At 60.8% G+C, this 57,266-nt stretch carries 49 protein-coding genes (1 of these 49 running past the window's edge); 27 read left to right on the top strand and 22 right to left on the bottom strand.

Annotated features, from left to right (window positions below):
* On the top strand, nucleotides 1-261 hold the 3' portion of the coding sequence (locus tag ACIQY3_RS25975; RefSeq protein ID WP_403025521.1) for a glutamine synthetase. 117 nt of this gene lie to the left of the window's left edge; 261 of the gene's 378 nt are visible here — the last part of the coding sequence; its start codon lies off the left edge, out of view; it ends in the stop codon at nucleotides 259-261.
* Here the strand turns inward: ACIQY3_RS25975 and ACIQY3_RS25970 are convergent.
* On the bottom strand, nucleotides 258-1,460 hold the full coding sequence (locus ACIQY3_RS25970) for an N-acetylmuramoyl-L-alanine amidase (protein WP_403025519.1): 1,203 nt from the start codon (nucleotides 1,458-1,460) through the stop codon (nucleotides 258-260). The genes ACIQY3_RS25975 and ACIQY3_RS25970 overlap by 4 nt on opposite strands.
* An 86-nt stretch (nucleotides 1,461-1,546) precedes the next feature.
* Here ACIQY3_RS25970 and folE2 point away from each other — a divergent pair, with 86 nt between their 5' ends.
* From folE2 to ACIQY3_RS25935, 7 genes are read left to right on the top strand one after another with little or no spacing between them, the layout of a single operon-like run.
* Nucleotides 1,547-2,443, top strand: coding sequence for a GTP cyclohydrolase FolE2 (gene folE2 / locus ACIQY3_RS25965; RefSeq protein WP_403025516.1), 897 nt, complete (start codon nucleotides 1,547-1,549; stop codon nucleotides 2,441-2,443).
* A complete protein-coding gene (locus ACIQY3_RS25960; RefSeq protein ID WP_403025506.1) occupies nucleotides 2,440-3,108 on the top strand; it encodes a metal ABC transporter ATP-binding protein in 669 nt (222 codons plus the stop codon). The genes folE2 and ACIQY3_RS25960 overlap by 4 nt, the downstream gene beginning before the upstream one ends.
* The gene (locus ACIQY3_RS25955; RefSeq protein ID WP_403025503.1) at nucleotides 3,108-3,974 is read left to right on the top strand and encodes a metal ABC transporter permease; all 867 of its coding nucleotides are present in this window, start codon (nucleotides 3,108-3,110) and stop codon (nucleotides 3,972-3,974) included. The genes ACIQY3_RS25960 and ACIQY3_RS25955 overlap by 1 nt, the downstream gene beginning before the upstream one ends.
* Nucleotides 3,975-3,985: 11 nt before the next feature.
* Nucleotides 3,986-4,861: a metal ABC transporter substrate-binding protein gene (locus ACIQY3_RS25950; protein ID WP_403025500.1), complete on the top strand. Its 876-nt coding sequence runs from the start codon at nucleotides 3,986-3,988 to the stop codon at nucleotides 4,859-4,861.
* Entirely contained in the window at nucleotides 4,858-5,418 is a 561-nt protein-coding gene (locus tag ACIQY3_RS25945) for a carbonate dehydratase (RefSeq protein ID WP_403025497.1), read from the top strand. The genes ACIQY3_RS25950 and ACIQY3_RS25945 overlap by 4 nt, the downstream gene beginning before the upstream one ends.
* Nucleotides 5,419-5,420: 2 nt before the next feature.
* The gene (locus ACIQY3_RS25940; RefSeq protein WP_403025494.1) at nucleotides 5,421-6,758 is read left to right on the top strand and encodes a dihydroorotase; all 1,338 of its coding nucleotides are present in this window, start codon (nucleotides 5,421-5,423) and stop codon (nucleotides 6,756-6,758) included.
* Nucleotides 6,759-6,784: 26 nt separating this feature from the next.
* The gene (locus tag ACIQY3_RS25935) at nucleotides 6,785-7,678 is read left to right on the top strand and encodes a His/Gly/Thr/Pro-type tRNA ligase C-terminal domain-containing protein (RefSeq protein ID WP_403025491.1); all 894 of its coding nucleotides are present in this window, start codon (nucleotides 6,785-6,787) and stop codon (nucleotides 7,676-7,678) included.
* Nucleotides 7,679-7,766: 88 nt separating this feature from the next.
* On the opposite strand, the gene ACIQY3_RS25930 is transcribed toward ACIQY3_RS25935, so the two are convergent.
* Complete coding sequence (locus ACIQY3_RS25930) at nucleotides 7,767-8,288, bottom strand: DUF3617 domain-containing protein (protein WP_403025488.1); 522 nt, start codon at nucleotides 8,286-8,288, stop codon at nucleotides 7,767-7,769.
* 131 nt (nucleotides 8,289-8,419) lie between these two features.
* Here ACIQY3_RS25930 and cls point away from each other — a divergent pair, with 131 nt between their 5' ends.
* Nucleotides 8,420-9,859, top strand: coding sequence for a cardiolipin synthase (gene cls / locus ACIQY3_RS25925; RefSeq protein ID WP_403025486.1), 1,440 nt, complete (start codon nucleotides 8,420-8,422; stop codon nucleotides 9,857-9,859).
* Here cls and cfaB read toward each other — a convergent pair.
* The 5 genes from cfaB to hflK (ACIQY3_RS25900) form a co-directional block, all read right to left on the bottom strand.
* A complete protein-coding gene (gene cfaB, locus ACIQY3_RS25920) occupies nucleotides 9,856-11,040 on the bottom strand; it encodes a C17 cyclopropane fatty acid synthase CfaB (RefSeq protein WP_403025483.1) in 1,185 nt (394 codons plus the stop codon). The two genes, cls and cfaB, sit on opposite strands and share 4 nt — an antisense overlap.
* A 216-nt stretch (nucleotides 11,041-11,256) precedes the next feature.
* The gene (locus ACIQY3_RS25915) at nucleotides 11,257-13,167 is read right to left on the bottom strand and encodes a heavy metal translocating P-type ATPase (protein ID WP_403025480.1); all 1,911 of its coding nucleotides are present in this window, start codon (nucleotides 13,165-13,167) and stop codon (nucleotides 11,257-11,259) included.
* Nucleotides 13,164-14,222 carry a protease modulator HflK gene (gene hflK, locus ACIQY3_RS25910; RefSeq protein ID WP_403025477.1) on the bottom strand — a complete coding sequence of 353 codons (1,059 nt, stop codon included), beginning with the start codon at nucleotides 14,220-14,222 and terminating at the stop codon, nucleotides 13,164-13,166. The genes ACIQY3_RS25915 and hflK (ACIQY3_RS25910) overlap by 4 nt, the downstream gene beginning before the upstream one ends.
* The gene (gene hflC, locus ACIQY3_RS25905) at nucleotides 14,219-15,259 is read right to left on the bottom strand and encodes a protease modulator HflC (protein ID WP_054048226.1); all 1,041 of its coding nucleotides are present in this window, start codon (nucleotides 15,257-15,259) and stop codon (nucleotides 14,219-14,221) included. The genes hflK (ACIQY3_RS25910) and hflC overlap by 4 nt, the downstream gene beginning before the upstream one ends.
* Nucleotides 15,256-17,220, bottom strand: coding sequence for a protease modulator HflK (hflK, locus tag ACIQY3_RS25900; protein ID WP_403025670.1), 1,965 nt, complete (start codon nucleotides 17,218-17,220; stop codon nucleotides 15,256-15,258). Before hflK (ACIQY3_RS25900) ends, hflC begins: the two co-directional genes overlap by 4 nt.
* Before the next feature lie 225 nt (nucleotides 17,221-17,445).
* Between hflK (ACIQY3_RS25900) and lpdA the strand changes: the two genes are divergently transcribed.
* Nucleotides 17,446-18,846 (top strand): dihydrolipoyl dehydrogenase, encoded by a 1,401-nt coding sequence (gene lpdA / locus ACIQY3_RS25895; RefSeq protein WP_403025466.1) that lies wholly within the window; start codon nucleotides 17,446-17,448, stop codon nucleotides 18,844-18,846.
* A gap of 128 nt (nucleotides 18,847-18,974) precedes the next feature.
* Here the strand turns inward: lpdA and ACIQY3_RS25890 are convergent, their stop codons facing one another.
* Nucleotides 18,975-19,448: an Lrp/AsnC family transcriptional regulator gene (locus ACIQY3_RS25890; RefSeq protein ID WP_038980472.1), complete on the bottom strand. Its 474-nt coding sequence runs from the start codon at nucleotides 19,446-19,448 to the stop codon at nucleotides 18,975-18,977.
* A gap of 144 nt (nucleotides 19,449-19,592) precedes the next feature.
* On the opposite strand from ACIQY3_RS25890, the gene ACIQY3_RS25885 reads away from it, so the two are divergent.
* The gene (locus ACIQY3_RS25885) at nucleotides 19,593-20,222 is read left to right on the top strand and encodes a LysE family translocator (RefSeq protein WP_403025462.1); all 630 of its coding nucleotides are present in this window, start codon (nucleotides 19,593-19,595) and stop codon (nucleotides 20,220-20,222) included.
* Nucleotides 20,223-20,225: 3 nt separating this feature from the next.
* Here ACIQY3_RS25885 and ACIQY3_RS25880 read toward each other — a convergent pair whose 3' ends face one another.
* The 7 genes from ACIQY3_RS25880 to ACIQY3_RS25850 form a co-directional block, all read right to left on the bottom strand.
* Nucleotides 20,226-22,367: a hypothetical protein gene (locus ACIQY3_RS25880; protein WP_403025460.1), complete on the bottom strand. Its 2,142-nt coding sequence runs from the start codon at nucleotides 22,365-22,367 to the stop codon at nucleotides 20,226-20,228.
* Complete coding sequence (locus ACIQY3_RS25875) at nucleotides 22,354-23,550, bottom strand: DUF3142 domain-containing protein (RefSeq protein ID WP_403025457.1); 1,197 nt, start codon at nucleotides 23,548-23,550, stop codon at nucleotides 22,354-22,356. Before ACIQY3_RS25875 ends, ACIQY3_RS25880 begins: the two co-directional genes overlap by 14 nt.
* A gap of 147 nt (nucleotides 23,551-23,697) precedes the next feature.
* A complete protein-coding gene (locus ACIQY3_RS25870; protein ID WP_403025454.1) occupies nucleotides 23,698-24,525 on the bottom strand; it encodes a class I SAM-dependent methyltransferase in 828 nt (275 codons plus the stop codon).
* Nucleotides 24,519-25,673 (bottom strand): acyltransferase family protein, encoded by a 1,155-nt coding sequence (locus ACIQY3_RS25865; protein ID WP_403025451.1) that lies wholly within the window; start codon nucleotides 25,671-25,673, stop codon nucleotides 24,519-24,521. The genes ACIQY3_RS25870 and ACIQY3_RS25865 overlap by 7 nt, the downstream gene beginning before the upstream one ends.
* Nucleotides 25,670-26,551 carry a class I SAM-dependent methyltransferase gene (locus tag ACIQY3_RS25860; protein WP_403025448.1) on the bottom strand — a complete coding sequence of 294 codons (882 nt, stop codon included), beginning with the start codon at nucleotides 26,549-26,551 and terminating at the stop codon, nucleotides 25,670-25,672. Before ACIQY3_RS25860 ends, ACIQY3_RS25865 begins: the two co-directional genes overlap by 4 nt.
* Complete coding sequence (locus ACIQY3_RS25855; protein WP_403025445.1) at nucleotides 26,548-27,852, bottom strand: glycosyltransferase; 1,305 nt, start codon at nucleotides 27,850-27,852, stop codon at nucleotides 26,548-26,550. Before ACIQY3_RS25855 ends, ACIQY3_RS25860 begins: the two co-directional genes overlap by 4 nt.
* Nucleotides 27,846-29,516, bottom strand: coding sequence for a glycosyltransferase (locus ACIQY3_RS25850; RefSeq protein ID WP_403025442.1), 1,671 nt, complete (start codon nucleotides 29,514-29,516; stop codon nucleotides 27,846-27,848). Before ACIQY3_RS25850 ends, ACIQY3_RS25855 begins: the two co-directional genes overlap by 7 nt.
* A gap of 428 nt (nucleotides 29,517-29,944) precedes the next feature.
* On the opposite strand from ACIQY3_RS25850, the gene ACIQY3_RS25845 reads away from it, so the two are divergent.
* From ACIQY3_RS25845 to ACIQY3_RS25810, 8 genes are read left to right on the top strand one after another with little or no spacing between them, the layout of a single operon-like run.
* Nucleotides 29,945-30,859 (top strand): GDP-mannose 4,6-dehydratase, encoded by a 915-nt coding sequence (locus tag ACIQY3_RS25845; RefSeq protein WP_403025439.1) that lies wholly within the window; start codon nucleotides 29,945-29,947, stop codon nucleotides 30,857-30,859.
* Nucleotides 30,856-31,827, top strand: a complete 972-nt coding sequence (gene gmd, locus ACIQY3_RS25840) for a GDP-mannose 4,6-dehydratase (protein ID WP_403025436.1) — start codon at nucleotides 30,856-30,858, stop codon at nucleotides 31,825-31,827. The genes ACIQY3_RS25845 and gmd overlap by 4 nt, the downstream gene beginning before the upstream one ends.
* Nucleotides 31,828-31,830: 3 nt before the next feature.
* Entirely contained in the window at nucleotides 31,831-33,273 is a 1,443-nt protein-coding gene (locus ACIQY3_RS25835) for a mannose-1-phosphate guanylyltransferase/mannose-6-phosphate isomerase (protein ID WP_403025433.1), read from the top strand.
* The gene (locus ACIQY3_RS25830; protein WP_403025430.1) at nucleotides 33,274-34,071 is read left to right on the top strand and encodes an ABC transporter permease; all 798 of its coding nucleotides are present in this window, start codon (nucleotides 33,274-33,276) and stop codon (nucleotides 34,069-34,071) included.
* On the top strand, nucleotides 34,071-35,336 hold the full coding sequence (locus ACIQY3_RS25825) for an ABC transporter ATP-binding protein (protein ID WP_403025427.1): 1,266 nt from the start codon (nucleotides 34,071-34,073) through the stop codon (nucleotides 35,334-35,336). Before ACIQY3_RS25830 ends, ACIQY3_RS25825 begins: the two co-directional genes overlap by 1 nt.
* Nucleotides 35,333-36,724 carry a glycosyltransferase family 4 protein gene (locus ACIQY3_RS25820; protein ID WP_403025425.1) on the top strand — a complete coding sequence of 464 codons (1,392 nt, stop codon included), beginning with the start codon at nucleotides 35,333-35,335 and terminating at the stop codon, nucleotides 36,722-36,724. The genes ACIQY3_RS25825 and ACIQY3_RS25820 overlap by 4 nt, the downstream gene beginning before the upstream one ends.
* A complete protein-coding gene (locus ACIQY3_RS25815) occupies nucleotides 36,708-37,838 on the top strand; it encodes a glycosyltransferase family 4 protein (RefSeq protein WP_403025422.1) in 1,131 nt (376 codons plus the stop codon). Before ACIQY3_RS25820 ends, ACIQY3_RS25815 begins: the two co-directional genes overlap by 17 nt.
* Complete coding sequence (locus ACIQY3_RS25810) at nucleotides 37,839-38,969, top strand: glycosyltransferase family 4 protein (RefSeq protein WP_403025420.1); 1,131 nt, start codon at nucleotides 37,839-37,841, stop codon at nucleotides 38,967-38,969.
* A gap of 149 nt (nucleotides 38,970-39,118) precedes the next feature.
* On the opposite strand, the gene ACIQY3_RS25805 is transcribed toward ACIQY3_RS25810, so the two are convergent.
* The 3 genes from ACIQY3_RS25805 to ACIQY3_RS25795 form a co-directional block, all read right to left on the bottom strand.
* Nucleotides 39,119-41,149, bottom strand: a complete 2,031-nt coding sequence (locus ACIQY3_RS25805) for a pyridoxamine 5'-phosphate oxidase family protein (RefSeq protein WP_403025418.1) — start codon at nucleotides 41,147-41,149, stop codon at nucleotides 39,119-39,121.
* 48 nt (nucleotides 41,150-41,197) lie between these two features.
* Nucleotides 41,198-41,824 carry a glutathione S-transferase family protein gene (locus tag ACIQY3_RS25800; RefSeq protein WP_403025415.1) on the bottom strand — a complete coding sequence of 209 codons (627 nt, stop codon included), beginning with the start codon at nucleotides 41,822-41,824 and terminating at the stop codon, nucleotides 41,198-41,200.
* 236 nt (nucleotides 41,825-42,060) lie between these two features.
* Nucleotides 42,061-42,960 carry a LysR family transcriptional regulator gene (locus ACIQY3_RS25795; RefSeq protein WP_403025412.1) on the bottom strand — a complete coding sequence of 300 codons (900 nt, stop codon included), beginning with the start codon at nucleotides 42,958-42,960 and terminating at the stop codon, nucleotides 42,061-42,063.
* A 147-nt stretch (nucleotides 42,961-43,107) separates the two neighbouring features.
* Here ACIQY3_RS25795 and ACIQY3_RS25790 point away from each other — a divergent pair, with 147 nt between their 5' ends.
* Genes ACIQY3_RS25790 through ACIQY3_RS25765 form a run of 6 tightly spaced genes read left to right on the top strand, consistent with a single transcriptional unit; the run spans nucleotide 43,108 to nucleotide 48,833 of the window.
* The gene (locus tag ACIQY3_RS25790) at nucleotides 43,108-43,731 is read left to right on the top strand and encodes a CDP-alcohol phosphatidyltransferase family protein (protein ID WP_403025409.1); all 624 of its coding nucleotides are present in this window, start codon (nucleotides 43,108-43,110) and stop codon (nucleotides 43,729-43,731) included.
* Nucleotides 43,732-43,757: 26 nt separating this feature from the next.
* Nucleotides 43,758-45,515, top strand: coding sequence for a bifunctional alpha/beta hydrolase/class I SAM-dependent methyltransferase (locus tag ACIQY3_RS25785; RefSeq protein WP_403025406.1), 1,758 nt, complete (start codon nucleotides 43,758-43,760; stop codon nucleotides 45,513-45,515).
* A complete protein-coding gene (locus ACIQY3_RS25780; RefSeq protein WP_403025404.1) occupies nucleotides 45,512-46,822 on the top strand; it encodes a phosphatase PAP2/dual specificity phosphatase family protein in 1,311 nt (436 codons plus the stop codon). Before ACIQY3_RS25785 ends, ACIQY3_RS25780 begins: the two co-directional genes overlap by 4 nt.
* Nucleotides 46,812-47,267, top strand: a complete 456-nt coding sequence (locus ACIQY3_RS25775) for a hypothetical protein (RefSeq protein WP_403025401.1) — start codon at nucleotides 46,812-46,814, stop codon at nucleotides 47,265-47,267. The genes ACIQY3_RS25780 and ACIQY3_RS25775 overlap by 11 nt, the downstream gene beginning before the upstream one ends.
* A gap of 11 nt (nucleotides 47,268-47,278) precedes the next feature.
* Complete coding sequence (locus ACIQY3_RS25770) at nucleotides 47,279-47,899, top strand: lysophospholipid acyltransferase family protein (RefSeq protein WP_403025398.1); 621 nt, start codon at nucleotides 47,279-47,281, stop codon at nucleotides 47,897-47,899.
* A gap of 1 nt (nucleotide 47,900) precedes the next feature.
* On the top strand, nucleotides 47,901-48,833 hold the full coding sequence (locus ACIQY3_RS25765) for a phosphatidate cytidylyltransferase (protein ID WP_403025397.1): 933 nt from the start codon (nucleotides 47,901-47,903) through the stop codon (nucleotides 48,831-48,833).
* Between the two features lie 77 nt (nucleotides 48,834-48,910).
* Here ACIQY3_RS25765 and glmS read toward each other — a convergent pair whose 3' ends face one another.
* Nucleotides 48,911-50,746, bottom strand: a complete 1,836-nt coding sequence (gene glmS, locus ACIQY3_RS25760) for a glutamine--fructose-6-phosphate transaminase (isomerizing) (protein ID WP_403025394.1) — start codon at nucleotides 50,744-50,746, stop codon at nucleotides 48,911-48,913.
* A 1-nt stretch (nucleotide 50,747) separates the two neighbouring features.
* Nucleotides 50,748-51,524, bottom strand: coding sequence for a DeoR/GlpR family DNA-binding transcription regulator (locus ACIQY3_RS25755; protein WP_403025390.1), 777 nt, complete (start codon nucleotides 51,522-51,524; stop codon nucleotides 50,748-50,750).
* A gap of 144 nt (nucleotides 51,525-51,668) precedes the next feature.
* Here ACIQY3_RS25755 and shc point away from each other — a divergent pair, with 144 nt between their 5' ends.
* Both shc and idi read left to right on the top strand, forming a co-directional pair.
* Nucleotides 51,669-53,663, top strand: a complete 1,995-nt coding sequence (gene shc, locus ACIQY3_RS25750; protein ID WP_403025385.1) for a squalene--hopene cyclase — start codon at nucleotides 51,669-51,671, stop codon at nucleotides 53,661-53,663.
* On the top strand, nucleotides 53,656-55,227 hold the full coding sequence (gene idi, locus ACIQY3_RS25745; protein WP_403025382.1) for an isopentenyl-diphosphate Delta-isomerase: 1,572 nt from the start codon (nucleotides 53,656-53,658) through the stop codon (nucleotides 55,225-55,227). Before shc ends, idi begins: the two co-directional genes overlap by 8 nt.
* A 125-nt stretch (nucleotides 55,228-55,352) precedes the next feature.
* On the opposite strand, the gene glmU is transcribed toward idi, so the two are convergent.
* Complete coding sequence (gene glmU, locus ACIQY3_RS25740) at nucleotides 55,353-56,720, bottom strand: bifunctional UDP-N-acetylglucosamine diphosphorylase/glucosamine-1-phosphate N-acetyltransferase GlmU (protein WP_403025379.1); 1,368 nt, start codon at nucleotides 56,718-56,720, stop codon at nucleotides 55,353-55,355.
* Nucleotides 56,721-56,837: 117 nt separating this feature from the next.
* A complete protein-coding gene (locus tag ACIQY3_RS25735) occupies nucleotides 56,838-57,257 on the bottom strand; it encodes a F0F1 ATP synthase subunit epsilon (RefSeq protein ID WP_403025667.1) in 420 nt (139 codons plus the stop codon).
* Nucleotides 57,258-57,266: the final 9 nt, after the last annotated feature.

The following is a 57,266-nucleotide window of genomic DNA, read 5'->3' as shown; positions in this document are numbered from 1 at the left end:
GTCGACCCCGACGGCAACGCCTACAGCGTCAACACCGTCGGCAGCACGATCTATCTGCGAGGCTTTGAAGTGACGGGCAAACGCTATTGGGCGCAGACCAGCAGCCGCTATGGGCAACTGACATTTTTCACCGGGCTCGCCTCCGACGGCGAAGCCTGGGTCGGCTACAACCGCCGCGTTGGCTGGACCACCATCAATCGGTTCTCCAGTTCCGGCGGGAGCAGCGGCAAATTCACCTGTAGCCGGATTGCCGGCTGCTAGACCTGCGCTTTTTTCTGTTCCTGCTGCCACGCGACGTAGCTGTTGAGCGGCGGATTCTTCTGAAAATGGCGCTGCAGACCGTCGAACAAACCGTCAGCCACCGCCTGTTGATGTCGCGCCGTGACCAGGCGCTGACTGTCGCGGGCGTTGGAGATGAAGCCGGTTTCCACCAGGATCGACGGCACGTCCGGCGACTTCAGCACGGCAAATCCGGCCTGTTCCACGCGTTTTTGATGCAACGTGGTGATGCCGGCCAGACTGCCGAGCACGGTGCTGCCCAGTTGCAGGCTGGCGGCGATGGTCGCGTTCATCGACATGTCGAGAATCACCCCGGCAAGCATCGGGTCCTTGTCCTTGAGATTGAGCAGGCTGGTGGCGCCCAGCAGGTCGGCGCCGTTCTCCCGCTGCGCCATGAACCGGGCCGTGGCCGAGGTGGCGCCACCTTCGGACAAGCAATACACCGACGCACCGGACGCGGTGAGCCGTGGCGCGGCATCGGCGTGAACCGAGATGAACATGTCAGCGTTGTGCTTGCGGGCGATCTCCACGCGTTTGCGCAGCGGGACGAAGAAGTCGTCGTTGCGCACCAGTTTCACGTCGTAGCCCTTCTCGCGTTTCAGTCGTTTGGCCAGTAGTTGAGCGATCGACAGCACCACGTCTTTTTCCCGCTCACCTTTGGCGCCGACCGCGCCCGGGTCTTTGCCGCCGTGGCCAGGATCCACCACCACGATGATGTCGCGCTTGGGGTGAGCCTTGTCGATGATCGGCTCACGGATTGGCGCCGCCGCAATCTGCATTGGCGCAGAGGTTTTCATATCGAGCACCAGCCGATGACCCTGCCCGTCCTGGGGCGGTAACTGGAAGCTGTTGAGCTGCACCGGCGCGCTGAGGTCGAGAACGATTCGGGTATCGCCTTGGCCGTAGTGACCGGAGCGAATCGAGCGGATCACCGTGTTGTTCAACGCCAACTGACTGAAATCGCCGCTGAGATTTGCGCCACTCAGATCGATGATCAATCGCTCGGGCGAACTCAGGGTGAACGTCTTGAATTGCACCGGCCCGCTCAAATCGAACACCAATCGCAACTTGTCATCCGAACGCCAGAGCCGGGCGTTGCGAATCTGTGTGGCCGAAACACCAAAGGGTAAAGCGAAGGCCGCGCTGGCCAGAATCAGGTTGAGCAAGTGACGTCTGTGCATGGTGAAAGCCCGCTGGCGAAAAAGGCATCGTCGATGTTAGTGTAATAATATAACATGCCAAATCAACTCCCACGATGGACCTGCTCATGAATGCGCTGACTCTGCCGGATATCGCCGCGCAGGCCTCACGCCAAGCCCTGCCACTCGAGTGGGTGGGCATGTGCGGCATTGCTCTTCCTGTGTTATTCGATGGCCAAAGGCTGAGCGCCAAGGCCGATGCGGGCGTCAGCCTGGACGATGGCGAAGCACGCGGCATTCATATGTCGCGACTTTATCTGGCGCTGGAAGTGCTTGAACGGGAAAACCTCACACCGGGTTTACTGCACAAAGTTTTGCAGCGCTTTCTCGACAGCCACGAAGGATTGTCCTCCAGCGCTTACCTGAAAATTCACGTCGATTTACTGCTCAAACGACCGGCACTTGTTAGTCCATTGGCTGGCTGGAAAACCTATCCAGCGAGCATCGAAGCGCGATTGAAAAACGATATGTTCCACGTGGAACTAAAAATCGACGTGCCTTATTCCTCGACGTGCCCGTGTTCAGCGGCTTTGTCGCGACAACTTATCCAGCAGCAATTCGTCGATGATTTCGCCAACACGCCGCTGCAACACGCCGATGTTTTGGCCTGGCTCGGCTCGACAAAAGGCATCGTCGCCACCCCTCACAGCCAACGCAGCACCGCGCATTTGCAGCTGCGTCTGGACGACTATCTCGATGACTTGCCTTTAATCGCCGTCATCAACGACGCCGAAGCCGCTCTCGGCACAGCCGTGCAAACAGCAGTAAAACGCGCTGACGAACAAGCCTTCGCCCTCGCCAATGGTCAGAACCTGATGTTCTGCGAAGACGCCGCACGACGTTTGAACCTGGCCCTGAAACGCTCCCCCGGCATCAACGCTTTCCACATACGAGTCGTGCACGCCGAGAGCCTTCACGCTCACGATGCAGTCGCCGAGAGTCACCATCACTGGGAGGCCGCATGATCCGCTGCCAATCCCTACGCTGGGGCGCACCCGGCCAACCCCTCACGCCAGCCGTAGATTTCGAGCTGCCCGAGGGCAGCCTGACTGCGGTCATCGGCGCCAATGGCTCGGGCAAAAGCAGCCTGTTGAAAGTCATCGCCGGCTTGCAAAAACCACTGGCCGGCAAAATCGTCCTGGATGTTCCACGCAAGGGCGGCCTTTCGTTCCTGCCCCAGCAACAACACCTGGACCGACAATTCCCCATCAGCCTCCAAGAACTGGTGGCCGCCGGATTCTGGGGCAGCAAACAATCGCCCGATGCCCGCAGCCAGAAACTCAAAACAGTACTGGACGATTGGTGCCTGTCAGGCCTGGAACATCGCCCGCTGATGGCACTCTCCGGCGGCGAATTACAACGCGCCCTGCTCGCCCGCTTGAGCTTGGCCGAAGCCCCTTTGCTCCTGCTCGACGAACCCCATGCCGCCCTCGATGAACTCGGCCAGGAACTGCTCTGGAACCACATCCACGCTTGGCACACCGAAGGTCGAACCTTGGTCGTGGTTTGCCACGATCTCGCCGCCGTGCGCCAACACATTCCCCAAACCCTGCTGATCAAAAGCAGCGGCTGCACCCTCGGACCCAGCACCGAACTCATCCGCCAACAACCGCAAACGCAGGTGGCTTGATGATCGTCGCCGCCCACCTTTGGCAACCGTTCCACGAATTCGTCTTCATGCGCCGGGCATTGCTCGGCGGTCTGGTTCTGGCGTGCAGCACCGCGCCGCTTGGCGTGTTTCTGATACTGCGCCGTATGAGTCTGATCGGTGACGCCGTCGCTCACGGCATCTTGCCCGGCGCTGCGTTGGGCTTCTGGTTCGCAGGATTAAGCCTTCCTGCCCTCACCATCGGCGGCCTCGGCGCCGGCCTGAGCATGGCCGGACTCGCCGCATGGATCACCCGTCGCACCGGTCTGCGAGAAGACGCCAGCCTCGCCGCCATTTACCCTATCTCCCTGGCCAGCGGCGTGCTGATCCTCGGCATCGCCGGCAAACGCCTGGACCTGTTACACCTGCTATTCGGCTCGGCATTGGCGGTCGATGGCCCCACGCTCACCGGCATGCTCTGGGTCTCCGGCTTCAGCCTGATCGCCATGGCCCTGATCTACAAACCGCTATTACTCGACACCCTCGACCCACTCTTCCTGCAAACCGTCAGCCGTCTCGGGCCGCTCGCCCACGGGGTATTTCTGACCCTTGTAGTGCTGAATCTGGTGATCGGCTTCCAGGCCATCGGCGCGCTGATGGTGGTTGGTTTGATGATGTTGCCGGCGGCCGCTTCACGCTTCTGGAGCCGTCGCCTGCCGGTGTTGATGGCCATCGCCGCCGCGCTCGGCTGCCTCTCAGTGTGGTTCGGATTACTGCTGTCGTTCTACTACTCGCTGCCCAGCGGCCCGGCCATCGTGCTGGTGGCTGGTGGTCTGTATCTGCTGTCCGTGGTGTTCGGTCCGGTGCACGGCTTGCTGCGCCGCCCGCCTTTGCTCACATCCCAATGAGGTGTTTCCCGATGCGCGCTTTACTCGTGCTGTTCAGTTTGATGCTGTCGATGTCGCTGTCTGCCGCAGAAAAACTCCAGGTGGTCACCAGTTTCAGCATCCTCGCCGACATGACCCATCAGGTCGGCGGCGATCATATCCAGATCACCAACATGGTCGGCCCGGACGCCGATGCCCACACTTACGAGCCGACCCCGGATGACGCCAAAGCCTTGCTCAAGGCCAAGCTCATCATCAAGAACGGCCTCGGGTTTGAGCCATGGCTGGATCGCCTGGTGACCAGCACCGAAACCAAAGCCCCGGTGATCAGCGCCAGCCACGGCGTGATTCCGCGCTCGCTGGATGAGGACGGCGAAACCGTTCCCGACCCGCACGCTTGGCACAACCTGGCGAACACCGAGTTGTACATCGCCAACATCACCAAAGCGCTGATCGCCGCCGACCCCGCGAACAAAGCCGACTACCAGCGCAACAGCCAGGCCTACCTGAAACAGATCTACGCCCTGCTCGCCGAAGCCAAGGCCAAACTCGGTTCGCTGCCACCGGGTAACCGCAAGATCGTAACGTCCCATGACGCGTTCGGTTACCTCGGCCAGGCTTACGGCATCGACTTCATGGCCCCTCAAGGTCTGTCCACCGAGCGTGAACCCTCGGCCGCAGAAGTGGCGCAGTTAATCACCCAGATTCGCCAGGCCAAGGTCAAAGCGGTGTTCATGGAAAACATCAAGGATGCCCGCCTGCTCAAGCAGATTGCCGATGAAAGCGGCGCGCACATTGGCGGCACGCTTTACTCCGATGCGCTGGCGGCAACCGGCCCGGCCAGCACCTTCGCCGGTCTGTTCGAATACAACCTCAACACCCTGTACGACGCGCTGAGCAAACCATGATCCGAAAGAATCCTTCAGGTGATCTGCCGGTGATTGCGGAGTCCGCGTACGTGGATAAAACCGCGATCATCTGCGGCAAAGTGGTGATCGGCGAGAACGTCTTCGTTGGTCCGTACGCGGTGATTCGCGCCGACGAAGTCGATGCCACGGGTGAGATGGAGCCGATCACCATCGGCGCCAACTCGAACATTCAGGACGGCGTGGTGATCCATTCCAAGTCCGGCGCGGCGGTGACCATCGGCGAGTTCAGCTCCATCGCCCACCGCTCAATCGTGCATGGCCCGTGCACCGTCGGCGACCGGGTATTCATCGGCTTCAACAGCGTGCTGTTCAACTGCTCGGTCGGGAATGGATGCGTGGTTCGGCACAACTCGGTAGTCGACGGCCGGGACTTGCCCGATGCCTTCTACGTGCCGTCCACTACACGTATTGGCCCAGGCACCGACCTGTCGCAGTTCCCGCCGGTAAGCATCAGCGCCTCGGAGTTTTCCGAGGACGTGGCGCGCACCAACGTCGATCTGGTGCGCGGCTACAAAGCCCTGCAGAACGAGTTCTGACCATGAGCAGCGTGCTGATTCGCAACGCCCGGTTGGTGAACGAAGGCCGTGTGTCTGACGGCGATCTGTTGGTCAGCAATGGCCGCATCGTCAAGATCGCCAGCAGCATCGAGGGCGAAACCGCGGACGTGGAAATCGATGCCCGGGGCCAATGGCTGTTGCCGGGCATGATCGATGACCAGGTGCATTTCCGTGATCCGGGGGCGCCGGACAAAGGCAGCTTCTATACCGAATCCCGGGCGGCGGTGGCTGGCGGCATCACCAGTTTCATGGACATGCCCAACACTCATCCGGCCACCCTCACCCTCGACGCATTGGCCGACAAAAAACGCCGGGCGGCGATCAACTCGGTGGCCAACTACGGCTTTCACTTCGGCGTGAGCAACGACAATCTGGACACCGTTGCCGCGCTCAACCCTTGCGAAGTCGCCGGGGTGAAAGTGTTCATGGGCGCGTCCACCGGCAACATGCTGGTGGACGATCCGCGGATTCTGGAGCGCCTGTTCGCCGAGGTGCCGACGATCCTGCTGGCCCACTGCGAACACACGCCAAGCATCGATGCCAACGCGGCAACCTTGCGAGCACTGTACGGCGACCAGATTCCTGCCGCCGCCCATCCGCTGATCCGCAACACCGAGGCCTGCTTCCGTTCTTCCTCAATGGCCGTCGAACTGGCCAAGCGTCACGGCACTCGACTGCATGTTTTGCACCTGACCACGGCACTTGAGCTGGCCTTGTTCGAAGACAAACCGCTGGCCCAGAAACACATCACCGCCGAAGTTTGCCTGCATCATTTGCTGTTCGATGATCGCGACTATCCAAGCCTGGGCAACCTGATCAAATGCAACCCGGCGATCAAATCCCAAACCGACCGCGACGCCTTGCGCCAAGCCTTGCTGAGCAACCGGCTGGATGTGATCGGCAGCGATCACGCGCCCCACACCTGGGCGGAAAAACAGCGTCCCTACAGTCAGGCGCCGTCCGGTCTGCCGCTGGTGCAGCATGCCCTTCCCGCGCTGCTGGAATTGGTCGCGGATGAGGTACTGCCGCTCACCACCCTCGTGGCCAAGACCAGTCATCGGGTCGCCGATCTGTTCGCAATTCCCGACCGTGGGTATCTGCGCGAAGGCTATTGGGCCGATCTGGTGCTGATCAAACCTGAGCCGGACGGCGTTGCCGTTTCTCAGCAACCGATCCTCTCCCAGTGCGGCTGGACACCTTTTGCCACGCGGCGTTTTCGCCATAGCGTCAGCACCACACTGGTGTCGGGGCAAATTGCCTGGCACGCCAATCGTCTACATGACAGCTGCCAGGGTCTGCCCCTGCGCTTCATGCGCTAACGCGCTCATTCCCGAGACCAGTGACCATGATCCATATCACCCTGCCCGACGGCTCACTGCGCGAATACGATCAGCCATTGTCCGTGTATGAGCTGGCGGCGAGTATCGGCCTCGCGTTGGCCAAAGCAGCGGTGGCCGGTCGGGTGGACGGTGTGCTGGTGGATTGTGGGTTTATGATCCAGGGCGATGCCCGGGTCAGTATCGTCACGCCCCAGGAACCCGATGGCCTGGAGATATTGCGTCGTTCCTGTGCGCTGATGCTGGCCATGGCGGTGAAGCAACTGCATCCGAGTGTCCTGCTGCTGAAGGGCTCGGCACTGGGTGATGGCTTCTTCTATGAGTTCGCATTGCAACGCGCGTTAACGCTGGCGGACCTGACCCCGATTGAAGTACGCATGCACATGCTGGCGGCGGGCAACCACTCCATCCGACAGCGGTCACTGTCCGCAACCGAAAGGCATTCGGTGTACCGCTTGGGCGACGGCGACTACCTGACCAAGGGGCCGCATGTGCCAGCCACCAGAGTGCTGCAAGCCTTCGCCCTGGATCATGTCGGCGGCACCTCACTGCAACGAATCTACGGGACATGCTGGCCAAGCCAACTAGAGTTGGAGCATTGGCGCGCCCCACCACAAGTGATGGTGGTGAACATCGACGAGCGCCAGATTGCTTACACCCAATCGGTGACCGAGGAACTGCGACGCAGTGGCGTGCGCGCCCATGTCGATCTGCGCAACGAAAAGATCGGCTACAAGATTCGCCTGCACAGCGAGCGCAGCGTGCCGTATCTGTTGGTGGTCGGAGAGAAGGAAAAGCACGGCGGGTTTGTCAGCGTGCGCAGTTGCAGCGGGGAGGATTTCGGGCGGATGCGGATTGATGAGGTGTGTGGTTTTTTGCATCCGAAGGATTGCGGCGTTTGAATGGACGCCTTCGCGAGCAAGCCCGCTCCCACATTGGATCTGTGGCATTCACAAAACCAATGTGGGAGCGGGCTTGCTCGCGAAGCTTTTAAGCTCTCGGCTTGACCGTGCCGCAATCCTGCCCCAGCCACACCGCACGGGTATCCAGGCTGCCCTTCTGCTGAATGCCGGTCGCGTTGAACGTGCCGTTGACCTTGGTGGTGAACTCACGATCACTCAAGAACGTGGCAACACCCGCACCTTGCGCTTTCGGGCAGCTGAAGCGGAATTTCCACTGGTTGCCGTTACGGTCGGTAATTTCCTGCTTGCAGCCCGATTGCGGGTCCGTCAGCGGAATATTGTCCGACGCCACTTGAGCCTGAGTCAGACATGCACGAATCCCTTTTCCGCCCATGGTGATGCCCTGCTTCTCCAGCTGCGCGCGCTGTTCCGGGGTCATCTGGCCTTGCAACTGGCCGAGGATCAATTGCAGATCCGGCAGGTTCTGGTCATCGACTTTCATGTTGCTCGTGGTCAATTCCCACAAACCCGGTTGCAGCATCTGCGCCTGAGCAGCCACAGGAAGGGACAAACCAAGGGCCATGGCCAAACCCAGCAGACGAACGTTCATCGAGTAACTCCTGATCATTAGTGGCCGTTAGACGTCAGCCATGTGCTTCGGTTCATGGGCCAATTAAATAGCGACATTCTGCACGGAACATGGTCTTTTACGTATTGAATCTTCAGGAGCAAGGTTGCCCCATGGATTATTTTGGACCGCACATTTTCGGTTATCTGATCGCGCTACTGCACTCGCTGGGCCTGATTGCCGCCATTCACGCCGTGTTAACCGTTCGAACCGCCCAAGGCTCGATAGCCTGGGCCCTTTCGCTGTTGTTCATTCCCTACCTGACACTCATCCCGTACCTGGTCTTCGGCCGCAGCACCTTCGATGGTTACATCAAGGCCCGGCGCCAGGCCAACGAAGAAATGCGCAAGGCGATCTCCGAGCTGAACTGGCGCCCTTGGGTCGAAGAAGCGCTGACGGCCCGCGCATCCAGCGCCTACGCCTCATTGAGAGCAATGCCGAAACTGGGACGCATGCCGTGCCTGGCGAACAACGAAGTGCACCTGCTGATCAACGGCAACGCGACTTTCGAGGCGATTTTCGACGCCATCAACAACGCCAGGGAAGCGGTGCTGATCCAGTTCTTCATCATCCACGACGACCGACTCGGCCAACGCCTGCAAACCCTGCTGCTGAAGAAAGCCGCCGAAGGCGTGGCGGTCTATCTACTTTACGACCGCATCGGCAGTCACTCGTTGCCCCACAGCTACGTGCAGCCATTGCGCGATGCCGGCGTCGAGGTCAAAGCGTTTGCTACCCGTAGCGGCTGGCTCAACCGGTTCCAGGTTAACTTCCGTAACCACCGCAAAATCGTGGTGGTCGATGGTGTGCTGGGCTTCGTTGGCGGGCACAACGTCGGCGACGAATACATGGGCGAGAAACCGCCCCTGGCGCCGTGGCGCGATACCCACGTTCAGGTGCGCGGACCGGTGGTGGCCTGCATGCAGGAGTCCTTTGCCGAAGACTGGTTCTGGGCCGCCCGTACGCTACCGCCGCTGATTCTGCCGGACGTATACCCGGACGACGGCGTGCTCTGCCAATTACTCGCCAGTGGCCCGGCGGATTCCTACGAGACCTGTTCACTGTTCTTCGTCGAAGCCATTCATGCGGCGACGGAACGGGTGTGGATCACCAGCCCCTATTTCATTCCAGACGAAGCGGTGTTCGCCGCTTTACGCCTGGCTGTACTGCGCGGTGTGGATGTGCGGCTTCTGCTGCCATCGCGACCGGATCACCGGATCGTCTACGCCGCGTCGAGCCTTTACGCTTTCGAAGCGGTGCGCGCGGGCGTGCGAGTCTTCCGCTACGAACCCGGATTCCTGCATCAGAAAGTGGTGTTGATCGACAGCGAAATCAGCGCCATCGGCAGCGCCAATCTGGACAACCGTTCGTTTCGGCTGAATTTCGAAGTGATGTTGTTGACCGTCGACAGCGCGTTCGCTGCCGAGGTGGAGCAGATGCTCAACGATGACTTCGCCCAGGCACATGAGATCGCCAAAGAAGAAAGCCGGGAGACCCACCGCCTGCAACAGATTGGCATGCGGGTCGCCCGGCTTATTTCACCGATACTTTAAGGCGTGTAGATGTCGTCGCGGGTCCAGGGCAGTTCATGGCTGCCATCCGGGTGGGCTTTCACCGCGAGGATCTGGTGCAGGTTGATCCAGCCCTTGGCGAAGGCGTAGGCGCAACCGGCCAGGTACAGCCGCCAGATCCGCAATGCCTGCTGCGGTACCTCTTTGGCGGCGGCTTCCAGGTTGTCTTCGAGGCGTTCGCTCCAGTGATCGAGGGTTCGCGCGTAATGCAGGCGCAGGCTCTCGACATCGACAATCTCCAGCCCTGCTTCGCTGATCTCGGCAGAGATCATGGAAAGGTGTGGCAGCTCGCCGTTGGGGAACACGTACTTCTCGATGAAATCACCGGCACCGCGTCCTACTGGACGGCCATCGGTGTACTTGGCGGTGATCCCGTGGTTCATCACCAGGCCGCCCTCCTTCACCGCGCCGAACAGGATTTTGCAGTACTCGGCCAGGTTCGCATGGCCGACGTGTTCGAACATGCCGACGCTGACCACCTTATCGAAACGCCCGTCCTGGGGCAGATCGCGGTAGTCGAGCAGCTGCAGTTCGATCTGGTCCTCCAGGCCTTCTTCTTTAACCCGTTCGCGGGCAAGAGCCAGTTGCTCTTTGCTCAAGGTAATGCCGAACACCTTCGCGCCGAACTCCCGTGCCGCGTAGCGTGCCAGTCCACCCCAGCCACAACCGACATCCAGCAGATAGTCGCCTGGTTGCAGGCGCAACTTGCGGCATAGATGACGGAATTTGGCTTGCTGGGCTTGTTCCAGCGATTCGCTGCCGGTCTCGAAATAGGCGCAGGAATACGCCATGTCGCTGTCGAGCCACAGCTGATAAAACGCGTTGGAGAGGTCGTAGTGGTAGGAAATGGCTTTGGCGTCGGTTTCCTTGTCGTGGACGAGGCGAACCGGCTGAGTGTCGGCGTCACCCAACAATGCCTGGCTCCACTCATCACAGACGCGGATGACATCGCTGATTGAGCCTTCCAGCTCAAGTTTGCCTTCGACAAACGCTGCCCCGAGTGCGTCCAGGCTTGGGTGGGTCAACTGGGTAACCATTTGTGGGTCCTTGACCACAATGGTGACGCTGGGCGTCGGCCCCAGATTGAATTCATGGCCGTCCCAGAGTCGCAGGCGTAGCGGTAGCTGCAGATTCTGTAAGGCCGGTGGAAGTTGCGCGAGCATGGTTTATCCCCCTTGTTTCAGACGTCTGATTTGAGGGTAGACCATCATTAGAAAAATAGCTGGCTATCGATTTAATAGCGTTTTTCTATAACTCGCGGCGCTTCAACCAGCCGTCGTGAATCTGCAAACTGATGGCCTTCACCCTAGATGACTACGAAAGATGTATACAGTTCTAAAAAGTTGGTTTTGCGGTGATCTCCCCGGGTTAGAGCCGTTTCAGGCTTCATCCTTCAACTTGAGCAAAGGCTCCTGAAACCGCAGCAGACGCCCGGCGTTCCCCAACACCAGCAGCGTGCTCAGGTTATGCAGCAACGCGGCAATCATCGCCCCCGCCGCGCCGAGCCAACCGAAGGCCGCGAAGGCGACGATCGCCAGGGTCCAACCCAGGCCGATGATCACGTTGACCTGCAACGTCTGGCGGCACTGGCGGCTCAACCGCACACAAGTCCCGAGCCGGCGCAGGTCGCTGCCGATCAGCACGATGTCCGCTGACGCGAGCGCAATATCCGCCCCGCCCGCGCCCATGGCCACGCCGACAACACCGGCCTTCAGCGCCAGGGAATCGTTGATGCCATCCCCGACCACCATCGGCCGGAAACCGCTGCCGATTTCTGTCAGCACACGATTGAGTTTGTCTTCGGGCAAAGCTTGGGCTTCGACGTCACTGATACCGACATCGCGGGCCAATGTATGCGCGACACTTTGTCGATCGCCCGTGAGCAATAACTGCCGGCCCAGACCCAACTCACGCAACTCATTCAAGGCAAACCGCGCTTCAGGTTTGACCGTATCCGCCAACAGCAACCACGCGAGGAACTCACCGTTCAGCGCCAACCCGGCAATCGGCCCATCGTGTTCGGGAACGGCCGAAGTGGCGATGCCCAACTGTGCGAACAATTCCGGACGCCCGAGCGCGGCCTCGCCCTGCTCCGTCATCGCCACCACGCCCAGACCCTGGCGTTCGTGAATATCCGAGAGCAACAGGAAATGCTCCTGAGTCACCAGACTCGCCAGCGCCCGACTGACCGGGTGACTGCTCGCCGAACCGAGACTGGCGGCGAGTTTCAACACGTGTCCACGGTCCTCCAACGGGCTATCGATGGATTGCAGGCGCAAGGTGCCGAAGGTCAGCGTCCCGGTTTTATCCACCACCAGCGACGTCAGATCTGCCAGTTCTTCAAGAAACGCCGAGCTGCGAATCAGAATCCCGTGGCGCGCCGCCACTGCGACCCCGGCAATCGCCGTGGCCGGCGCCGACAACACCAATGCACACGGACACGCCGCCACCAACACCGCCAACATCGCCTGGGCGTCGTTGGTGATAAACCAGGTCACAGCAGCGAGCAGCAACACCAGCACCATGTAGCTGCCGGCATAACGCTCCAGCAATCGGGTGATCGGCGGTTTGGAACGCTCAGCGCTTTGCATCAGCGCGATGACTTTGCCGAGGGTCGATTCGTTGCCGGTGCGGGTCACTTCAATGCGCAACAGGCCATCAAGGTTGATCGCGCCACCGAACACGCTCATGCCGACCACCGCTTCCAACGGCACCGACTCGCCGGTAATCGAAGCCGTGTCGAGGCTCGCCTGACCGGACAACACCCGACCATCCGCCGGCACCCGGTCACCGGCGCGCACTTCCACAATATCGCCAGACTTGAGCGTGCCGTTGTCGACTTCAATCACAGTGCCGTCAGCCTGAACCTTGCGCGCATGGCTGCGGGTCAGTTTGCCGAGGGCATGAATCGCCTCCTGGGAGCCAATCACACTGCGCTCTTCCAGCACGTGGCCAAAGATCATGATGATCGGCAGCAACGCGGCGGTGAGCAGATCGCCCGTGGCCCAGGCACCGAGCATGGCCAAGGCGATCAGTTGATCAGTGATTCCGTGCAAGCTCGGGTAGCGCAAGCTGTACCAGGCCGAACGCATCACCGGCACCGCGACCAACAGCGAGGCGAACCCCAGCAGCAATTGGCTGACGCCGGTTTGCTCCGGCGACATCCAGCGCCAGATCAAACCGAGCCCGAGCAAGCCCAAGGCAAGCATGGCGAGGGTCAATTGGCGCGCGGCACTGCGTTGTTCAGCCGAGGACAACATGCTCGGCGCGGCAGCGGTTTGGGCAGTCATTGGGCAGCTCCCTGAATGATCAGGCGGGAATCGTCTTTCGGGTCGACCGTGGTCACCGATCCAGCCTGACCGAGAATCTTCGGCATCCGCTCGCGGTAAATGCGCAGCAGCATTTGCGGGTCAGTGCCCTGCTGTTGCGCCTTGGCCAGGCTCAGTACCGTCGCGGTATCCGCCGAGGCTTTGGCCAGTCGTTCGCTGGCGTTGGCATGAGCCACTTGCACGGTTCGGTCGGCTTGCTCGTTGGCGGTCTGGGTGAGTTTCTCGGCTTCGGTGCGGGCATTGGCCACGGCTTTGTCGGCTTGTTGACTGGCGGTCAACACCGCGTTGAACGCGTTCACCGCCGGGCCGGGCAGACTCGATTGCACATCGACCCGAGCGACTTCAATGCCGATCCCCTGCCCCGTTGCGGTCAGTTCGGCCAGGCGTTGGTTGATGCCTTGCACAAGATCACCGCGCAAGCGTTCACGACGTTCGGCGGCTTTGTTGTCGGCGCCGATCAGCTCAGGTCGGGCCACCAGGATCGTGTCGAGATCCCGTGCAGCGGTGAGCGCCAATGCGCTGCGGGTGACCAACCTATCCAGTGCCGGCAGCACATGCTCACCTTGAAGGACGAAGGCATACGGCTCGGTGACTTTGTAAAACACTCGCACATCCAGTTGCACCACACCGGCATCACCGGTCAACAAATAACCAGAGCCGGCGAGCGCATCGCTGAGCGGCGTGGCAAACGTCGCCACCCGATCCGCCTGTAAAGCCACATCGCTGCGTAGCAGGTTTTCCACTCGGCGTTCGATGACTCGGTCCGCTGCCGGCAACAAAATCACCTGTTCGAAAGGACGCGGCCAAGCCAATAACAGACCGGCATTCTGGATGCGATCCAGGGCACCGAAGTGCAAAACCACGGCACGATTTTGTGGATCAATTTGCCTCACGTTGGAGAACGCCCACGCCAAAGCGGCCAACACCGTCACCGCATAAAGCGCCAGAAAAGCCAAACGCCCGGCCTGAATCCAGGGGCTGCTTAACTCATTTGTTCCACGTGGAACCAAATTCATGGCTGCGACCCGGACTTGTTTTCGAGGCTCGGCGGACCGTCAACCAATACGCGGAATGGCGCCGCATCGGTGCGCAGAATCAGTTTGGTGCCCGGTGAAACAATCGTGCCCAAGGTATCGAGGGAGCGCAGTAAGTTATAAAGCTGCGGCGATCCAGCGTAGGCGCGGCCGTAAATCTGTGCGGCTTCGACCCGGGATTGCGCTTCGATGTCGGCGGCTTTCACCGTGGCATCGGCCTGCACAATGCGCGCGTCACGCTCGGCGGCAGATCGGATTTGCGCGGCTTCACGCTTGCCGATCGCCGTGCGTTCGGTGGCAATTGTTTCACGCTCGGCGCGCATGCGATCGACGGTGGCGGTGAGTGTCACCGACGGCAAGGTCAAACGTTCGATACCCACTTGCAGCACACGCACGCCATAAGTGGTGAGCAACTGCTGATCAATCTGTTGACGCAACTGGGCTTCGAAATCAGCGATGTGCACTTGATTGGCGTCGGTGTTCACCAGGTTGGCCAGGTCAAAACTGCTGGCAGTGGTTTCCAGTGCCGAGCCGACAAAGGTTCGAATCTGTCGTGCAGCTTCATCCGGCTGATTCTGCACGGCGCGCATAAAGCGTTGCACATTGTCCGGATCACCCTGCACCTGCCACGCCACGTAAGCCTGAACGATGATGCGTAAACCGTCCCGCGTGCCGACATCCTGCAAACCGCTGGAGGTCGTTCGCAAGCGCAGATCCACCGGAATCGCCGCTTCGAACGGCGCCGGCCAACGCCAACCGAGGCCCGGTTCCAGCAACACCCGTGACGGGTTGCCGAATCGGGTAATCACCGTGGCCTCCCCCGAGCGCACTTGCACCAGGCTCGCGGCGGCGATGGCGAACGCCACCAGCAACGCCGCCCAGCCCATGCGTCGCCACGGGAATGGGCCGGCCTCCTCGGGAGCGCCGTGATGGTGGTGGTGATGACCGTGGTGGTGCCCGCCGTGGCCGTGATCGTGGCCAGTGTGGTCATCGTGATCGTGAGTATGCGACTGGCTCAATGGGTGGCTCCTGGCTGAGCGGTGTTACGCGGCGACGCAGGGTCAGCCGGCAGCGTGAACGTACGGAGGTCGATGGTCGGCGCATTACTGCTGCCGCCCAGGCGATGATCGAGAACCAAGAGCTTGGCGTTGGCCAGGCCCTGGGTCAGTTGACTGAAATATTGCTCCAGTACGAAAGCCTGACCGGCACTGGCATAGGCCTTGCGCTCGGCGCTGAAACGCAGGTCCGAGGCTTGCGCCGTTGCGTTGATTTCACGGGCATTCGCGGTGGCTTGATCGCGAGCAATGCTGGCCTGCAACTGCGCCTGGTTGGTCGCCTCCGCTGCTGCACCGCGCTCGCGGGAGATCAACGCCTGGGCACCAATCTGCGCCGCTTGCACACCGTGATAAGCATTGGCAGCGCCGGCCGGTGGATGAATCGCCTCAACCACGGTGGCGAGAATTTCCACGCCGCTGTCGAGTTTTTGCAGGTCGGCCTGCACCGCACGACCGATCTCTTCGCCCAGCCCTACCCGGTCTTCACCGAGCAAACCGTCGAGGGTTCGCGAGGCAAAATCGTGCACCAGAATCCGGCTGGCGGTGCTGCGAATCAGCGTCGGGACATCGGCGCTGTTGTAGGTCGCGGCCAACGCGGCTTGATCACTCAGGCCAATGCGATAGACGAAGCGCACGTCCATATTGACGATCTGGAAGCTCTGCTTGTCGGCGCGACTGCTGGCGATGACTTGGGATTTATCGTTCACATGGCTGGCGTCCCACAAGCGATTGGCAATCGCCGGGGCCGGACCTTCGGCCGGTTCGGCCACCACGGGTGCCGACGCTTCGCCGACGCTGGTGGCTAACTCATGGACCACACCATTCTCGACGTTCAACACCCGCCCCAACGGCCAAGGCAAACCCGCGTGTAAACCTGGGCCGAACACCTCCACCGGTTTGCCAAAGCGTTCGTAAATGCCACGTCCTTGCAGCGGGATTTCGTGAATGCCAGTCAGCGCCCAACCAATGATCGCCACCACCGCCACCACCGGAAAAAACGCCCGGCGCATGTAGGTGAAGGCCCAGATTTGCCGCAGGTCGATGCCGAAGCGGTTGTGCAATTCGTGCTGCAGTGCCAGCAACGGTTGTGGCGGCCAACGCAGCATGTCGGCGACGAAGCTGCGCGCCAGCAACGACGGTTCAAGGTTTTTACGCTGAGGACTGAACAACGACAGCACCGCGCGCAACAACAACTCGACGGCCACCAGCCCCGGCAGCAAACCGATCAACACCGCCAGCCGCACCGGCCAGACGGCGGTGTCATTGCCGAATAACAGGCATAGCGCGCTCAGCACCAGGCAAATAATGGCGACACGCGTGAGCTGCGCCAACGCCCCCGCTTCCGGCCACTCGGCGAGGTTTTCCTGGGCCAGTTGACGCTCCAGCACCAGCAAACCGAAGGCCAGCAACAGTGACAGTGCAGCGCCGATACTGGCGGACAAACCCAGCGTGGCGGGCGTTAAAGCGAGGTTCCAGACTTGCTCGATACTGAACAACGTCAACACGGCCCAGCCGACCAGCCAGAACGTCGACGCGCCAATCTGCGCCAGCAGGTGCACCCAGCGCTGGCTGATGCGATCCAGCAAGCGCTCGTACCAACCCACTGGCGCGACAGTGTCTTCTTCAACAACGACCGGCACCGATGTAACCGGATTCATCGCCTGTGCGCGCCATTGGGTCACCCACCAGGCTGATTGTAGGCCGGCGATCAGCACCAGCAACCCGGCGCTCTGGTTGACCAACAGCGCGCCCCACAGCGACTGCGGCGCAAACAGCGCGACAAAAAACGCCAGCACCAACCCCATCGCTGCCACGGCGCTCAAGCCGATTGCATATTGACGCAATCGCCGCCCGTGAAAGAGCGCCTGCTGAAAGCGCGGCAACCCGGCTACTTGCGTTCCATCGACATCAAGATCGACTTGCATACCACCCCAGTGTTTATCGTTGCTGACGTCGAACCCCGTCACATCTCGTTACCTTATAACGAAAGTGGTGAAATTTCCGTTCTAAATAGCTGTATCTAAAGGTGCGCAACCTGTCGCTTAGCTGAAGCCTTGACCGAAATGCCCGGGAACGCACATATTACGTTCGTAATTTTTACCAACGGCTACGTTTATCGATCCGGTCCCTTTCAATCCAGGAGTACATCCATGAGCACTTATGACGTCGTGATTCTGGGCGGAGGCCCGGGCGGTTACAACGCAGCGATCCGCGCCGGCCAACTGGGCCTCAAAGCCGCTTGCGTCGAAGGCCGCGCCACCCTCGGCGGCACCTGCCTGAACGTCGGCTGCATGCCGTCCAAGGCGTTGCTGCACGCTTCCGAACTCTACGACGCGGCCATGGGCGCGGAATTCGCCAACCTGGGGATCGAGGTCAAACCAACGCTTAACCTTGCGCAGATGATGAAGCAGAAGGATGAAAGCGTTAGCGGATTGACCAAAGGCATCGAGTTTCTGTTTCGCAAGAACAAGGTGGATTGGATCAAGGGTTGGGGCCATATCGACGGGCCGGGCAAGGTCACCGTGACTGACAGCGCGGGCGGCAAGACCGAGCTGAGCGCCAAGGACATCATCATCGCCACCGGCTCCGAGCCCACTCCCCTGCCCGGCGTGGACATCGATAACCAACGCATCCTCGACTCCACCGGCGCGCTGTCACTGGCCGAAGTGCCGAAACATCTGGTGGTGATCGGCGCCGGGGTGATTGGCCTGGAGCTGGGCTCAGTCTGGCGGCGTCTGGGGGCGCAGGTGACGGTGGTCGAATTTCTCGACCGGATCTGCCCCGGTGTCGACGGAGAGGCCGGCAAAACCCTGCAGCGTTCATTGACCAAGCAAGGCATCAGCTTCAAGTTGAGTTCGAAAGTCACCAGCGCCACCACCTCGGCCAACGGCGTGCAGCTCAGCGTCGAACCCGCCGCCGGTGGCACCGCCGAATTGCTCGAAGCTGATTACGTACTGGTGGCCATCGGGCGTCGGCCTTACACCCAAGGGCTGGGACTGGAAAATGTCGGCCTCGCCACCCACAAACGCGGCATGCTCGCCAATAAGGGGCACCGTACCGAAGCGGCAGGCGTCTGGGTGATCGGCGACGTCACCTCCGGGCCGATGCTTGCGCACAAGGCCGAAGATGAAGCCATGGCCTGCGTCGAGCAGATCGTCGGCAAGGCCGGCGAGGTCAATTACGACCTAATTCCCAACGTGATCTACACCAAACCGGAGCTGGCCAGCGTCGGCAAGACCGAAGAACAGCTCAAGGCCGAGGGCCGTGCGTATAAGGTCGGCAAGTTCCCGTTCACCGCCAACAGCCGGGCGAAGATCAACCACGAGACCGAAGGCTTCGCCAAAGTGCTGGCCGATGAGCGCACCGATGAAATCCTCGGCGTGCATCTGGTCGGCCCGAGTGTCAGTGAAATGATTGGGGAGTATTGCGTGGCCATGGAGTTCAGCGCGTCGGCCGAGGATATCGCCCTGACCTGCCATCCGCACCCGACCCGCTCCGAGGCATTGCGCCAGGCGGCGATGAATGTGGAGGGGATGGCGACGCAGATGTAGCTGGAGGTCTCATGGATTTATGTCGCCAGTTCGGCCGCTTTCGCGAGCAAGCCCGCTCCCACATGGGTTTTGTGTATGCCACAGATCCAATGTGGGAGCGGGCTTGCTCGCGAAGCAGGCGACTCGGTCTAAAGCGGCAAATGCTCCAAAGGCAACGCCCCCGGCGTTTTCACCGTGTGAATCGCAAAGTTGCTGCGGATATCACTCACCCCCGGCAACTTCAGCAATCGCCCGGTGAGAAACCGGTCATAGGCGCGCAAATCCGGCACCACCACTTGCAGCAGGAAATCCGATTCCCCGGACACCAGGAACGCCGAAATCACCTCGGGCAACGCCGTTACCGCCAGGCGAAATGCCTCGGCCTGTTCATCGTTATGGCGTTCAACCTTGACCCCGACAAACACCGTCAGCCCCAACCCCACTTCGTCCCGATCGAGGTTGGCCTGATAGCCGCGAATCACCCCCGCCTCTTCGAGCATCCGCACCCGACGCAAACATGGCGACGCCGACAGACCGATCTCATCGGCCAATTGCACATTGCTCAGGCGACCGTCCCGTTGCAGGGCGGCGAGAATCTTGCGGTCGTAGGCGTCCAGTTTCATGTTTGGCAGATCCTGATGGTGTACACGTCGTAACGTGGCAGGTTATGCCAATCTAGAAGGTTTTAGAAGTGAACTACGCAAGCACCTGCCCTGCCCTCCGAGCCTAGACTGCCCCTACCAAATCGACAACGAACGGGGTGCAACATGGCAGGACTCTGGCTGTTTTTCATGGCGCTGGCGGTGGTGTATCTGCTGCCCGGTCCGGACATGATCCTGCTGCTGCAAACCGGCGCCCGCCAGGGCAAAGGCGCGGCGCTGGCCACGGCGATAGGCCTGGGCATCGCCCGGGGTTGTCATGTGGCCTTGGCGGCGTTGGGGCTGGCGGCGTTGTTCAAGGCTGCACCCTGGACCTTCGATGTGGTGCGCCTGGCCGGGGCCGCTTACCTGTTGTGGGTCGGCATTCAGTGCCTGCGCACGACCATGCTGCCGAACCTGAATGGCACCGGCGCCACACTCGAAAAACCGCGCTGGCGCGAGTCGATCCAGCGCGGTTTGCTGACCAACCTGCTTAACCCCAAGGCGTTGTTGTTCTGCTCGGTATTGTTGCCGCAGTTCATCAATCCTCAGGCCGGGCCGGTGCTCGCACAGTTCGCCATCCTTGGCGTGGTACTGGTCGGTGTGGGTTTGCTGTTCGACAGTGCCTACGCACTGGTCGGCGCCGCGCTCGGCCGCTGGCTGCAACGCAGTCCGTCAGCCCAGCGCGTACAGCAATGGCTGTTCGGCAGCCTGTTGATCGGTTTCGCCCTGAGGCTGACCTTTGTTCAACAGGCGTGAGCCTTACGGCGTTTGACGACGGCGACGGCGATTGATCAGCAACAGGGCCGCCGCCACCACCAGCAACACGCCAGCAATTTGCAGCGCCCGTTTGTACGGTCGCAATGTCGAACGCAGGCTGTCCATGAACTGGGTCACGTAGCGTTTGTCGGTGTTCTGGAAGTCCGGCTCCTGGCATTGATGTCCGAAATCACCGGCCCAGACCACGTACGGGCCCTGCTCGACATACCGTTGATAAAACGCGCTTTGCTCCTCCAGGCTGGTGCCCCAGTTGGAAGCCTTGCACAGGACCGCCGCAAACGCCTGACTGCTGTGGGGCAGATGATCGGCGGCTTTGCTGGCCAGGGCCGTCGCGACATAACGGTAATGGAAACGCTCATCCGGTTTCGCCAGCGTGGCCTGCTGGCGCTGCACCTCGCCCTCGGCGATCAACGGGCCGCCCTTGAGTTCGGGAATTTCCAGGCTGTAATTGCCGCCGAAGGTCGCGTAATCCGGGGACATTTCGTAGCCCAACAGCTCCATGCCATCGTGACGGGCCGTGTTCGCAGCCCGGTAATAGGCAAACGCCCGGCTGGTCGGCCACCATTTGGATTCGGCCTCCTGACGCATCTGCCCGTAAAACTTCGCCTTCGCTTGCAGATCGGCGTTGTCGAAATAGCCCGTCGCCTCGTCGAAACGCTCTTCGCGCAACAACCGCCGCCCAAGCAAATCACGCAGCTTCGCCGCCACCGGCAACGGTACATAGTTGTCGCGATCCTGTTGAGTCAGCGGCGGTACCGCCGGGACTTGGGTGTCGACGTAATGCTTGAGCTCATCCACGGTCAGCACCCGCTCGGCGACCGTGGCCGCGTCGAGCCAGTACACGCCTTGGCTGCGATAGAGCTGATCGAAGGCTTGCAGGTAATCACCCCGCTCCAGAGCGAGAATCGCGCTTTCACCCTCGACCCGGCACTTGGGCTGAACAATTACGCCGTCAAAATCCCAGTCAGGCGTGGGCCGCTCGCCCCAGGATTCATTCTGCGGGAACGCCTGGGCCGCTTTCGCATAAGCCGCCGCGGCAGCGATTTTATCGCCCTCGCGCAGCGCCAGTTTGGCGCGTATCCACCAGGCCAGACCGCCGTCGCCCGCGTGTTCGACAAAGGCTTTGGCGCTGGCGTAGTCGCCCTGTTGATAATTCATCGCCGCTAGCCGATCGGCGTTATCCAGACTGCCGCGGGTGCTGTTTTGCAGCAGCGCGATAAGTTTTTTCTCGCCCGGCGGTTGTTCACCAAACGACCAGCCGACGCGGCTGAACAAAGAAGCCGTGACCAATTGCTGCACCGTTTTGCCCTCAAGCAGCGCGGCCAATTGATCGTCGGGCAGCGCCGTGAGTTCGGCCATCAACTGCTTGAGCGAGGAATAACCCACCGGCGAACCGTGGAGAGTTTGCGTGGCGTAGAGTTCGATCGCACGATTCCAGTCGCCCGCCGTACGAACCACCCGAGCTTCTTCACCGAGGCTGGCGACACCCAGTTCCAACGGGTCGCTGAAGCCGTCGATACTCAGTTGACGGGTCTGCTCGAAGGCTTTCTGCGACTGAGCCAACAGATCCGGCCCGGCGCCCGCCTCCGCGCTCATTTCATACAGCGCCCGACCCAATGAATACGCCGCCCAGGTGCTGCGCAACGGTCGTTGACTGGCCGGCAGCGCCAGGACTTTCTGGAAGTATTCAGCGGCGAGCTGATGATCCCCGGCGTTGAACGCCACGGCGCCCGCCAGGTACAGCCGCAGATCAACCGGCAGGCTCGCGCCCTGGATCTCCACCTGATGAGCATCGGTCAATGTGCGCAGTTGCTTGACCAGTGCTTGCTGCTCCGCGTTCAAACCCGCCTGTTCAGCTTTGTCCCGTTGGTCGGTGTAGGACGGCTCATCGCCGTAGCCGCTGCCCGGGGTATTGGTCGCCGCCGTGGCATTCTTCAACCCGGCGATGGCGTGCCCGAGGCGATTGACCTCGAAGCGGAAATTGCTTTCCGGCAGCTCCGAGAGTGACTGCGCCCGGTCATCGAGCAAACGCATCGGGAAATCCGGCCCGCAGGCCAGCGCCGAACCCAGTGGCAAACTGAGGCTCAGGCAGAGCAGATGGCGGGGCCAGTTACGGGTGAACATTCGAACCTCCTTGATCAATGTGTGTGCAACGAGCCCAACCGATGGCGCGCTGTCCGCCGGCCGGCATTCGACCGTCGCGCAGGCGGGTGAAGGTAAGCAGATCCGGGCTTTGTTGCAACGCATAACCGGCCAGGGCATCGGCGCCGTCACAACCTTGCACCGCCAGCGTCAGGCGTTCGGGCCAGGCGCTGTCGAGATTGCCCGGGTTGGTGATGGCGATGTCATAGAGGCCGTTTTGTTCGGAGAGTTGCAAACTCGGGTGACTGCTTAACGCATCACCGCGAGCCACGGCACCCAACGTCGTCAGGCTCCAGGCGCGGCGGTCGCCGGCCAACGGCAGGCGGAACCAGATCAGCCCGGCCAGATGGGCAGGCGGATTTTTGCGCAACTCGATGCCGAGCGTGCTCAATTGCTGTGGATCGGCGAGTAATTCCCGGCGCTTGCCGCCGCGCTCGATGCTCACTTCGCTTTCAACCACCGGCGCACCGCCCGTCTCTGGCAACAACGCCACGCCATAAGCCGGTAGCGCCAGATAGAAGGGTTTGGTTGTGATCCGGCTCCAGGCCTTGGCCCACTGCTTAGCCTGGTCCGCGTCAAACAAACCACGGCGCGGATCGCTGACCGCGTGCACCTGCAACACGCTGCTATCGACGGTCGTCAACAACCCCGGCAGTTCCGGACTGTCGAGCCAGGCCGGCAATGCGGTGATGCTTAAGGGCAAAGACGCCGGCAACGCGGCGCGCAGTTGCGTGAGAAACGTCCGATAAGCCGATAGTCGAGCGTTGCCGGCATCGTGATCGATTTCCACCCCGGCCAGGGTCAGGCCTTGGGTTTGCCAATCGCCGAGCAGTTGCTGGATCTGCGCAATGACCTCGTCCTGATCCAGCGTCTTGAGCTGGCCATCCAGACGAATCACCGCAATCAGCGGCCGCCCGTCGTGCTTGAGCAGCGCCGAATCAACCCGCGCCCGGCGCCAGCCGTCCTGGGGAAACGCCTGCAACGCCAGCACGCGCAAAGTCGAGAAATCGGCGCGGCTGTCCCGCAGCGCGGCTTCGTGGGCCGGGGTCCATTGGCGTTGCCAGACGTAGAGTTGTTGGTCGAGTGGTGGTGCGTCGGGTTGGTTGCAGCCGCTGAGCAGAGTCAACGCGGCAAACAGTGCCCACAGACGAAAAAAGAACGACATGACATCCCTGACCCTACAAACACAGGCCTACAGCGTACACAAAACCCTGTGGGAGCGGGCTTGCTCGCGAATGCGGTGTGTCAGGCAACATTTACGGTGACTGATTCTCCCTCTTCGCGAGCAAGCCCGCTCCCACAGTTAAATCCGCTAGGGCTTGCGGGCGATGATCACCTGACTTTTCGCCACCACCGCATCCAGCGATTGTTTGATCTGCGCGCCCCGTGGCGACTCCAGGATCGCCTGCCAGGTATCCGCCCAATGATTGAGCAGCGGATGGTCGGCGTTGCTGAAATCGACCTTGGCTTCCCAGAACAACAGCATCCACATCGACCAGTAGAACCCGTACTGGCTGTGGCTCAGCACTTCCAGGCCGGCCTCGCTGACCATCGCCTTGAACTGCTCTTCGCTGATGATACGAATGTGGTTGGGCTTCTGGAAGTACTCCGGTGCGGCGATGTCTTTTTGCAGCTCTTCAGAGCTGGGGTGCGGGACGCTGAGCAAATACAACGCCCCCGGCTTGCCGACCCGCACCAGTTCGGCGAGGAACTGCGCGGGATCGTCGACGTGCTCGATCACCTCGGTGGACACCACGCGGGTGGCGGTCCCATCGGCAATCGGCAGCGGATTGCAGTCGGTCACGTGGCATTCGACGTCCCGGGCCGGGGTATCGCCCAGGCGCTGACGGGTTGCTTCGACTTTTGCAGCATCGATGTCGGCAATGATGATCTTCGCCCCGCGCATGCCGCAGAAATGCACATTGCCGCCATCGCCGCAGCCGACGTCGAGCAAGGTGTCCTCGGCGGTGACCCGGAATCCGGTGAACAACTCGTCGGTTTGCTGGTTGAACCAGCCACTGAGCACCGCATCGCGCAGGCCGAGCATGTACGGATCAACCCTCTCGACAACCGGCGCTTCGAGTGGCGCGGGAGCAGGAGCAGGCGTGCCCGCCGTAAGTTTCTTCAAAAGGCTCAGCATGAGGTGGCTCCAGAGGACGGGACGGAGGTTCGGGACGTGCTCAGACGTTGCACCAGCGAGGCGCCGCGATTGCGCATGGGCATTTCAACGAAGCGGTAATTGAGCTCGCTCAACAGGGCGATCAACCCGGCCGCGATGAGGATCGTCAGGATCGGATGACCGGCCGGGCTCGGCAAACCGGCCGCCTGTAAACGGAAAATCATTTCACGCACCAGCAGATAGGCCGGGATGTGGATCAGGTAAATCCCATAGGAGCGACTGCCAATCCACACCATCAGGTTCTTCAGCAGACCCGCGGGCATCAGGTAATCACGGTTGTAGGACGCGACCCAGACCAGCACCGCACTGAGCACGGCAATCGCGCCGATCCGGTAGTGGGTAAACGTGAAACGATCGGTGGCCATCACACTCAGCGCCAGCGCTACGACCAACAACACCGACACTCCAGCCCACGGCCGCCGCAGGAAGGTCGGCTCCCAGCGCACATAACCCGGCCGCGCACTCCACATCGCCAGCAGGATGCCGAGGGCCAGTGCATCGGTGCGCACCACCATCAGGATCGGCGTGCGCAAGGTGAACAACTGCACCGCGACCAGCGCCAGCAAGGCCCAGACCAGATGCTTGCGGCAGATCAGAATCAGCAGCGGGAACAGCAGGTAGAACTGCTCCTCAAGCGACAGGCTCCAGTAGACGAAACTGGTGCCGTATTCGTAGCGATAGAAGCTATCAGCGAAACGGAAATTGGCAAATTGCGCGACCCCGGCCAATGTCGCCTGCAGGTTCGCGTGCAGCGTGCCGAACGCCCCGGATTGGTTAATAAACAGACAAGCCAGCAGCATCAACGCCAGCCACAGCCACGCCGACGGCAGCAATCGAAAGGCCCGGCGCAGCCAGAAGTTGCGGGTCTGCTGCCAGTATTCCTGGCGAGTGCTGCAACCCTGCAAGGCCGGGATCAGGCTGCGGGCAATGACGAAACCCGAGATCGCGAAAAACAGATCCACGCCCCACCACGGCTGCGCCCAGGCATGGATGCGTTCCAGCGACGGCACGATGTCGGTGAACAGGCTGCCTTGCAGGTGATGGAACAACACGCCGAGCACCGCAATGCCGCGCAGCAACTCGATGTCCATGATGCGTTTGCTGCTCATGCCCATCTCCCCGTCGCGTCATCGGCATTCAGCGGTTTGCGGGCGATGATCACCTGGCTCTTGGGCATGAACTGATCGAGCATCTGCTTGATCGCCAACCCATTGGGTTGCGCCAACAAGTCCTGCCAGGTTTTCGCCCAGCTCTCCATCAACGGCGGGTACGGCGCCTGGATCCGGTCGCGCACCGCGCCACTCAAATCGCGTCCGGCCGCCCGTTCGCTGGCCCAGAAAAAGATCATGCCCATGACCCAGAAGAACCCGGTGGCCTGGCGATGCTCAATCACCAGCCCGGCGTCTTCCACCATCGAGGCAAAACGTTCGGGGGTAAAAATCTGTACGTGATTGGGTGACTGAAAATAGCTGGCCGGCGCAATGCCCTTTTGCAAATGTTCACCCACCGGGGCTGGCACGCTCAACAGATACAACGCGCCGGGGCGGCCCATGCGCACCAGTTCGGCCATGAACGGCTCGGGCTGATCGATGTGTTCGAGCACTTCCATGCACACCACTTTGCTCGCACACCCGTCGGCCAGGGGCAGCGGCAGGCTGTTGCTCACCAGCCCAAGGTTTTGTTTATCCGACTGCGCGTCTACTTGCCGGGCCAGGTCGCGGACCTTGTCGTGTTCGCTATCGGTGAAGATCACCGATGCGCCCTGGCGCACCGCAAACAAGGTCGCCACGCCTTCACCACAACCGACGTCCAGCAAAGTGTCGTCCGCCGTGATGGCAAAGCCCTTGAGCAGTTCGCCGGTGTCGTTCAAAAACCAGCCGTCGATGATCGCGTCATGCAAGCCGACGTCCCGTGGCGACACACTGGCGATCGGGACAGGTGCCGGCAGCGGCGCCGGCCAGAGTCGTGCGAGCAAGCGCCGGATCATGCGCGCGAGGCTTCCGCCGACAGCGCCTTGGCACGCTCCAGCCGCTGTTCGAAAAACGTCCGCAAACGCTTTTCGGTGCTGGCCTGGCTGCAAAACCGTTCCAGGCTGCGCACCGCGTGGGCCGACATCCGGGCATAACGCTCGGTATCGGTTTTCGCCACGTCATAACTGACGCGATAGGCCGTGCACAACGAATCCCAATCGGTCACGTAGCGCAGCGTGCGGTACGCCGCGCGAGGATCGTGGGGCCACGCCGTCAGCTCATCGGTGGAATCGACGATGAACGCGTTGTCGCTGTCGACGTAGTCGGCCATTGCCGTGTTCAGCGGCGCGATCGCCGGTTTGCCGCAGGACATGAACTCCATCAGCGGCAGGCATTGCCCTTCGCCGAACGAGCTGTTCACCACGTAACTGGTGGCCTCGACCAGCCTTTCGTAATCCACATCGGCCAGATAACCGTGGATCAGTACGATCCGGCACTGGTACGACTGGTTCTTGTAGAGGTGGTGCAGCATGTCGTTCAGCGCGTTGGCGATGTCATGGTGGGTGAGTTTCAGCACCAGCGTTGCATCGGGCGAGTCGCGGAACGTGGTGCAGAATGCGCTGAGCATGTCCTGCCAGTTCTTGCGCCCGTCGTAAGGGTTGAAGACCGAGGTGTAGACCACGCCTTCCAGCTGCAACTGACAGTCCCGGGGCGGACCGTCGAACGAGAGCGGTGTGCCTTCGCGCAACGCGGGCGGGCCGTAAGGGCGCAGATCCGTGGTGCGGCTGTCGATCAACAAGCCGCGCAGGTTCAGTTGCACCGGCTCCACCACCGCACGCTTGGTCAGTTGCTCGCCCCGTGCGGCAAAGCGGTCCCACACCGGCGCGGGAATGGCGCAGATCGGATAGTCAGGGCCCATCACATCGCGCACCGCATTTACGGTGTACGTCGAATGGGTAATCGCCATGCCGCACGCCTCCAACACCAGGCGCCAGTCGTGGCGGGGTTCGCCCTGCCAGCTCTCGGTGGGGATGGTGCTGAATTCCCAGGCGAATAGCGGGAGGGTCGGGCAGGCGTAATGAATCGGCGTGCGATGGGGCGGCGAGAACGACAGGAAAATGCAGTCTTCGCCACGGCTCAGGCAATCGAAATACAGGCGATCCACCAGTTCGTCGGGGTTGCTGACTTCGATGACTTGCCCCAGTCGCTCCAGCACCGGGCGGAATTCCTTGAGCACGAAGTAATAGCTGTACTCCGGCCGTCCCAGGTTCTGCTGGATGTTGCTCTTGTTGGTTTCCGAATGAATGATGATCAGCATGATGCAGTCCCCGCCTCGGCTGTCCGTGGCGTGGCTTCAATGCTCGGCGTCAGCCCGAAAAATTGAGACAAGCGCTGCTGCACCGGGGCAAAACCGCAGTAATCGCGCATGCGTTCATTCGCGGCAGTGGCCATGGCCTGGTAGTCCTGTGGACGATTTTTAGCCATCGCGTAGCTGTCCTCATAAGCCGCTTTCAATGAGCCCCAGTCCGGTCGATGGCGCAGGGTCCGATAGAGGATGCGCGCATCTTCCGGCCAGATTGTCGGCTCATGGCTGGACTTGACGATAAACCCGACCCGCTCATCGATGTAGTCGCCCATCGCCGTGTGGTTCGGTGCAATCACCGGCCGGGCGCAGGACATGAACTCCATCAACGGCAGGCACAAGCCTTCGCAGCGGGACGCGTTGACGTAGAAACTCGCCGCGCCGTAGAGCCTGGCGAATTCTTCGTCCTCCAGATAACCATGCATGACCACCACTCGACAGGCGAATGGCGAGAGTTGCGACAGCAAGGTGATCAAGTGCACGTAGTAGGTCGACAAGTCGTTCTGGGTGATCTTCAGCACCAGCGTGGCGTCTTCGGCATCACGTAGGGCCCAGCAGAACGCGGTGATCAGGTGATGCCAGTTCTTGCGCCCGTCTTCAGGGTTGAACACGCTCACATACACCACGCCGCTGACCTCGATCTCGACCCGTTCGCTGGTGTCGGGCAGCAAGGCTTGCGGGTGCTCGGCCTGCTCCATTGCTTCGCTGACGGTGGTCGCCAGCGGCAGTGGCTCGGGCACTGGTTGCGGTTCTGGCAATGACTCTGGCGCTGGCGTACGCAAGCGGAAAAGCTGTTTGCGGACCGCGACCGGCACCAGGTCACGAACGGCTTCGCGATACCACAGCAACAGGTTGTGCTTGAGCAAAAACAGCGGCGAATGCTCGGACTCAGTCGTCACCGCCCGGTAGCCTTCACGCAGGTAATGCTTGGTGATGAAGGCACGGCGGCGCAGGGTCAGCGGCGGTGGCGCCACGGGTTCCGGCTCGGGCTCGGGTTCCGGTTCTTCAACACTCAAGCCGCGGGCTTCCAGTTCCTGCTCGTTGAAGATCGGCGCGATCAAGCCATCGGCTGACAGGCCCATCGGACGGCTGTCGATGATGCAACCCTTGATCTGCAAGACTGTGCCCGAATTGACCGGTGTACTCGGATACTGCTCACGTACGTCGGCGAAGCGTTCCCACAACGGCGTAGGCAATACCAGCACCGGGAAGTCTTCGCCCAGGGTACGGCGGATGGCCTGGGCGGTGTGGCTGGACAAAGTAATCACCCGGCCATGACGCGCCAGGGTCTGGCTCCAGTCGTGTCGCGGATCGTCATCCCAATGCTCGGACGGGATCGAGTCATACTCCCAGGCAATCACGCACACCATCGGGCATTGCAGGTCGATCGGGGTTTTATGCGGTGGGGAGAACGAGAGGAACAGGCATTCCTGCCCAGTCTGTTGCAGTTGCCGATACAGCGGGTCGACTTCGGCGGCCGACGCCACCACATGTACCCGCCCAAGGCTTTCGAGCACCGGGCGATAGGCCTTGAGCACGAAGTAGTAACTGTATTCGGGACGACCGAGGCTCTGGCTGATGGAGCTGTCGTTGACGTCCGAGTAAAGAATGAAATTCATGGCATCCCACGATGAAACCGCCGTCCCGGCAGCCCCACTCTATGACGGCAAAGCCACGGATCGAGTCGGCGTTTGCCGGTCGTCGTCCATCGTCTTCTTGCCCGTCTACGTTCTTGTTTTAATGGTCAGCTTCGCGGGGTCAGGGAGCGTCCCGGGCGAACACTGGATAATCGTGACGAGGGGCATTCTAAACACATCCGTCGAGGATTCGTGAACCGCCCAGCGAGAAAAATCGGGCTACGCTAACGAGAACTGACCAGTCACGGTTGGACCTGTTGAAATTGCCGAGCAATTGGCACAGATTGGCTACCAAACAACTACAACAAAACATTTCGCCTGTCTTTCGGCCAAGAAATCTTACCGGTCCGTCAGACATCTCCGTAAAGCCTGTGGGGAACGGACGAAATGCATGACCAAGGGGTCGCTGTTTGAAAAAGCGTCTGTTCGTTACGGGTCTGAGTGGATTCGTAGGACAACACATCCAATCACGTCTGAAGTCTGATGCCTTGGAATGGGAGCTACTGCCTGTCCCTTCCCGGTATGACCTCGGCCACCCGGACAGCCTCGAAGGCCTGTGGCCCGAGTTGCCCGACGCGGTCATTCACCTGGCCGGCCAGACCTTCGTTCCCGAAGCGTTCCGTGATCCGGCCCGCACGTTGAACATCAACCTGCTCGGCACCCTGAACCTGCTGCAAGCCCTCAAGGCGCGCGGTTTCAAGGGCACCTTCCTGTACGTCAGCTCCGGCGACGTCTATGGCCAGGTCAGCGAAGCCCAGTTACCAATTACCGAACTCCAGCCACCCTGCCCGCGCAACCCGTATGCCGTGAGCAAACTGTCGGCGGAATTCCTCAGCCTGCAATGGGGCTTGAGCGAGGGCTGGCCGGTGTTGGTGGCGCGGCCGTTCAACCACATCGGCACCGGGCAGAAAGACAGCTTCGTCATCGCCAGCGCCGCACGGCAAATCAACCGGATCAAACAAGGCCTGCAGGCGCCCCGACTGGAAGTCGGCGACATCGACGTCACCCGCGACTTCCTCGATGTCGGCGATGTGATCTCGGCTTACCTGGCGCTGCTGGAAAAAGGCACGCCGGGGCAGGTCTACAACATTTGCTCGGGGCGCGAGCAAAGCATCCGCAACCTGATCGAACAACTGGGGGACATTGCCCAGGTCGACATGCAATTGATTCAGGACCCCGCACGCCTTCGCCGCGCCGATCAGCGCCGGGTGTGCGGCAGCCATGCCAAGCTTGCCCAGGCCACCGGGTGGACGCCTGAAATCACAACACAACAATCCCTGCGGGCGATCCTGTCCGACTGGGAGAAGCGAGTGAAAGAAGAATGACAAAAAGTGCACTGATCACAGGGATCACCGGCCAGGATGGCGCCTATCTGGCCAAACTGTTGCTCGACAAGGGTTACAAGGTCCACGGCCTGGTGGCCCGGCGCAGCAGCGATTCACGCTGGCGCCTGCGCGAGATGGGTGTCGAGGGTGACATCGTGTACCTGGACGGCGACATGGCCGACGCCTGCTCGGTGCAGCGCGCGGTGATCAAGTCGGCGCCGGACGAGGTCTACAACCTGGCGGCGCAAAGCTTTGTCGCCGCCTCCTGGGATCAACCGGTGACCACCGGCATCGTTGACGGCTTGGGGGTGACTCACCTGCTCGAAGCGATCCGCCAGTTCAGCCCGCACACGCGTTTCTATCAGGCGTCCACCAGCGAAATGTTTGGCCTGATCCAGGCCGAGCAGCAGGACGAGAACACCCCGTTCTACCCGCGCAGCCCTTATGGCGTGGCCAAGCTCTACGGTCACTGGATCACCGTGAATTACCGCGAAAGCTTCAACCTGCACGCCAACAGCGGGATCCTGTTCAACCACGAATCACCGCTGCGCGGCATCGAGTTCGTGACCCGCAAGGTCACCGACGCCGCCGCCCGCATCAAGCAAGGCAAACAGGATGAACTGCGCTTGGGCAACATCGACACCAAGCGCGACTGGGGTTTTGCCGGCGACTACGTCGAAGCCATGTGGCTGATGCTGCAACAGGACAAACCCGACGACTACGTGGTCGCCACCGGCGTGACCACCACCGTGCGCGAAATGTGCCGCATCGCCTTCGATCACATCGGCCTGAACTACCGCGACTACGTGAAGATCGACCCGGCATTCTTCCGCCCGGCCGAAGTCGACGTACTGCTCGGCAACCCGGCCAAGGCCCAGCGTGTGCTGGGCTGGAAGCCAAAAACCGATCTGGATACCTTGATCCGCATGATGATGGATGCGGACATGAAACGCGTCGCCAAGGAGTAGGCCATGCTGATTCCTGTGATCCTCTCCGGCGGTGCCGGGACCCGTTTGTGGCCGGTGTCTCGCGAAGGGCACCCCAAGCCGTTCATGACATTGCCCGACGGCCAGTCGCTGCTGGGCAAGACCTATCGACGCGCGGCGGGTTTGCTCGATGGTTGGGGCGACATCGTCACCGTGACCAACCGCGAGTATTACTTCCAGAGCAAGGATCACTACCACGACGCGCAGATGGCCCGTCATCGCGGGCACTTCCTGCTGGAGCCGACGGGCCGCAACACCGCCCCGGCCATTGCGGCGGCGGCGCTGTCGCTGCAAGCCCTGCACGGTGACGAGGCGATCATGGTGGTCATGCCCGCCGATCACCTGATCGTCAATGTCGACGCGTTGCAAAGTGCGGTCGAGCACGCCGTGACGCTGGCCAAGAGCGGTCACCTGGTGACGTTCGGCGTGGTGCCGACGGCGCCGGAAACCGGCTTCGGCTACATCGAGACTGGCGCTCCGCTGGATGACAAAGGTGCGGCCAAGGTCCAGCGTTTCGTCGAAAAACCCGACTTGCAAACCGCGACCCATTACCTGGAAAGCGGCAACTTCCTGTGGAATTCGGGGATGTTCTGTTTCTCGGTGGCCACGCTGCTGGATGAGTTGCAGGTTCACGCCCCGGAGTTGCTGGAACAGACCCGCGCCTGCATGGCCGAGAGTGCGCCCGTGGAAACCGGCGGTTGCCTGCAACAGGAATTGTCGCCGACGCTGTTTGCCGAGATCACCGACATCTCCATCGACTACGCCTTGATGGAGCGCTCGGACAAAGTGGTGGTGGTGCCCGCCGGTTTCGACTGGAGCGACATCGGTTCATGGGGGGCGCTGGCCGCGCTGATACCGCCGGATGCGCAAAACAATCGCGCCAGCGGCGATGCGATCTTTGTCGACAGCCACAACAACTTCGTCCAGAGCGAAGGCCGGCTGGTGGCTGCGGTGGGTGTGGATAACCTGATCATCGTCGACACCGCCGACGCGGTGTTGGTGGCCCACGCCGACCGCGCCCAGGATGTGCGCCGGGTGGCCAAGCAGCTCAAGGACAAAAAGCACGAAGCCTATCGCCTGCACCGCACCGTCAGCCGGCCATGGGGCACCTACACCGTGCTCGAGGAAGGCACGCGCTTCAAGATCAAGCGCATCGTGGTCAAGCCGGGCGGCAAGTTGTCGTTGCAAATGCACCACCACCGCAACGAACACTGGGTCGTGGTCGAAGGCATGGCCAAGGTCACCAACAATGGCACCGGCACCCACCTTGTGGCCAAGAACGAGTCCACCTTCATTGCCGCCGGACATAAGCATCGCCTGGAAAACCCGGGGGTCATCGACCTGGTGATCATCGAAGTGCAAAGCGGCGAATACCTGGGAGAGGACGATATCGTCCGCTTCGAAGATCACTACGGCAGGACGGTTTGAATGCTGCTTAATCTGTACCGCTCGCTGTGGAATTACCGCGGTTTCATCCTCGGTAGCGTCAAGCGAGAGTTTCAGGCGCGTTATCGCAATTCGCTGTTCGGTGCCCTGTGGACCGTGCTCAATCCGCTGTCGATGATCGTCGTGTACACGGTGATCTTTTCCCAGATCATGCGCGCCCGCTTGCCGGGCGTGGACGATGGCCTGGCCTACAGCGTTTACCTGTGCGCCGGCCTGCTGACCTGGGGCCTGTTCTCGGAAATCACCACCCGCAGCCAGAGCATGTTTCTGGAAAACGCCAACCTGCTGAAGAAAATCAGCTTCCCGCGCATCTGCCTGCCGGTGATCACCCTGCTCAATGCCGGTATCAACTTCGGGATCATCCTGGGCCTGTTTTTCGGCTTCCTGCTGATCAGCGGACGCTTGCCGGGCATGGCCCTGCTGGCGCTGATTCCGCTGCTGATCCTGCAAGTGATCTTTGCCGCCGGGCTGGGGATGATCCTCGGCATTCTCAATGTGTTCTTTCGCGATGTCGGGCAGTTTTTCGGCATCCTCCTGCAATTCTGGTTCTGGCTGACGCCGATCGTGTATCCCGTCTCGATCCTGCCGCCAGGCATCCAGCACCTGATCGGGCTCAACCCGATGACCGCGCTGATGACCAGCTACCAGAACGTCTTCCTCTACAACCAATGGCCAAACTGGCAGTCACTCATCCCGTTGCTGGTGATCGGGCTGCTGTTCTGCGGCCTGGCGCTGCGGATGTTCCGTCAGCGCGTCGGTGAAATGGTGGACGAACTCTGATGGGGCATATACGCGTCAGTGGCCTGGGCAAGGCCTACAAACAATACCCGAATCGCTGGAGCCGCCTGTTCGAATGGCTGGTGCCGTTTTCCGGCACCCGTCATCACTTGCACTGGATCCTGCAAGGCGTCGATTTCGAGATCCAGCCCGGTGAAGCCGTGGGCATTGTCGGTGTCAACGGCGCGGGCAAAAGCACGCTGCTGAAGATGATCACCGGCACCACCCAGCCAACCTGCGGGCAGATTCAACTGCAAGGTCGAGTCGCCGCGTTGCTGGAACTGGGCATGGGTTTTCACCCGGACTTCACCGGGCGGCAGAACGCTTTCATGGCTGGCCAGTTGCTGGGCATGCAGCTTGAAGAGATCGAAGCGTTGATGCCGGAAATCGAAAGCTTTGCCGAAATCGGCGAAGCCATCGACCACCCGGTGCGCACCTATTCCAGCGGCATGCAGATGCGCCTGGCGTTCAGCGTTGCCACGGCGCGGCGCCCGGACATCCTGATCGTCGATGAAGCGCTGTCGGTGGGCGACGCCTACTTCCAGCACAAAAGCTTCGACCGCATCCGCAACTTCCGCAAGGCCGGCACCACCCTGCTGATCGTGTCCCATGACCGCTCGGCGATTCAGTCGATCTGCGACACCGCGATCCTGCTGGAAGGCGGACGCATGGCGATGCGCGGCAAACCCGAAGAAGTCATGGACTATTACAACGCCATGCTCGCCCAGCGCGAAGGCCAGACGGTGCGCCAGGAAATGCTCGCCAACGGCCAGGTGCAAACCATTTCCGGCACTGGCGAGGCGGGAATTGTCAGTGTGCGCCTGCTCGACGCCCAGGGGCGCTCCGTCGAAGTCGCAGAAGTGGGCCAGCCGATGGTGCTGGAAGTGCAGACCGAGGTTCGCCAAGACATCGAACGACTGATCCTGGGCTTCATGATCAAGGATCGGCTGGGCCAGGCGATTTACGGGATCAACACCCATCGCCTGGACAAAGCCATCACCGACCTCAGTGCCGGTGAACGGGTGACCTTTCGCTTTGCCTTCGACATGCGCCTGGGCAAGGGCAATTATTCGATCGCCTTGAGCCTGTCGCGCCTGGACTCACACCTGGATCGCAACTTCGAATGGCGCGACTACGGCCTGGTGTTCCACGTGATCAACAATCGTCAGGAAGACTTCGTCGGCTGCTCGTGGCTGGAGGCACAGACCAGCATCAGCCGTTCCAGCGAAACCGTTGTGCAAACGGCAGACCCGGAGGTGTCGCGATGACCCGATTGTTGGTGGAATGCACCTACGTCTACGAACATCCAAACGCCAACTCGGGCATTCAGCGAGTCGTGCGCAATGTTATTCAACAACTGCCGGCGGCCGACGCAACCCGCGAATGCATTCCCGTAGTGATGCTCAACGGCGCGCTCTATCAGGTGAAAAGCCTGGCGCCGTTGAAAACACCGAACGTCAATCTGACGAGCCTGCGGGTGAAGCTGGAACAGTGGGCCAACCTGTTCTGGCTGCGCCACCGCACGCTAGAACGGCGCCGTCCGTTCAGTCAGTCACTGTTCGCCCGGCGGGTGCTGTACGTCGGTTGTCGCCTCTTCGCGTTTGCCTGCCTGAGTCTGCCGATGCGCCTGCTGGACCGGGCACTCAAGGGCAAGCCAGTGCCTGAGCGCTGCGTGCCGTTGCAGCATCGCGCCGGTGATCAACTGGTGCTGCTCGACTCCTCGTGGCACGCCAACTTTTTCCCTCTGGCCGAGCAACTCAAACGTGATGGTGTTGGCATCGTGTCGGTGATCTACGATTTGATCCCGCTGACCCACCCGCAATTTTGCGACGCCGGGCTGGTCAAGGTGTTCAACGACTGGTTCGACTGGATCGCCCGCACCGCCGATGGTTATGTGGCGATCTCCACCACCATCCGCGACCAGGTGCGCGAAGAAATGCTGCGCCGCGTCGGTGCGCAACAGGTGCAGCAGCGCTGGTTCGACTATTTCCACCTCGGTTCCGAACTCGACTTGAGCGATGCCGGTTCCGAAGTCGATCGCGGCTTGCTGCAGATGTTCAAGGCACCGGAACCGGTGTTCCTGATGGTCAGCACCATCGAGCCGCGAAAAAATCACGCCTACCTGCTCGACGCCTTCGAACGCGCCTGGGCCGCCGGGTCCAAGGCCAGGTTGTGCATTGCCGGGAAGATTGGCTGGAAGTGTGACGCGTTGGTCGAGCGCATCCGCCAGCATCCCGAGCTGAACCGCCGCTTGTTAATGTTCAACTCGCTCTCGGACAAGAGCCTGGAACACGCCTACTCCCACGCCACGGCGCTGGTGTTCCCGTCCTACGTCGAAGGCTTCGGGCTGCCGCTGGTGGAAGCCATGCAACGCGGTCTGCCGGCAATGGGCAGTGATATTCCGGTGTTCCGGGAAATCGGTGGCGACTACATGGCGTATTTCGACCTGGAAAACCCGCAGAGCCTGACCGACCTGGTGACCAACATGGAGCGCACCGGGGTGTTTCCGGCACCGCTGGCCCTGGAGCATTGGCGCTGGCTGAGCTGGCGCGAGGCGAGTGCGCAATTGGTGGAGCGGATCGAGCGCAACCTGATCCGCCCGGTGTCGGTGCCTGAAAATCCTGAGCCTGAGAGTCAGCATGCGAATTGCCCTTAACGCGCGGATTCTCCAGGCACCGCGTACCGGCATCGGCCATTACGTCGCAGAACTGGTGGGCGCCCTCGCCTGCGAACCGGACGTCGAGCTGTCGCTGTTCCACGGCTGGGGCTGGAGCACTTCGCTGCCCGAAGCAGCGATGCCCGGCTACTCGCGACTGACGCCGCTGTTGCGACAAATTCCCGGGGCCTACCAGGCACGGCGCTGGCTGGCGCAGAAACGCTTCGATCAGGGCCGCTCCCAGGCCATCGACCTTTATCACGAACCGAGTTTGTGGCCGCTGTCGTTCGACGGCCCGACGATTATGACCCTGCATGATCTGACGCACCTGCATTACCCCGAGACGCAACCGCCGGCCCGCTTGCGCGAAATCGAGCGGCGACTGGCCGACGGCGTGCAGCAGGCGCGGCTGATTCTCACCGACTCGCAGTTTATTGCCGACGAGGCCCAGGATTATTTCGCCCTGCCCGCCGAACGTTTCATCGTCGCGCCGCTGGGCGTTGCGGCACGGTTCCATCCCCGTGAAGCGGCGGAGATCGACACAGTCCTCAAGGCCCATGGGGTCGAGGCGCGGGAATATTTCCTCTGCGTCGGCACCCTGGAGCCGCGCAAGAACCTGTCACTGGCCCTGCGCGCTCACGCCTCGCTGCCAGAGGCACAGCGCCAACAATTTCCGCTGTTGATCGTCGGCATGGCCGGCTGGCAACGCGAGCAATTCAGCGAGGAACTGCGTCAATCTCTGGCCGCCGGTCATGTGTGTTTGCTGGGTTACCTGCCTGACGAGCAGGTGGCGCAACTGTTGGCAGGAGCCCGGGCGCTGATTTTTCCATCGATCTACGAAGGCTTCGGCCTCCCGGTCCTGGAAGCCATGGCCAGCGGCACGCCGGTGATCCTGGTGCGGCAATCGGCAATGCCGGAGGTGGCCGGCGCGGCGGGCAACTACATTGAAGCGGACGATCCTGAAGGTTTGCGCGAGGCCATGAGCCGACTGATCGACGATAAAACGCATTGGCAGGCATGCCGAGAAGCGGGACTACAACAAGCGAAGCTTTTTTCCTGGGAGCGTTGCGCGAAGATCACAGCCCGCGCCTACCGCCAGGCTTTGGGAGGTTGAATGCGAGTTCTTCATTTTTACAAAACGTCTCTACCCGACACCGTCGGCGGGATCGAACAAGTGATCTTCCAATTGTGCGAAAGCTGCGCCCAGCAAGGCATAGAGGGCCAAGTGCTGTCCCTGAGCAGCGATCCGACACCGCCCGTGGTGCAAGTCGGACAGCATGAAGTCCATCGGGCCAAACTCGATCTTCAGTTCGCCTCCACGGGTTTTTCCCTGAGCGTCTTCAAAAAGTTTCGCGAGTTGGCGGCCGAAGCTGACGTGGTCAACTATCACTTCCCCTGGCCGTTCATGGATGTGGTGCACTTCGCCAGCGGGATGCGCAAACCCAGTGTCGTGACTTACCACTCGGACATCATTCGCCAGAAAACACTGCTCAAACTCTACCGGCCATTGATGAACCGCTTCCTTGCCAGCGCTGACCGGATTGTTGCGGCGTCGCCGAATTACCTGCATACCAGCGATGTGCTGCAGCAGTTTCAGGACAAGACCCGCGTCATTCCCTATGGCTTGAACAAGGCCGGTTATCCACAACCCGACAACGAGCGCATGGCCCAGTGGCGGCAGAAGCTTGGGGATAAGTTTTTCCTGTTCGTGGGGGTGATGCGCTACTACAAAGGCTTGCACATCCTGCTCGACGCCATGAAAGACCTGGATTACCCGGTGGTGATCGTTGGCGCCGGCCCGAAGGAGCTCGAACTGCATGCCCAGGCCAAGGCCTTGGGCCTGCGCAATATTCACTTCCTCGGGCGCCTCGGGGACGAAGACAAAGTGGCGTTGCTGCAATTGAGCTACGCCATCGTGTTCCCGTCCCACCTGCGTTCCGAAGCGTTCGGCATTTCACTGCTGGAAGGCGCGATGTATGGCAAACCGATGATCTCCAGCGAGATCGGCACCGGCACCAGCTACATCAACATCCACAACGAAACCGGGCTGGTGGTGCCACCGAGTAATCCACAGGCATTCCGCGAGGCGATGCGCACCCTTTGGGAAAACCCGGTTCGCGCGGCGGCAATGGGGGTGAAGGCGGAAGCGCGGTATCGGCAGTTGTTTACCGCCGATGACATGGGTCGCAAGTGGACGGCGTTGTATCAGGAATTGCTGGAAGAAAAATCCCTGTCCTATGCCTGATGGCGGTGGGAATGAACTCCGCTTTAAAGACATCCCCAATCCCCTGTGGGAGCGGGCTTGCTCGCGAATGCGGTTTGTCATTCAACGATGATGTGGGCTGATCCACCGCTTTCGCGAGCAAGCCCGCTCCCACAGGGGAACTGCGCTGGTTATAGGTCGAGCACCAGTGGCTGCGAACCTTGAGCCGGTATCGCACAACAAATCAGCACCTGCCCCTCTTCCGGTACTTCCGCCGGCGGCTGTGGATAATTCACCTGGCCGCTGATCAAGCGGGTCTTGCAGGTACCACACGACCCGCCACGGCAACTGAATTCCGGGCGCAAGCCGCGGCTTTCCGCCAACTCCAGCAAACTGCCGCCGTCCGGTTGCCAGCGCGCCTCCTTGGCCGAACGCTCGAACACCACCGGCACCGAGGTTGTAGCGGCCGGTGGCTGTTCGATGACAACGGCATCCGGGTCCAGGCGCCGACGCAATGTCGAGGGGCCGAACGTTTCGGCATGAATCCTTGAATCGCGAATATCCAGTTCTCGCAGGCTGTCGTACAGCGCTTGAGTAAAACTCCCCGGACCACACAGGACAAAGTCCAGTTGATCGTAGTCTTCGACCTCCAGCATCGTTTGGAGCAAAGCCGTGTCGATGCGTCCGGTCAGGTCGAAGTCTTCGCCCTCCCGCGCTTCGGGCTCCGGTTGGCTGAGCAGGCGCAGCACCCGGATCGTATCGCCGGTGCCTTCGAGCAAACGGTCGATCTCTGAACGAAATGGCTGATCCGCCAACGTGCGCGAACTCTGGAAGAACCAGGTCGGCCGAATGCGCCGCGTGCGCCAGCCTTGATAAACCACTTCGCGCACCATCGACAGCAACGGCGTGATGCCCACCCCGGCGGCCAACAACACCAGTGGCCGACGCTCATGGGGTGCCACGGTGAAATGCCCTTGCGGCGCCCGGGCCTCCAGCACGTCACCGACGCGGATCTGCTCATGCACGTGGGAAGACACCAAGCCATCACGCTTCACACTGATGCGGAAAAAGTCATCGGACGGCGCGCTCGACAGGCTGTAGGTGCGGATATGGGTTTCGCCGCCAATGTGAAAGCGCAACGGCAAATGCTGCCCGGCCTGGAACACCGGCAACCCGACGCCATCGGCGGGCTCCAGGTAGACCGAGCGGATGTTCTGGCTTTCCGCTTCGATACGCACCACCCGCAGCGGGCGCCAGGCATCACCCAGGGCCTGGGCTTGCAGGCGCGCGGCAGCCTGTTCCCAGGTGCCGGTCATCAGGCTGTTGGGCGACATACCGTCGAAACGCCAGCGCAGGGCCAACGCCGCTGGCCGGCGCACGAGGCGTTCAACGTCGAACGTCCACAACCGCTCGGCGCCTTGAAAAGCTTCGATCTGCGGGCCTTCAAGAATGACTTCAGCGCGACCGCTCAGTTGCAGCAAATCGCCCGAATTGAAATCGATGAACAGCAAACCGGCCTGCGGATTGATCAGCAGGTTGCCCAAGGTATTGAAAAACAGGTTGCCGGCGAAATCCGGAATGGTCAGCCGATTGCCTTCGATACGGACGAAACCGGGCTGGCCACCGCGATGGGAAACGTCCACTGAACGTTTGCCATCGACGTCGACATAACTGGCGACAAACAACGTATCGGCTTGGGCGATCACCGCTCGTGCCGCGTCATCCAGTTCGTCGAGGTGCTGGGCGATACGGGTGGAAGCATCCGCCAGCGGCACCGTGCGAAACTGGCGCAACTGAATGTATTGCGGGCAGTTGCCAAAGGATTGTTCCACCGTGACACCGAAGCCGCTCGCCGTCATGGCGCCGACCCGTCCATTGAGACGGTTACGCCGCCGGGTGTGCAATTCGATGCCCAGCAGGCCGATGGCGGCCCCGTCGTGCAATTGCGCGGGGTCATCGGCGGCCGGCAGACTTTCGAACTGCAACCCGGTAGGCGCAGGAGAATGGGCGAAACCCGGCGGGCCTTCGAGAATGCTGGCCCAGGGACGACCATCGGCATCCACCGCGCCGTACAGCATGAACGGCAGTTGTTGATAGAACTGACGATGCTGGTCTGGCATTTCGCTGCGAATCACCCGACGACCGAGGGTGTCCATTCGCTCGGCAACACCTACGTGTTCCTGCAACTGCTTTTCGCCGGCGTGCCACGGTGAATGTTCCATAACGGCCTCTCCCCTGCACTCAAGGCGCAGCGTGAACGAACGCGAGTATCAGGCTGATTGTTGCAGGCCAACGGCGGTGCGCGGCATGCCGACAAACCCGGGCAAGGCTTCGATCCGCGCCAGCCAGGCCCGCACATTGGCGTAATCCGCCAGGGACACGTTGCCTTCCGGCGCATGGGCGATGTAGCTGTAGGCCGCGACGTCGGCGATGGTCGGCTCGTTGCCCACCAGAAATTCGCCGTGGGTCAGTTCCTGATCCATCACTTTGAGCAGGTCATGGGAACGTGCGATCACTTCTTCAGCGTTGAAGGACGCACCAAACACCGTGATCAGCCGGGCTCTGGCGGGACCAAAGGCAATCGGCCCGGCCGCCACCGACAACCAGCGCTGTACTTTGGCCGCGCCTACCGGATCTGTCGGCAGCCAGCGACCGTTGCCATATTTCTGCGCCAGGTACACCAGGATGGCGTTGGAGTCGGCCAATACCACGCCTTGATCATCCAGCACCGGCACCTGGCCAAACGAGTTGAGCGCCAGGAACTCCGGCTGCTTGTGCGCGCCTTTGGCCAGATCGACAAGGATCAGCTCGGTCGGCAGCTGCAGCAGGGACAGCATCAGCTCCGCGCGGTGAGCGTGGCCGGAACGGGGGAAGTTGTAGAGTTTGATGGCGTGCATGGTCGACTCCGCTGGGTGATGGCGCTGTTCAGGGAATGATCAGCACCGATGGAGGCCATCATCTACCCATCACCAAAACAACAGAATAACCAGCATTTGCAATCCATTATTTCAACAGCCGCAATAAACCTTCCTGTGGGAGCGGGCTTGCTCGCGAATGCTATTTTTCATTCAACAGGGATGTTGGCTGATCAACCGCTTTCGCGAGCAAGCCCACTCCCACAGGGTTTGTGCCATCAGCCCAGGGCTGGGTGTTCGCGCAGCGCCTTCACCATAAAGTCGACAAAACTGCGAATCCGCGCCGGGGCCTTGCGCCCGCCCTGGTACACCACGTGAATCGGCAGCGGCGGCAGTTCAAAGTCCGCCAGCACGATTTCCAACTCACCGGCCGCGACTTTGCTCGACACTTGGTAGGACAGGACGCGGGTAAACCCCAGGCCGAGGCTCGCCGCCGTAATGGCCGCCTGATTGGCCGTGACCACCAGCCGCGGTTCCGGACGTACGCTCAGCGGCTGGCCTTTATCGAGGAAGGGCCAGTTCCGGAGTTGCCCGATGGATGAAGTCGCCACCACTGGCGCCCCGGACAACTCTTCAGGATGCCGGGGCCGGCCATGGGCGTTCAGATAGGTCGGCGACGCACAAATCACCCGGCGCACCTCGCCGACCCGAATCGCGTGCTGATTACTGTCCGGCAGTTCACCGATGCGCACCGCGACATCAATGCCCTCCTCGACCATGCTCACCACGCGATCGACCAACAACCCGTTGATCGTCACCTCAGGGAATTGATCGAGATAACCCACCATCAGCGGCGTCACGAACAACTCGCCAAACAACACCGGCGCAGTAATCGTCAATTGCCCGCGAGGCTGGGCGTGGCTGCCTGCCGCCGAATCCTCGGCTTCCTGCACCTCGGCGAGAATTCTCCGACAGTCTTCCAGATAACGCTGGCCCGCTTCGCTCAAATACACGCTGCGGGTGGTGCGCGTCAGCAGCAGCGTGCCGATGCGTTTCTCCAGCGCCGCCACCGCGCGGGTGACGCTCGCGGCCGACATCCCCAGCCGCCGCGCCGCCGCCGAAAAGCCTTGCGCCTGGGCGACCGCAGCGAATACCTGCATTTCCTGGAATCGGTCCATCGGTAAACTCCTGAGCACTGAAACACGCGGGGCCAAGAGTTTCCGATGAGCCCTGGATTCGCGGAAAGACGGGTTTTACTGGCATTCTGATTATTGTGACGTATAACCCTGAATGTTCACGCTTTCAATTGCCGAGACCATCCCCCGATGCCCTCCATTTACCAGCTAAAACCGGCGTTTCAGAACCTGTTGCGACCCTTGGTGCAACGGCTGTTCGATAACGGCACCACCGCCAATCAAATCACCGTGCTGGCCGGGGTCATTTCGGTGGTAGTGGGCATCGCAATTGCCTGTTTCGCCCAGCACCCGTGGGTGTTTACGTTGATTCCGCTGTGGATGATCCTGCGCATGGCGCTGAACGCCATCGACGGCATGCTCGCCCGGGAATTCGGCCAGCAGTCACGCCTGGGTGCCTACCTCAATGAACTGTGCGATATCGTCGCCGACTGTGCACTGATCCTGCCGTTTGCGCTGATTGCCGACGTGAGCGTATTGATTGTGCTGTCGGTCACGCTGCTGGCCCTGTTCAGCGAGTACAGTGGCGTCCTCGGGCCGATGGTCGGCGCGTCGCGGCGCTACGACGGGCCGATGGGCAAAAGCGATCGGGCGTTTGTCCTGGGTGTTCTGGCCACCGGCATCGCCCTTGGCTGGATCAGTGCGTTGTGGATTAACGTTGTGTTTGGGGTGGTCGCCGTCCTGCTGGCTTACACCTTGGTCAACCGGGTCCGTCAGGGCCTTAAAGAAGTGCAGGAAACAGCCCCCTCGGCGTAAGGCCACCCCAGCATAAGGAGCATGCAATGCGCGAAACCCAGCAGCAGACCTTCACCACCCACGACGGCGTCGAGCTGTTCTACCGCCACTGGCCGGCCACCGCCGCCGTGCCAGGCGAACCACGCAAAGCGGTGCTGCTGTTTCATCGCGGCCATGAACATTCCGGGCGCATCGCCCACTTGGTGGATGAACTGGATCTGCCGGGTTTCGACTTCTTTGCCTGGGATGCCCGAGGCCATGGCCAGTCCCCCGGCGCTCGCGGCGACAGCCCGAGTTTCGCCACCAGCGTGCGCGACGTGCAGACCTTTTGCGATCACCTGAGCGCGACTTACGAGATCGACGAAGAAAACATGGCGGTGATCGCCCAGAGCGTCGGCGCCGTGATCGTCTCGACCTGGGTCCACGACTACGCACCGCGCATCCGCGCGCTGGTGCTCGCCTCGCCGGCGTTCAAGGTCAAGCTCTACGTGCCGTTCGCCCGGCCGGGCCTGGGGCTGATGCGCAAGTTTCGCGGCAACTTTTTCGTCAACAGCTACGTCAAGGCCAAGTTCCTCAGCCACGACCCTGAGCGCGTCGCCTCCTACGACAGCGATCCGCTGATCACCAAGGCGATTTCGGTGAATGTGTTGCTCGGTTTGTATGAAGCCGCCGACCGCGTGGTGGCCGATGCCCAGGCGATTCAGGTGCCGACCCAGCTGCTGATTTCCGGCTCGGACTTCGTCGTGCACCGCAAACCCCAGGAGCAGTTCTTCGAACGCCTGGGCAGCCTGAAAAAGGAAAAACACATCCTTCCGGGGTTCTTCCACGACACCCTTGGCGAACGTGATCGCGCCGTGGCCGTGGCCAGCGCCAAGCGTTTTATCCTGCAAAACTTCGACTACCCGCTGGACCGTGCTTCGCTGCTCGACGCCGACAAGATCGGCCTGACCTGCGCCGAATCCGAATCCCTCGCCGCCCCGCTGCCGCACAACTCGTTGCGTGACCTGTACTGGCGCATGACCCGCGCGAGCATGCGCTTGGGCAGCAAGCTGTCCGATGGCGTGAAGCTGGGCTTCGATACCGGTTTCGACTCCGGCAGCACCCTCGATTACGTGTACCGCAACCAGCCCACCGGCAAGGGCGGGCTCGGGCGGATGATTGATCAGAATTACCTGAACTCCATCGGCTGGCGCGGCATTCGCCAGCGCAAACTCAACGTCGAAGAACTGCTGCGCCTGACCATGGCCAAACTGCGCGACGAAGGTCGCCCGGTACGCATCGTCGATATCGCCGCCGGCCACGGCCGCTACATTCTTGAAGCCTTGCAGGGCGTCAGTCCGTTGCCGGAATCGATCCTGCTGCGCGATTACAGCGACATCAACGTGCGGGACGGTGGTGCACTGATCCGCGATAAAGGCCTGGGTGACATCGCGCAATTCGTGAAGGGCGATGCGTTCGACCGCGCCGACCTCGCGGCGCTGGAACCCAAGCCAACGCTGGCGGTGGTGTCCGGGTTGTATGAATTGTTTGCCGACAACACGATGGTCGGCGGTTCGCTGGCGGGCCTGGCCGACTCTGTCGAACCCGGCGGTTATCTGGTTTACACCGGCCAACCGTGGCACCCGCAACTGGAATTGATTGCCCGCGCCCTGACCAGTCATCGTCAGGGACAAGCCTGGGTGATGCGTCGGCGCAGCCAGGCGGAAATGGATCAACTGGTGGAAGCGGCGGGTTTCCGCAAAATCACCCAGCGTGTGGATGAATGGGGGATCTTTACCGTGTCCCTCGCGCAACGGGTGCAATGATGGCGGCGGCCCCCCGGGAAACGGGATTGCTCAAACCAGCCGTGCTTTGGTTGCTGCTGCTGGCGCCGCTGTTTTTCGCCAGCTATGGCTTTGCCACGTGGGTAACGAACCAGCGTAGCGACGTCGGCACGTTCGTTTTCGATTGGGAAACCGCCATGCCTTTCTGGGCGTGGACCATCGTGCCCTACTGGACGATTGATCTGCTGTACGGTTTTTCGTTGCTGCTGCCCGACAGTCGTCATGAATTGAAACGCCATGCCCTGCGGCTGCTGAGTGCCCAGGTGATTTCGGTCAGTTGTTTCCTGCTGTGGCCGCTGCGCTTTACCTTCGAAAGGCCCGAGCTGGATGGCGTGTTCGGCTGGCTGTTCGCGGTGCTGGCGGGGTTCGACAAGCCGTTTAACCAGGCGCCGTCGCTGCACATCGCGCTGCTGGTGATTCTGTGGGTCATGTACCAGCGGCACACTCACGGGTTCTGGCGCTGGTTGGTGCACGGCTGGTTCGCGCTGATCGGGATTTCTGTGCTGACCACTTATCAACATCACTTTATCGACTTACCCACAGGCGCTCTCGCCGGTTGGCTGTGCGTGTGGCTGTGGCCGATGGATCGACCGAGTCCGTTGAGCAGCCTGCGGTTGGCCAAGGATTCGAAGCGCTGGCGCCTGGCTCTGCGTTATGGGGTGGGTGCCGCGATATTTGCGATTCCAGCCTTTGGCCTCGGCGGTGGATGGTTGTGGCTGATCTGGCCCTCCGTCGCGTTATTGTTGGTAGCGCTGAATTACGCACTGTTCGACGCCGCCGGGTTTCAGAAACGCGCCGACGGCCGCCTGAGCCCGGCGGCCCGTTGGCTGTTTGCGCCGTACGTGGCCGCAGCGTGGATCAATTCACGGCTATGGACACGCAAACATCCACAGCCAGATGAGGTTGTGGATAACGTTTGGCTGGGCAGGCTTCCCGACGCGGATCAGATGGCTCCGTTCAAAGCCGTGGTCGATCTCTGCGCCGAGCTGCCACTCGATCCCCGAGGTCGTGCCTATCAAAGCATTCCGGTCCTCGACCTGACGGCGCCGAATGCCGAGCAATGCCTCGCCGCCGCCCAGGCCATTGAACAACTGCGCCAACACGGCCCGCTACTGGTTTGCTGCGCGTTGGGTTATTCGCGCAGTGCCACCGCTGTCGCGGCCTGGTTGCTGCACAGTGGTCGAGCGACGAGCGTCGATGCCGCCGTGGCGATGATCCGGGCCGCACGCCCGCACGTCGTGCTGCACCCGGCCCATCGCCAAGCGCTGGAGAACGCCTATGCCAGTTGATATGGAATTGCAGGTGGTCGCCAGCCTGCTACGCCGGGGCCGCACCCTCGACCAGTTATCCACAGGACTGACGGTGCTGGGGGTGTTGTTCGGGTTGCTGCAACTGCTGTTGATCACTCCGGTTACGCTGGGCCTGATCCTCAGCGCGTGGATGATCGTCCTGGGGTTGTTGCAAAAGTACTGGGCATTTCGGGTGGCCTTCGACGCTGACCTGTTTGCCCTGGTCGCCCGCGACGCAGATGCATTGCCTGACCGCACTCAAGCCCTCGACCAGGCCTTGCAAAGCCTCGGCCTGCAACCGGCCAACCGCGCCGGCCGGCCATGGCCCGAACGTCAACGCGGGGCGTTGAAACTGCTGCGTAACCAGGCGGTCCTACTGCTCGCGCAAGTGTTGCCCACATTGGCGGTCATCCTGGCCAGCCCTTGGTTGTCCTTCGCCGGATAAGGAAATCATTCATGTTCGAACCTGTGGTCGCCACCCTCATCACCTCCATGGCCCGCACCGTCACCGGTGCCCGCAGCCTGTGGATGGGCTGCGCGCCGGAACCGGTGCAACGGATTTACTTCGCCAACCACAGCAGCCACGGCGATTTCGTCCTGCTGTGGGCTTCGCTCCCTCCCGCGCTGCGCAAACTGACGCGACCGGTGGCCGGCAGCGACTACTGGAATAAAAGCGCGGTACGCCGCTACATCATCAGTCGCGTATTTAACGGCGTGTTGATCGACCGCGAACGCAAAGACCCTGTGGATAACCCGTTGCAGCCGATGCTCGATGCCTTGGCGAACGGCGATTCGCTGATCATCTTTCCCGAAGGCACACGCAATCTGGAGGATGGCTTGCTGCCGTTCAAAAGCGGGCTGTATCACCTGGCCAAAAGTTACCCACAGGCCCAAGTGATTCCGGTATGGATTGCCAACCTCAATCGGGTCATGCCCAAGGGCCGGGTGCTGCCTCTTCCGCTGCTGTGCACCACCAGTTTCGGCGCGCCGCTGCAACTGGAAGACGACGAGAGCAAAGAGCATTTTTTGACACGCAGCCGCGACGCCCTGCTGGCCCTCGCCCCGGAGCATTCCTGACATGGATCGACAAACCCTGATGCTGTTCGGCGGGATCGGCATGATCCTGGTGCTGGCCTCGCTGATTGGCCTGATTCTCAAACTGCGCACCCGTGGCGCGCCGAATGCGGTAGTCGACAATCTCAACGCCCGCATCAACGCCTGGTGGGTGATGGTGCTGGTGATCGGCATTGCCTTCTGGCTGGGCACCGGCGCGGTGATCCTGCTGTTTTACGCGGTGTCGTTCTATGCCCTGCGTGAATTCCTGACCCTCACGCCCACCCGGCGCAGTGACTACCCGGCGTTGGTGGCGGCGTTTTACCTGGCGCTACCGCTGCAATACCTGCTGATCTATTTCGATTGGTACGGGCTGTTTTCGATCTTTATCCCGGTGTACGTGTTCTTGCTGTTGCCAATCCTTGCCTCGCTGGGCGGCGACAGCACGCACTTCCTGGAGCGCGCATCGAAAGTACAGTGGGGCTTGATGATCGCCGTGTTCTGCGTGTCGTTCGTGCCCGCCCTGCTGACCCTGGACATCGTCGGTTACGAAGGTCGCAACCTGCTGCTGATCGCTTATCTGGTGATCGTGGTGCAGTTGTCGGATGTGTTGCAGTACGTGTGCGGCAAGTTGTTCGGCAAACACAAAATCGCGCCCAATCTGTCGCCGTCAAAAACCGTCGAAGGCTTTGTCGGCGGCATTTTGCTGTCCTCGCTGATTGGCGCGGCGTTGTGGTGGACCACGCCGTTCAACCCGTGGCAGTCGTTCTTGATTGCGTTGCTGATCAACCTGCTGGGCTTTGCCGGCGGCATCGTGATGTCGGCGATCAAGCGGGATCGCGGTGTGAAGGATTGGGGGCACATGATCGAAGGTCATGGCGGGATGCTGGATCGGCTGGATTCGGTGTGTTTTGCGGCACCGATTTTCTTTCACCTTGTGCGGTATTGGTGGACTTGAAATAGCTCATCTTTCAGACAAAAAAAGACCGCAGCCAGTGCTGCGGTCTTTTTGTTTCTGCATCAGCTGTGGATAACTTATTCCACAGTCACCGACTTCGCCAGGTTACGCGGCTGGTCAACGTCCGTGCCTTTCAACACCGCCACGTAGTACGACAGCAACTGCAGCGGGATGGTGTAGAGGATCGGCGACAGGATGTCGTGGATGTGCGGCATCTGCACAACGTAAGTACCTTCGCCATTGGTCATGCCGGCCTTTTCGTCGGCGAAGACGATCAATTGGCCGCCACGGGCGCGGACTTCCTGGAGGTTGGATTTCAACTTTTCCAGCAGTTCGTTGTTCGGCGCCACGGTGACCACCGGCATGTCGTTATCCACCAGTGCCAGCGGACCGTGTTTCAGTTCGCCGGCCGGGTAGGCTTCGGCGTGGATGTAGGAGATTTCCTTGAGCTTCAAGGCCCCTTCCATCGCTACCGGGTATTGTGCGCCGCGACCGAGGAACAAGGTGTGGTTCTTGTCGGCGAACAGCTCGGCGATTTTTTCCACGGTGCTGTCCATCGCCAAGGCTTCACCCAGGCGGGCCGGCAGGCGACGCAGTTCTTCCACCAGAGTGGCTTCGACACCTTCGCCCAATGTGCCACGCACCTGGCCGAGGGACAGGGTCAGCAACAGCAGACCGACCAACTGAGTGGTGAAGGCTTTGGTCGAGGCCACGCCGATCTCGCGACCGGCCTGGGTCAGCAGGGTCAGGTCGGATTCACGCACCAGGGAACTGATGCCGACGTTGCAGATGGCGAGGCTGCCGAGGAAACCCAGTTCCTTGGCATTACGCAGGGCAGCCAGGGTGTCGGCGGTTTCGCCGGACTGGGAGATGGTCACGAACAGCGTGTCGGGTTGCACCACCACTTTGCGGTAGCGGAATTCACTGGCGACTTCGACCTGGCACGGGATACCGGCCAGTTCTTCGAGCCAGTAACGAGCAACCATGCCGGCGTGGTAACTGGTGCCGCAGGCAACGATCTGCACGTTGCGAACCTTGGCGAACAGCTCGGCCGCCTGTGGACCAAACGCTTGCACCAGCACTTGTTGCTGGCTAAGACGCCCTTCCAGGGTGCGTTGCACCACCGAAGGTTGCTCGTGGATTTCCTTGAGCATGTAGTGACGGAACTCGCCCTTTTCGGCGGATTCGGCACTGTCACGGTATTGCACGGCTTCGCGCTCAACGGCTTTGCCGTCAACGTCCCAGATTTGCACGCTGTCGCGACGGATCTCGGCGATATCGCCTTCTTCCAGGTACATGAAGCGGTCGGTGACCTGACGCAGGGCCAGTTGGTCGGAAGCCAGGAAGTTTTCCCCCAGGCCCAGGCCAATCACCAACGGGCTGCCACTGCGGGCGGCAACCAGGCGATCCGGTTGATCAGCGCTGATCACTGCCAGACCGTAAGCACCGTGCAGCTCTTTGACGGTCGCCTTGAGGGCCACGGTCAGATCGTGAAGATCCTTGAGTTTATGCGCCAGCAAGTGGGCGATGACTTCGGTGTCGGTGTCGGAGGTGAACACGTAACCCTGGGCCTTCAACTGTCCACGCAGGGCTTCGTGGTTCTCGATGATGCCGTTGTGCACGACGGCCAGGTTCTGCCCGGAAAAATGCGGGTGAGCGTTACGTTCGCAAGGCGCGCCGTGGGTTGCCCAACGGGTGTGGGCAATGCCCAGACGACCGATCAATGGGGTAGCGGCCAGGGCTTGATCCAGTTCACTGACCTTGCCCGGACGACGGACGCGATCGAGGATCCCGTCATTGGTGAAGACCGCCACACCGGCGCTGTCATAGCCACGGTATTCCAGGCGCTTGAGGCCTTCGACAAGGATAGCGGTGATGTTACGTTCTGCGACTGCGCCGACAATTCCACACATGCTATTTCTCCTGACTGACAGCCGCGAGGATCAAGTTGATTCCGCGGGCCTGAATCTGATCCCGTGCCTCCAGCGGCAGGCGATCATCGGTAATAAGGGTATGGACACTGCTCCAGGGCAGCTCCAGGTTGGGAATCTTGCGGCCGATCTTGTCGGCCTCGACCATCACGACCACTTCCCGGGCGACTTCCGCCATAACCCGGCTCAATCCCAGCAGTTCGTTGAAGGTCGTGGTGCCGCGGACCAGGTCGATGCCATCGGCACCGATGAACAACTGGTCAAAGTCGTAAGAGCGTAGTACCTGCTCGGCGACCTGCCCTTGAAAGGATTCGGAATGAGGGTCCCAGGTGCCACCGGTCATCAACAGCACCGGTTCGTGTTCCAGTTCGCTCAAGGCACTGGCCACATTCAAGGAGTTGGTCATCACCACCAGGCCGGGTTGCTGGCCGAGTTCCGGGATCATGGCCGCCGTGGTACTGCCACTGTCGATGATGATCCGCGCATGCTCGCGAATCCGCGTGACAGCGGCGCGAGCGATGGCTTGCTTGTACTTGGAAACCGGTTGACCGAGGTCGGCCACCAGTTCCTGAGGCATGGTGATCGCGCCACCGTACCGCCGCAGCAGCAGACCATTGCTTTCAAGAGCTGCCAGATCCTTGCGAATCGTAACTTCCGACGTTTCGAAACGCTTGGCCAACTCATCCACACTCACTTCACCCTGCTCATTGAGCAAGACGAGGATGTTATGGCGACGTTGTGGTGTATTGCGCTTCGACATGAGCTGGTAAGTTTCGATTCGAAAGATAACGGAAGCAATCAAAACCTATTCGCGAAACTTCGTCAAGGGATGCTTTGAAGGATTAAGAGACAAGCGCCCAGGATGACCACTCATCGCAACTGTTATTTCTGACAGTATAAAAGGATGGGTATTGGCGTTTTAAATCTCTGTAGACAAGACATGGGCATTGTCATGACAGAGAACACTCGCATCAAAGACGCACTGAACAACGCCTTGACCGCCCTGCTGGGCAAACAGCAACCCGACGGCCATTGGGTATTCGAGTTCGAAGCCGATGCGGCGATAACCGCCGAATACGTGTTGCTGATGCATTTCCTTGGCGAACCCATTGAACTCACCTTGCAAGGCAGGCTCGCGCGTTATCTGCGAGACCAGCAACAACCAGAAGGTGGATGGCCGTTACTGCGAGGGGGTAGCTTCAACCTCAATGCCAGTGTCAAAACCTACTTTGCACTCAAGCTACTCGGCGATGCGCAAGGCGAGCCGCACTTGCAACGTGCTTGCACGCTTATTCGCCAGCATGGCGGGGCCGCGAACTGCAACGTGATGACCCGCATCTGGCTGGCCTTGTACAACGTCATCCCATGGCGTGCATTGCCGTTGATTCCGGTAGAAGTGATTTTGCTGCCGCGCTGGTTTCCGTTTCATCTGTCGAAGATTTTCTGCATCCCTCGCCTGTTCACGGTGGCTTTTTCCGTGTTGCAAGTCTTGCAGCCCACGGCGCGTAATCCCCAAGGCACCGGGATAACCGAACTGTTTATCCACCCGGCCAGCGAAACCACCCCGTTGCCCCGGGCGCCCCATCAGGACAGGGTATGGTTTGTTTTTTTTGCCGCGATCGACCGTTTGCTGCACCGTATCGAACCATGGCGTTCCAAGGGGCGGCGCAAAAAAGCGCTGGATACAGCGGTAACGTACGTCACCGACCAGCTCAATGGCGAAGACGGCTACGGCGCATCGCTGCCGACCATCGCCATCAGCCTGGCCGTGCTTCACGCCTTGGGTTACCCCCGTGACCATCGCGACATGCAGACGGCACGCAACGCCTGCGCAAAACTGTTGGTGGTGACAGAGCACCAGGCTTATTGCCAACCTTGCGTATCGCCCGTTTGGGACACGGCATGGGCCTGTCAGGCATTGCTGGAAACCGGGAATAGCCGCGGTTTGGAGGCGGCGTTGCGAGGCCTCGACTGGCTCAAACAACGGCAGCTTCTCGACGTGTATGGGCACTGGGCAGTGGCCAGGCCTCATCTGCGTCCCGGCGGCTGGGCCTTTCAATATTCCTTGCCCAATCACCCCGATGTCGACGACACCGCCCTGGTCGCGACCGTCATGCACAGGGCAACGCAGCTCGAATCCGGCGCTCACTACAGTGAGACCATCGCCAGGGCGCAGGAATGGGTGCAGGGAATGCAGGGTCGACAGGGTGGCTGGGGCGCTTATGAGGCTGACAACACCCATTACTACCTCAAAAGCATGCCCTTTGCCGAACACGGCATGATGATTGATCATCCCACCGCCGATGTTACCGCCCGCTGCCTGGCCATGCTCGGGCAGTTGGGTGCAACACCGGCCTCCAATAACGCTACCCGCAAAGCATTGCATTATTTGCTGAAGGAGCAGGAAGCAGATGGCAGTTGGTACGGACGCTGGGGCATCAACTTCATCTATGGCACCTGGTCCGCCCTGGAAGGACTTGCCGCCACGGGTTACGACATTCATTCCGCGGCCGTTCAAAAAGCCCGCCACTGGCTGATTCAGAGACAGAACAAGGACGGTGGCTGGGGAGAAGACAGCAGCAGCTATGCGCTGGATTACCAACGTCACCAATCATCGACCAGCACTGCGTCGCAAACGGCATGGGCCTTGTTGGGATTGATGGCTGCCGGTGCCGTGGAGCATCCGGCCACGGCACAGGGCATTGAATACTTGCTCCAGTCGCAAAAAAACGACGGTACCTGGGCGGACCCACATGCCACGGGCACCGGGGTACCTCGAGTGCTTTATATGACGTATTACGGCTACGGGTTGTACTTTCCGATGTGGGCTCTGGCGCGTTACTGCAAACTGAGCCAGGCCCCGATTTCAGCGCTTGAGGTGGATAGAAACCATGGATGAGTCACTGATACTGGTGGATCACAATGATCAGCAAATCGGCACCGGCCACAAGCTGCCAATCCATAGCGAAGGCCTCCTTCATCGTGCGTTTTCCCTCTTCATCTTTGATCGTCACGGGCGCTTGTTGCTACAACGACGAGCACTGACCAAATACCACTCCGCGGGCCAATGGACCAACTCCTGTTGTGGACACCCGCGCCCTGGCGAAAGCACCGACCAGGCTGCCCACCGCCGACTTGGGGAAGAAATGGGTTTCGATTGCCCACTGGAGAAAGTCACGACCCTGATTTACAAGGCGCAGGTTCCGGGCAATCTGATTGAGCATGAATTCGATCATATTTTTATTGGCCGGTTTGACGGGGAGCCCTTGGCGAACCCCGATGAAGTCTCGCAATGGCAATGGATAGAAACGCCCGCGTTATTGCAATGGATCGAAGACGAGCCTGAAGCGTTTACCGTCTGGTTCAAGACCATCCTCGACGCCCCCGCCTGCCAGCTCGAACTCTGGGGATTACGAAGCAGGGCCAGCCCTGACATCGATCCTGCCCGCTATCAGGATGAAATCCTCGCGCAAGTGTCGCGCACCTTTGCCTTGACCATCCCTCAGTTGCCCGCCGAGCTTTACCCTGCCGTCACCAATGCCTATTTACTCTGTCGGATAGCCGACACCATCGAAGATGAACCAGGGCTCAGCGCCCGACAAAAACGCCATTACGAAAGCGTCTACCTGGAGACTGTGTCGGGCTGCGCAGATGCCCGGGGTTTCAGTGAAGAGTTGAGCCTGCATCTGACGGACCAGACCCTGCAGGCTGAACGTGACCTGGTCCGGCACTTGCCGCAGGTGTTGGCGGTCAACCGCTCCCTCAAACCCTCACAGCGGGAGTTCATCCTGCAGTGCCTGCGCGTGATGACCCAGGGAATGAGCGAGTTCCAGGAGAATGCCGGTTTGCAGGGTTTGGCCACCCGCCAGAAGCTGGATCGCTATTGCTATTGCGTGGCTGGCATCGTGGGAACGCTACTGACGGAGCTTTTCATCGATTTTGACCCCACCCTGCTACCTCAGCGTGAAAACCTGCATCGGTTGGCACTGTCCTTCGGTACGGGTTTGCAACTGACCAATATCGTCAAGGATCAGTGGGACGACCGATTGCGGGGGGCGTGCTGGCTGCCTCAAGACCTGCTTGCCAAACATGGCGTACAACTCGCGCAACTAAACGCAGGGCAAGACGACCCGAACTACGCACGGGCGCTTGCGGAACTGATTGGCACTGCTCACTCCCACTTGCAGCGGGCGCTGCAATACGCCCTGCTCATCCCGGCCAGACATACGGGCATTCGGCGCTTCATTCTGTGGACCATCGGCCTGGCGTTGTTGACGTTGCGTCATGTCCATAAAAATCCCGCCAGGACGGTCAAGGTTTCGCACGCGGAAGTGGCGTGGGTCATGCGCCTGACGCGACTGTCCCAGCGGTCGGATCTCGGCTTGCGCATGCTCTACAAAATAGCCTCGCGCACCTTGCCCGTGACCCCGTTGGGAGCCGAGTGGCAATCGCCACCTGTATAAAAAAGGTATCTGTGGATAACTCATAAAAAGATCGCAGCCTGCGCCAGCTCCTACAGGTGATTTACGTTCGCCCTGTAGGAGCTGGCGAAGGCTGCGATCTTTTGATCTTATGGACTGTGGATAACTTAGTTCTTCTTGATTTTCACCGGACGCTTCCAGCCGTCGATGTTTTTCTGCCGCGCCCGACCGACGGCCAATTGAGCGCTATCCACATTCTGCGTGATGGTCGAACCCGCCGCGGTGGTCGCACCTGCCGAGATATCCACAGGCGCCACCAGCGAGTTGTTGGAACCGATGAACACGTCCTCACCCAGCACGGTTTTCCACTTGTTCGCGCCGTCATAGTTGCAGGTGATGGTGCCGGCACCAATGTTGGTACGCGCGCCGATTTCCGCATCGCCCAGGTAGGTCAGGTGACCGGCCTTGGCGCCTTCGCCCATGTGCGCGTTTTTCAATTCGACAAAGTTACCCACATGGGCACGTGCCTCGAGCACGGTGCCTGGACGCAAACGTGCGAACGGGCCGGCATCGCTGCCCTCGCCCAGGATTGCGCCTTCGATGTGACTGTTGGCCTTGACCACCACGCCTTTGCGCAGGGTGCTGTCCTTGATCACGCAATTCGGGCCGATGACCACGTCGTCTTCGATCACGACCTTGCCTTCGAGGATCACGTTGATGTCGATCAGCACATCGCGACCGACGGTGACTTCACCGCGGACATCGAAGCGCGCCGGGTCACGCAAGGTCACACCCTGGGCCATCAAACGACGACCCGCGCGCAACTGATAGTGACGCTCAAGTTCCGCGAGTTGCTTGCGGTCATTGGCGCCCTGCACTTCCATGGCGTCGTGGGGTTGCTCGGTGGCTACCACCAGACCATCGCTGACGGCCATCGCAATCACGTCGGTCAGGTAGTACTCACCTTGGGCATTGTTGTTGGAGAGCCGGCTCATCCAGTCGCCCAGACGTTCAAACGGTACGGCCAGAATCCCGGTATTGCCTTCGGTGATCTTGCGTTGCGCTTCGCTGGCGTCTTTCTGCTCAACGATGGCGGTAACCTTGCCGTCGGCGTCACGCACGATACGGCCGTAACCGGTCGGATCATCCAGCTCGACGGTGAGCAGGCCCAGTTGTTGCGGCGCAACCTGCTTGAGCAGGCGCTGCAGGGTTTCGACTTCGATCAGCGGCACGTCACCGTAGAGAATCAACACGGTATCGGCGGTGATAAAAGGTACGGCCTGGGCCACTGCGTGACCAGTGCCCAGTTGCTTGTCCTGTAACACGAAATTCAGATCATCTGCGGCCAACCGTTCCCGCACCGCATCGGCACCATGGCCAATCACCACATGGATGCGCTGTGGATCAAGTTGCCTGGCGCTGTGGATAACATGACCCAGCATCGAGTCGCCGGCAATTGGATGCAAAACCTTTGGCAACGCCGAACGCATGCGAGTGCCTTGGCCGGCAGCGAGGATAACGATTTCAAGAGACATGACTGGCTACCAATCCTGGGTGGTCAGCAACTGCGACCAGGTTATGAATATCGGAAAAGAAAAAAGGGTAGCCGAGGCTACCCTTTTTAATCAATCGCACAACAAGTCGATGACGAATTAACCGCCGAACTTCTTGCGGATCTGCTGGACGGTGCGCAGCTGAGCTGCAGCCTCGGCCAGACGTGCGGCAGCAGAACCGTAATCGAATTCTGCGCCACGTTCATGCAAGGCCTTCTCGGCAGCCTTAACGGCTTCCTGAGCGGAGGCTTCATCCAGGTCGGCAGCACGTTGCACGGTGTCGGCAAGAACCTTGACCATGTTCGGCTGAACCTCGAGGAAACCACCGGAGATGTAAAACACCTCGGTTTCCCCGCCCTGCTTGATCAGGCGGATCGGACCTGGTTTCAGATTAGTGATCAGCGGCGCGTGACCCAGGGCGATACCAAGATCACCCAGTGCACCGTGCGCAATCACCATCTCGACCAGGCCGGAAAAGATTTCCCCTTCCGCGCTGACGATATCGCAATGGACTGTAATATCAAACTG

The sequence above is a fragment of the Pseudomonas sp. NPDC096950 genome (genome assembly GCF_044762525.1).
Taxonomy (GTDB): domain Bacteria; phylum Pseudomonadota; class Gammaproteobacteria; order Pseudomonadales; family Pseudomonadaceae; genus Aquipseudomonas.
The sequence above is the reverse complement of the archived record's forward strand: the minus strand, read 5'-3'. Positions and strand labels throughout refer to the sequence as shown.

Coding starts and splice junctions, on each gene's coding strand:
- ACIQY3_RS25970 (WP_403025519.1), bottom strand. CDS start 1,460: ATGCACAGACGTCACTTGCTCAACCTGATTCTGGCCAGCGCGGCCTTC.
- glmS (WP_403025394.1), bottom strand. CDS start 50,746: ATGTGTGGAATTGTCGGCGCAGTCGCAGAACGTAACATCACCGCTATC.
- ACIQY3_RS25870 (WP_403025454.1), bottom strand. CDS start 24,525: ATGCTGAGCCTTTTGAAGAAACTTACGGCGGGCACGCCTGCTCCTGCT.
- ACIQY3_RS25950 (WP_403025500.1), top strand. CDS start 3,986: ATGCGCGCTTTACTCGTGCTGTTCAGTTTGATGCTGTCGATGTCGCTG.
- ACIQY3_RS25835 (WP_403025433.1), top strand. CDS start 31,831: ATGCTGATTCCTGTGATCCTCTCCGGCGGTGCCGGGACCCGTTTGTGG.
- ACIQY3_RS25890 (WP_038980472.1), bottom strand. CDS start 19,448: ATGAAACTGGACGCCTACGACCGCAAGATTCTCGCCGCCCTGCAACGG.
- ACIQY3_RS25945 (WP_403025497.1), top strand. CDS start 4,858: ATGATCCGAAAGAATCCTTCAGGTGATCTGCCGGTGATTGCGGAGTCC.
- ACIQY3_RS25790 (WP_403025409.1), top strand. CDS start 43,108: ATGCCCTCCATTTACCAGCTAAAACCGGCGTTTCAGAACCTGTTGCGA.
- folE2 (WP_403025516.1), top strand. CDS start 1,547: ATGAATGCGCTGACTCTGCCGGATATCGCCGCGCAGGCCTCACGCCAA.
- ACIQY3_RS25810 (WP_403025420.1), top strand. CDS start 37,839: ATGCGAGTTCTTCATTTTTACAAAACGTCTCTACCCGACACCGTCGGC.
- ACIQY3_RS25825 (WP_403025427.1), top strand. CDS start 34,071: ATGGGGCATATACGCGTCAGTGGCCTGGGCAAGGCCTACAAACAATAC.
- ACIQY3_RS25785 (WP_403025406.1), top strand. CDS start 43,758: ATGCGCGAAACCCAGCAGCAGACCTTCACCACCCACGACGGCGTCGAG.
- ACIQY3_RS25880 (WP_403025460.1), bottom strand. CDS start 22,367: ATGTTCACCCGTAACTGGCCCCGCCATCTGCTCTGCCTGAGCCTCAGT.
- ACIQY3_RS25795 (WP_403025412.1), bottom strand. CDS start 42,960: ATGGACCGATTCCAGGAAATGCAGGTATTCGCTGCGGTCGCCCAGGCG.
- hflK (WP_403025670.1), bottom strand. CDS start 17,220: ATGCAAGTCGATCTTGATGTCGATGGAACGCAAGTAGCCGGGTTGCCG.
- ACIQY3_RS25885 (WP_403025462.1), top strand. CDS start 19,593: ATGGCAGGACTCTGGCTGTTTTTCATGGCGCTGGCGGTGGTGTATCTG.
- gmd (WP_403025436.1), top strand. CDS start 30,856: ATGACAAAAAGTGCACTGATCACAGGGATCACCGGCCAGGATGGCGCC.
- ACIQY3_RS25865 (WP_403025451.1), bottom strand. CDS start 25,673: ATGAGCAGCAAACGCATCATGGACATCGAGTTGCTGCGCGGCATTGCG.
- ACIQY3_RS25960 (WP_403025506.1), top strand. CDS start 2,440: ATGATCCGCTGCCAATCCCTACGCTGGGGCGCACCCGGCCAACCCCTC.
- ACIQY3_RS25775 (WP_403025401.1), top strand. CDS start 46,812: ATGCCAGTTGATATGGAATTGCAGGTGGTCGCCAGCCTGCTACGCCGG.
- shc (WP_403025385.1), top strand. CDS start 51,669: ATGGGTATTGGCGTTTTAAATCTCTGTAGACAAGACATGGGCATTGTC.
- ACIQY3_RS25860 (WP_403025448.1), bottom strand. CDS start 26,551: ATGATCCGGCGCTTGCTCGCACGACTCTGGCCGGCGCCGCTGCCGGCA.
- cfaB (WP_403025483.1), bottom strand. CDS start 11,040: ATGCTCGCGCAACTTCCACCGGCCTTACAGAATCTGCAGCTACCGCTA.
- ACIQY3_RS25765 (WP_403025397.1), top strand. CDS start 47,901: ATGGATCGACAAACCCTGATGCTGTTCGGCGGGATCGGCATGATCCTG.
- ACIQY3_RS25855 (WP_403025445.1), bottom strand. CDS start 27,852: ATGCTGATCATCATTCATTCGGAAACCAACAAGAGCAACATCCAGCAG.
- ACIQY3_RS25850 (WP_403025442.1), bottom strand. CDS start 29,516: ATGAATTTCATTCTTTACTCGGACGTCAACGACAGCTCCATCAGCCAG.
- ACIQY3_RS25830 (WP_403025430.1), top strand. CDS start 33,274: ATGCTGCTTAATCTGTACCGCTCGCTGTGGAATTACCGCGGTTTCATC.
- glmU (WP_403025379.1), bottom strand. CDS start 56,720: ATGTCTCTTGAAATCGTTATCCTCGCTGCCGGCCAAGGCACTCGCATG.
- lpdA (WP_403025466.1), top strand. CDS start 17,446: ATGAGCACTTATGACGTCGTGATTCTGGGCGGAGGCCCGGGCGGTTAC.
- ACIQY3_RS25940 (WP_403025494.1), top strand. CDS start 5,421: ATGAGCAGCGTGCTGATTCGCAACGCCCGGTTGGTGAACGAAGGCCGT.
- ACIQY3_RS25800 (WP_403025415.1), bottom strand. CDS start 41,824: ATGCACGCCATCAAACTCTACAACTTCCCCCGTTCCGGCCACGCTCAC.
- ACIQY3_RS25955 (WP_403025503.1), top strand. CDS start 3,108: ATGATCGTCGCCGCCCACCTTTGGCAACCGTTCCACGAATTCGTCTTC.
- ACIQY3_RS25770 (WP_403025398.1), top strand. CDS start 47,279: ATGTTCGAACCTGTGGTCGCCACCCTCATCACCTCCATGGCCCGCACC.
- ACIQY3_RS25935 (WP_403025491.1), top strand. CDS start 6,785: ATGATCCATATCACCCTGCCCGACGGCTCACTGCGCGAATACGATCAG.
- hflK (WP_403025477.1), bottom strand. CDS start 14,222: ATGAATTTGGTTCCACGTGGAACAAATGAGTTAAGCAGCCCCTGGATT.
- ACIQY3_RS25915 (WP_403025480.1), bottom strand. CDS start 13,167: ATGACTGCCCAAACCGCTGCCGCGCCGAGCATGTTGTCCTCGGCTGAA.
- ACIQY3_RS25875 (WP_403025457.1), bottom strand. CDS start 23,550: ATGTCGTTCTTTTTTCGTCTGTGGGCACTGTTTGCCGCGTTGACTCTG.
- ACIQY3_RS25930 (WP_403025488.1), bottom strand. CDS start 8,288: ATGAACGTTCGTCTGCTGGGTTTGGCCATGGCCCTTGGTTTGTCCCTT.
- cls (WP_403025486.1), top strand. CDS start 8,420: ATGGATTATTTTGGACCGCACATTTTCGGTTATCTGATCGCGCTACTG.
- ACIQY3_RS25815 (WP_403025422.1), top strand. CDS start 36,708: ATGCGAATTGCCCTTAACGCGCGGATTCTCCAGGCACCGCGTACCGGC.
- ACIQY3_RS25755 (WP_403025390.1), bottom strand. CDS start 51,524: ATGTCGAAGCGCAATACACCACAACGTCGCCATAACATCCTCGTCTTG.
- ACIQY3_RS25780 (WP_403025404.1), top strand. CDS start 45,512: ATGATGGCGGCGGCCCCCCGGGAAACGGGATTGCTCAAACCAGCCGTG.
- idi (WP_403025382.1), top strand. CDS start 53,656: ATGGATGAGTCACTGATACTGGTGGATCACAATGATCAGCAAATCGGC.
- ACIQY3_RS25820 (WP_403025425.1), top strand. CDS start 35,333: ATGACCCGATTGTTGGTGGAATGCACCTACGTCTACGAACATCCAAAC.
- ACIQY3_RS25805 (WP_403025418.1), bottom strand. CDS start 41,149: ATGGAACATTCACCGTGGCACGCCGGCGAAAAGCAGTTGCAGGAACAC.